General features: G+C 66.6%; 52 protein-coding genes and 2 tRNA genes (2 of these 54 cut by a window edge). 36 read left to right on the forward strand and 18 right to left on the reverse strand.

The window, feature by feature from the left end; genetic code table 11:
* On the forward strand, nucleotides 1-1,187 hold the 3' portion of the coding sequence (purH, locus tag ACQR1I_RS21315) for a bifunctional phosphoribosylaminoimidazolecarboxamide formyltransferase/IMP cyclohydrolase (RefSeq protein WP_434866502.1). Its footprint begins 406 nt before the window's first position; 1,187 of the gene's 1,593 nt are visible here — the last part of the coding sequence; the start codon falls outside the window, past its left edge; the stop codon is at nucleotides 1,185-1,187.
* A gap of 130 nt (nucleotides 1,188-1,317) precedes the next feature.
* Here the strand turns inward: purH and ACQR1I_RS21320 are convergent, their stop codons facing one another.
* Nucleotides 1,318-2,727: an MFS transporter gene (locus tag ACQR1I_RS21320; protein WP_434866503.1), complete on the reverse strand. Its 1,410-nt coding sequence runs from the start codon at nucleotides 2,725-2,727 to the stop codon at nucleotides 1,318-1,320.
* 101 nt (nucleotides 2,728-2,828) lie between these two features.
* Between ACQR1I_RS21320 and ggt the strand changes: the two genes are divergently transcribed.
* Both ggt and ACQR1I_RS21330 read left to right on the forward strand, forming a co-directional pair.
* Nucleotides 2,829-4,595, forward strand: coding sequence for a gamma-glutamyltransferase (ggt, locus tag ACQR1I_RS21325; RefSeq protein ID WP_434866504.1), 1,767 nt, complete (start codon nucleotides 2,829-2,831; stop codon nucleotides 4,593-4,595).
* 159 nt (nucleotides 4,596-4,754) lie between these two features.
* Nucleotides 4,755-6,161, forward strand: a complete 1,407-nt coding sequence (locus ACQR1I_RS21330; protein WP_434866505.1) for a serine hydrolase domain-containing protein — start codon at nucleotides 4,755-4,757, stop codon at nucleotides 6,159-6,161.
* Nucleotides 6,162-6,164: 3 nt separating this feature from the next.
* On the opposite strand, the gene ACQR1I_RS21335 is transcribed toward ACQR1I_RS21330, so the two are convergent.
* Complete coding sequence (locus ACQR1I_RS21335; RefSeq protein WP_434866506.1) at nucleotides 6,165-6,830, reverse strand: glutathione S-transferase family protein; 666 nt, start codon at nucleotides 6,828-6,830, stop codon at nucleotides 6,165-6,167.
* 168 nt (nucleotides 6,831-6,998) lie between these two features.
* Here ACQR1I_RS21335 and ACQR1I_RS21340 point away from each other — a divergent pair, with 168 nt between their 5' ends.
* The 5 genes from ACQR1I_RS21340 to panE all read left to right on the forward strand — a co-directional run bounded on the left by ACQR1I_RS21340 (nucleotide 6,999) and on the right by panE (nucleotide 11,623).
* On the forward strand, nucleotides 6,999-7,571 hold the full coding sequence (locus ACQR1I_RS21340) for a DUF2239 family protein (protein ID WP_434866507.1): 573 nt from the start codon (nucleotides 6,999-7,001) through the stop codon (nucleotides 7,569-7,571).
* Nucleotides 7,572-7,681: 110 nt separating this feature from the next.
* The gene (locus tag ACQR1I_RS21345; protein WP_434866508.1) at nucleotides 7,682-9,028 is read left to right on the forward strand and encodes an MATE family efflux transporter; all 1,347 of its coding nucleotides are present in this window, start codon (nucleotides 7,682-7,684) and stop codon (nucleotides 9,026-9,028) included.
* A 108-nt stretch (nucleotides 9,029-9,136) separates the two neighbouring features.
* Nucleotides 9,137-9,745 carry a 2-hydroxychromene-2-carboxylate isomerase gene (locus tag ACQR1I_RS21350; protein ID WP_434866509.1) on the forward strand — a complete coding sequence of 203 codons (609 nt, stop codon included), beginning with the start codon at nucleotides 9,137-9,139 and terminating at the stop codon, nucleotides 9,743-9,745.
* A gap of 102 nt (nucleotides 9,746-9,847) precedes the next feature.
* Nucleotides 9,848-10,585 (forward strand): SDR family oxidoreductase, encoded by a 738-nt coding sequence (locus tag ACQR1I_RS21355; protein WP_434866510.1) that lies wholly within the window; start codon nucleotides 9,848-9,850, stop codon nucleotides 10,583-10,585.
* Nucleotides 10,586-10,699: 114 nt separating this feature from the next.
* Nucleotides 10,700-11,623, forward strand: a complete 924-nt coding sequence (gene panE / locus ACQR1I_RS21360) for a 2-dehydropantoate 2-reductase (RefSeq protein WP_434866511.1) — start codon at nucleotides 10,700-10,702, stop codon at nucleotides 11,621-11,623.
* Nucleotides 11,624-11,830: 207 nt separating this feature from the next.
* On the opposite strand, the gene ACQR1I_RS21365 is transcribed toward panE, so the two are convergent.
* Complete coding sequence (locus tag ACQR1I_RS21365; RefSeq protein WP_434866512.1) at nucleotides 11,831-12,406, reverse strand: c-type cytochrome; 576 nt, start codon at nucleotides 12,404-12,406, stop codon at nucleotides 11,831-11,833.
* A 141-nt stretch (nucleotides 12,407-12,547) separates the two neighbouring features.
* Nucleotides 12,548-13,825: a PQQ-dependent sugar dehydrogenase gene (locus ACQR1I_RS21370; protein ID WP_434866513.1), complete on the reverse strand. Its 1,278-nt coding sequence runs from the start codon at nucleotides 13,823-13,825 to the stop codon at nucleotides 12,548-12,550.
* A 366-nt stretch (nucleotides 13,826-14,191) separates the two neighbouring features.
* Here ACQR1I_RS21370 and ACQR1I_RS21375 point away from each other — a divergent pair, with 366 nt between their 5' ends.
* The 3 genes from ACQR1I_RS21375 (at nucleotide 14,192) to ACQR1I_RS21385 (ending at nucleotide 18,501) form a co-directional block, all read left to right on the forward strand.
* On the forward strand, nucleotides 14,192-15,538 hold the full coding sequence (locus ACQR1I_RS21375) for an amidase (RefSeq protein ID WP_434866514.1): 1,347 nt from the start codon (nucleotides 14,192-14,194) through the stop codon (nucleotides 15,536-15,538).
* Between the two features lie 86 nt (nucleotides 15,539-15,624).
* Nucleotides 15,625-16,929 carry a nicotinate phosphoribosyltransferase gene (pncB, locus tag ACQR1I_RS21380; protein ID WP_434866515.1) on the forward strand — a complete coding sequence of 435 codons (1,305 nt, stop codon included), beginning with the start codon at nucleotides 15,625-15,627 and terminating at the stop codon, nucleotides 16,927-16,929.
* A gap of 108 nt (nucleotides 16,930-17,037) precedes the next feature.
* Nucleotides 17,038-18,501, forward strand: coding sequence for a caspase family protein (locus ACQR1I_RS21385; protein ID WP_434866516.1), 1,464 nt, complete (start codon nucleotides 17,038-17,040; stop codon nucleotides 18,499-18,501).
* Nucleotides 18,502-18,540: 39 nt separating this feature from the next.
* Here ACQR1I_RS21385 and ACQR1I_RS21390 read toward each other — a convergent pair.
* Nucleotides 18,541-18,615 (reverse strand) — tRNA-Gly (locus ACQR1I_RS21390).
* A gap of 286 nt (nucleotides 18,616-18,901) precedes the next feature.
* On the opposite strand from ACQR1I_RS21390, the gene trxA reads away from it, so the two are divergent.
* On the forward strand, nucleotides 18,902-19,822 hold the full coding sequence (trxA, locus tag ACQR1I_RS21395) for a thioredoxin (protein WP_434866517.1): 921 nt from the start codon (nucleotides 18,902-18,904) through the stop codon (nucleotides 19,820-19,822).
* A gap of 60 nt (nucleotides 19,823-19,882) precedes the next feature.
* On the forward strand, nucleotides 19,883-20,557 hold the full coding sequence (locus ACQR1I_RS21400; protein ID WP_434866518.1) for an LON peptidase substrate-binding domain-containing protein: 675 nt from the start codon (nucleotides 19,883-19,885) through the stop codon (nucleotides 20,555-20,557).
* On the opposite strand, the gene ACQR1I_RS21405 is transcribed toward ACQR1I_RS21400, so the two are convergent.
* The 3 genes from ACQR1I_RS21405 to ACQR1I_RS21415 form a co-directional block, all read right to left on the reverse strand.
* Complete coding sequence (locus ACQR1I_RS21405) at nucleotides 20,558-21,388, reverse strand: FTR1 family iron permease (RefSeq protein ID WP_434866519.1); 831 nt, start codon at nucleotides 21,386-21,388, stop codon at nucleotides 20,558-20,560.
* A gap of 11 nt (nucleotides 21,389-21,399) precedes the next feature.
* Nucleotides 21,400-21,747 carry a cupredoxin domain-containing protein gene (locus ACQR1I_RS21410; protein ID WP_434866520.1) on the reverse strand — a complete coding sequence of 116 codons (348 nt, stop codon included), beginning with the start codon at nucleotides 21,745-21,747 and terminating at the stop codon, nucleotides 21,400-21,402.
* A 365-nt stretch (nucleotides 21,748-22,112) separates the two neighbouring features.
* Nucleotides 22,113-22,463 (reverse strand): hypothetical protein, encoded by a 351-nt coding sequence (locus tag ACQR1I_RS21415; protein ID WP_434866521.1) that lies wholly within the window; start codon nucleotides 22,461-22,463, stop codon nucleotides 22,113-22,115.
* A gap of 87 nt (nucleotides 22,464-22,550) precedes the next feature.
* Here ACQR1I_RS21415 and ACQR1I_RS21420 point away from each other — a divergent pair, with 87 nt between their 5' ends.
* Genes ACQR1I_RS21420 through ACQR1I_RS21430 form a run of 3 tightly spaced genes read left to right on the forward strand, consistent with a single transcriptional unit; the run spans nucleotide 22,551 to nucleotide 24,280 of the window.
* Nucleotides 22,551-23,093 (forward strand): TetR/AcrR family transcriptional regulator, encoded by a 543-nt coding sequence (locus ACQR1I_RS21420; RefSeq protein ID WP_434866522.1) that lies wholly within the window; start codon nucleotides 22,551-22,553, stop codon nucleotides 23,091-23,093.
* A 56-nt stretch (nucleotides 23,094-23,149) separates the two neighbouring features.
* The gene (locus ACQR1I_RS21425) at nucleotides 23,150-23,347 is read left to right on the forward strand and encodes a Trm112 family protein (protein WP_434866523.1); all 198 of its coding nucleotides are present in this window, start codon (nucleotides 23,150-23,152) and stop codon (nucleotides 23,345-23,347) included.
* Nucleotides 23,348-23,350: 3 nt separating this feature from the next.
* On the forward strand, nucleotides 23,351-24,280 hold the full coding sequence (locus tag ACQR1I_RS21430) for an alpha/beta hydrolase (RefSeq protein ID WP_434866524.1): 930 nt from the start codon (nucleotides 23,351-23,353) through the stop codon (nucleotides 24,278-24,280).
* Between the two features lie 352 nt (nucleotides 24,281-24,632).
* Here ACQR1I_RS21430 and ACQR1I_RS21435 read toward each other — a convergent pair whose 3' ends face one another.
* Nucleotides 24,633-25,853, reverse strand: coding sequence for a ubiquinone biosynthesis hydroxylase (locus tag ACQR1I_RS21435; RefSeq protein ID WP_434866525.1), 1,221 nt, complete (start codon nucleotides 25,851-25,853; stop codon nucleotides 24,633-24,635).
* A 156-nt stretch (nucleotides 25,854-26,009) separates the two neighbouring features.
* Between ACQR1I_RS21435 and tesB the strand changes: the two genes are divergently transcribed.
* On the forward strand, nucleotides 26,010-26,885 hold the full coding sequence (gene tesB, locus ACQR1I_RS21440; RefSeq protein WP_434866526.1) for an acyl-CoA thioesterase II: 876 nt from the start codon (nucleotides 26,010-26,012) through the stop codon (nucleotides 26,883-26,885).
* A 5-nt stretch (nucleotides 26,886-26,890) separates the two neighbouring features.
* Here the strand turns inward: tesB and ACQR1I_RS21445 are convergent, their stop codons facing one another.
* On the reverse strand, nucleotides 26,891-27,772 hold the full coding sequence (locus ACQR1I_RS21445) for a DUF4339 domain-containing protein (RefSeq protein ID WP_434866527.1): 882 nt from the start codon (nucleotides 27,770-27,772) through the stop codon (nucleotides 26,891-26,893).
* 207 nt (nucleotides 27,773-27,979) lie between these two features.
* Between ACQR1I_RS21445 and ACQR1I_RS21450 the strand changes: the two genes are divergently transcribed.
* The 5 genes from ACQR1I_RS21450 (at nucleotide 27,980) to ACQR1I_RS21470 (ending at nucleotide 32,701) form a co-directional block, all read left to right on the forward strand.
* Nucleotides 27,980-28,318, forward strand: coding sequence for a P-II family nitrogen regulator (locus tag ACQR1I_RS21450; protein ID WP_434866528.1), 339 nt, complete (start codon nucleotides 27,980-27,982; stop codon nucleotides 28,316-28,318).
* Nucleotides 28,319-28,402: 84 nt separating this feature from the next.
* Nucleotides 28,403-29,713 carry an ammonium transporter gene (locus ACQR1I_RS21455; RefSeq protein WP_434866529.1) on the forward strand — a complete coding sequence of 437 codons (1,311 nt, stop codon included), beginning with the start codon at nucleotides 28,403-28,405 and terminating at the stop codon, nucleotides 29,711-29,713.
* Between the two features lie 322 nt (nucleotides 29,714-30,035).
* Nucleotides 30,036-30,374 (forward strand): P-II family nitrogen regulator, encoded by a 339-nt coding sequence (locus ACQR1I_RS21460; protein ID WP_008971557.1) that lies wholly within the window; start codon nucleotides 30,036-30,038, stop codon nucleotides 30,372-30,374.
* Between the two features lie 39 nt (nucleotides 30,375-30,413).
* Nucleotides 30,414-31,916, forward strand: a complete 1,503-nt coding sequence (locus tag ACQR1I_RS21465) for an ammonium transporter (protein ID WP_434866530.1) — start codon at nucleotides 30,414-30,416, stop codon at nucleotides 31,914-31,916.
* Nucleotides 31,917-32,206: 290 nt separating this feature from the next.
* Complete coding sequence (locus ACQR1I_RS21470) at nucleotides 32,207-32,701, forward strand: DUF2059 domain-containing protein (protein ID WP_434866531.1); 495 nt, start codon at nucleotides 32,207-32,209, stop codon at nucleotides 32,699-32,701.
* Between the two features lie 37 nt (nucleotides 32,702-32,738).
* Here the strand turns inward: ACQR1I_RS21470 and ACQR1I_RS21475 are convergent, their stop codons facing one another.
* The 4 genes from ACQR1I_RS21475 to tsaD form a co-directional block, all read right to left on the reverse strand.
* Nucleotides 32,739-33,158, reverse strand: a complete 420-nt coding sequence (locus ACQR1I_RS21475; protein ID WP_434866532.1) for an EVE domain-containing protein — start codon at nucleotides 33,156-33,158, stop codon at nucleotides 32,739-32,741.
* A 131-nt stretch (nucleotides 33,159-33,289) separates the two neighbouring features.
* Nucleotides 33,290-34,396: an alpha/beta hydrolase gene (locus ACQR1I_RS21480; protein ID WP_434866533.1), complete on the reverse strand. Its 1,107-nt coding sequence runs from the start codon at nucleotides 34,394-34,396 to the stop codon at nucleotides 33,290-33,292.
* Between the two features lie 95 nt (nucleotides 34,397-34,491).
* Complete coding sequence (locus ACQR1I_RS21485) at nucleotides 34,492-35,472, reverse strand: NAD(P)H-dependent glycerol-3-phosphate dehydrogenase (protein ID WP_434866534.1); 981 nt, start codon at nucleotides 35,470-35,472, stop codon at nucleotides 34,492-34,494.
* Between the two features lie 207 nt (nucleotides 35,473-35,679).
* Complete coding sequence (tsaD, locus tag ACQR1I_RS21490) at nucleotides 35,680-36,747, reverse strand: tRNA (adenosine(37)-N6)-threonylcarbamoyltransferase complex transferase subunit TsaD (RefSeq protein ID WP_434866655.1); 1,068 nt, start codon at nucleotides 36,745-36,747, stop codon at nucleotides 35,680-35,682.
* A 139-nt stretch (nucleotides 36,748-36,886) separates the two neighbouring features.
* Here tsaD and ACQR1I_RS21495 point away from each other — a divergent pair, with 139 nt between their 5' ends.
* From ACQR1I_RS21495 to ACQR1I_RS21520, 6 genes are all read left to right on the forward strand, one after another.
* On the forward strand, nucleotides 36,887-37,624 hold the full coding sequence (locus tag ACQR1I_RS21495; protein WP_434866535.1) for a uroporphyrinogen-III synthase: 738 nt from the start codon (nucleotides 36,887-36,889) through the stop codon (nucleotides 37,622-37,624).
* 51 nt (nucleotides 37,625-37,675) lie between these two features.
* Entirely contained in the window at nucleotides 37,676-38,998 is a 1,323-nt protein-coding gene (locus tag ACQR1I_RS21500) for a COG4223 family protein (RefSeq protein WP_434866536.1), read from the forward strand.
* A 17-nt stretch (nucleotides 38,999-39,015) separates the two neighbouring features.
* Nucleotides 39,016-40,938, forward strand: coding sequence for a heme biosynthesis protein HemY (locus ACQR1I_RS21505; protein ID WP_434866537.1), 1,923 nt, complete (start codon nucleotides 39,016-39,018; stop codon nucleotides 40,936-40,938).
* A gap of 165 nt (nucleotides 40,939-41,103) precedes the next feature.
* Nucleotides 41,104-41,179 (forward strand) — tRNA-Thr (locus tag ACQR1I_RS21510).
* Nucleotides 41,180-41,596: 417 nt separating this feature from the next.
* On the forward strand, nucleotides 41,597-41,755 hold the full coding sequence (locus ACQR1I_RS21515; RefSeq protein ID WP_434866538.1) for a hypothetical protein: 159 nt from the start codon (nucleotides 41,597-41,599) through the stop codon (nucleotides 41,753-41,755).
* A gap of 1,028 nt (nucleotides 41,756-42,783) precedes the next feature.
* Complete coding sequence (locus ACQR1I_RS21520; protein ID WP_434866539.1) at nucleotides 42,784-43,023, forward strand: DUF7336 domain-containing protein; 240 nt, start codon at nucleotides 42,784-42,786, stop codon at nucleotides 43,021-43,023.
* 507 nt (nucleotides 43,024-43,530) lie between these two features.
* Here the strand turns inward: ACQR1I_RS21520 and ACQR1I_RS21525 are convergent.
* Nucleotides 43,531-43,890 (reverse strand): hypothetical protein, encoded by a 360-nt coding sequence (locus ACQR1I_RS21525; protein ID WP_434866540.1) that lies wholly within the window; start codon nucleotides 43,888-43,890, stop codon nucleotides 43,531-43,533.
* 588 nt (nucleotides 43,891-44,478) lie between these two features.
* Between ACQR1I_RS21525 and ACQR1I_RS21530 the strand changes: the two genes are divergently transcribed.
* Complete coding sequence (locus tag ACQR1I_RS21530; protein ID WP_434866541.1) at nucleotides 44,479-45,888, forward strand: GSCFA domain-containing protein; 1,410 nt, start codon at nucleotides 44,479-44,481, stop codon at nucleotides 45,886-45,888.
* Between the two features lie 76 nt (nucleotides 45,889-45,964).
* Here ACQR1I_RS21530 and ACQR1I_RS21535 read toward each other — a convergent pair whose 3' ends face one another.
* Entirely contained in the window at nucleotides 45,965-46,540 is a 576-nt protein-coding gene (locus tag ACQR1I_RS21535; protein ID WP_434866542.1) for a hypothetical protein, read from the reverse strand.
* Between the two features lie 447 nt (nucleotides 46,541-46,987).
* Here ACQR1I_RS21535 and ACQR1I_RS21540 point away from each other — a divergent pair, with 447 nt between their 5' ends.
* Nucleotides 46,988-47,416 (forward strand): hypothetical protein, encoded by a 429-nt coding sequence (locus tag ACQR1I_RS21540; protein WP_434866543.1) that lies wholly within the window; start codon nucleotides 46,988-46,990, stop codon nucleotides 47,414-47,416.
* An 85-nt stretch (nucleotides 47,417-47,501) separates the two neighbouring features.
* Here the strand turns inward: ACQR1I_RS21540 and ACQR1I_RS21545 are convergent, their stop codons facing one another.
* Nucleotides 47,502-48,536, reverse strand: a complete 1,035-nt coding sequence (locus ACQR1I_RS21545; RefSeq protein ID WP_434866544.1) for a polysaccharide deacetylase family protein — start codon at nucleotides 48,534-48,536, stop codon at nucleotides 47,502-47,504.
* Between the two features lie 327 nt (nucleotides 48,537-48,863).
* Between ACQR1I_RS21545 and ACQR1I_RS21550 the strand changes: the two genes are divergently transcribed.
* Together ACQR1I_RS21550 and ACQR1I_RS21555 are read left to right on the forward strand one after the other, a co-directional pair.
* Nucleotides 48,864-49,151, forward strand: a complete 288-nt coding sequence (locus tag ACQR1I_RS21550; protein WP_434866545.1) for a hypothetical protein — start codon at nucleotides 48,864-48,866, stop codon at nucleotides 49,149-49,151.
* Nucleotides 49,152-49,269: 118 nt separating this feature from the next.
* Nucleotides 49,270-49,485 (forward strand): cysteine rich repeat-containing protein, encoded by a 216-nt coding sequence (locus ACQR1I_RS21555; protein ID WP_434866546.1) that lies wholly within the window; start codon nucleotides 49,270-49,272, stop codon nucleotides 49,483-49,485.
* A 41-nt stretch (nucleotides 49,486-49,526) separates the two neighbouring features.
* Here ACQR1I_RS21555 and ACQR1I_RS21560 read toward each other — a convergent pair whose 3' ends face one another.
* Entirely contained in the window at nucleotides 49,527-51,209 is a 1,683-nt protein-coding gene (locus tag ACQR1I_RS21560) for an MFS transporter (protein ID WP_434866547.1), read from the reverse strand.
* Nucleotides 51,210-51,394: 185 nt separating this feature from the next.
* Here ACQR1I_RS21560 and ACQR1I_RS21565 point away from each other — a divergent pair, with 185 nt between their 5' ends.
* From ACQR1I_RS21565 to ACQR1I_RS21580, 4 genes are all read left to right on the forward strand, one after another.
* The gene (locus ACQR1I_RS21565; protein ID WP_434866548.1) at nucleotides 51,395-52,762 is read left to right on the forward strand and encodes a hydrolase; all 1,368 of its coding nucleotides are present in this window, start codon (nucleotides 51,395-51,397) and stop codon (nucleotides 52,760-52,762) included.
* Nucleotides 52,763-52,927: 165 nt separating this feature from the next.
* Nucleotides 52,928-54,325: a cytochrome P450 gene (locus ACQR1I_RS21570; RefSeq protein ID WP_434866549.1), complete on the forward strand. Its 1,398-nt coding sequence runs from the start codon at nucleotides 52,928-52,930 to the stop codon at nucleotides 54,323-54,325.
* Nucleotides 54,326-54,469: 144 nt separating this feature from the next.
* Entirely contained in the window at nucleotides 54,470-54,937 is a 468-nt protein-coding gene (locus tag ACQR1I_RS21575) for a TerB family tellurite resistance protein (protein ID WP_434866550.1), read from the forward strand.
* Between the two features lie 189 nt (nucleotides 54,938-55,126).
* A protein-coding gene (locus tag ACQR1I_RS21580; RefSeq protein ID WP_434866551.1) for an SDR family NAD(P)-dependent oxidoreductase crosses the window boundary here: on the forward strand, nucleotides 55,127-55,364 show its start. It continues 542 nt past the right edge of the window; the window shows 238 of its 780 coding nt (coding positions 1-238); its start codon is at nucleotides 55,127-55,129; its stop codon lies off the right edge, out of view.

Here is a 55,364-nt window from a genome sequence, read left to right on the forward strand (position 1 = left end):
TCCGCGCGGCGTCGAAGAACCACGGCGATGTCGCCGTCGTCGTCGACGTCAACGACTACGAGGCCGTGCTCGAGGACCTCGCGCGGCACGATGGATCGACCACGCTGCTGCTGCGCCGCCGGCTCGCCGCGAAGGCCTATGCCCGCACCGCCGCCTATGACGCCGCGATCTCCAACTGGTTCGCCGCCACCATCCAGAACGACGCGCCCGATTACCGCGCGTTCGGCGGCAAGCTGATTCAGTCGCTGCGCTATGGCGAGAATCCGCATCAGCACGCGGCGTTCTACGCGCTGCCCGGCCGCCGCCCCGGCGTCGCCACCGCGCGGCAGATGCAGGGCAAGGAACTGTCCTACAACAACATCAACGACACCGACGCGGCCTATGAGTGCATCGCCGAGTTCGATCCGGCGCGCACGGCCGCCTGCGTCATCGTCAAGCACGCCAACCCCTGCGGCGTCGCCGAAGGGCCTGATCTCGTCACCGCCTATCAGAAGGCGCTGGCCTGCGACTCCACCTCGGCGTTCGGCGGCATCATCGCGATGAACCGCAAGCTCGACGCGGTCACCGCGCGCGCCATCACCGGCATCTTCACCGAGGTGATCATCGCGCCCGACGCCACCGACGAGGCGATCGCGATCATCGCCGGCCGCAAGAACCTGCGGCTGCTGCTCGCCGGCGACCTGCCCGATCCGCGCGAGGCCGGCCTCACCGCCAAAACAGTGGCTGGCGGCCTGCTGGTGCAGAGCCGCGACAACGCCGTCGTCGACGACATGACGCTGAAGGTCGTGACCAAGCGCGCCCCGACCGAGGCCGAGCTGCGCGACCTGCGCTTCGCTTTCCGCGTCGCCAAGCACGTGAAGTCGAACACCATCGTCTACGCCAAGGATTCGGCGACCGTCGGCATCGGCGCGGGCCAGATGAGCCGGGTCGATTCGGCGCGCATCGCTGCGCGCAAGGCGCTGGATGCCGCCGCCGAGCTCAAGCTCGCCGAGCCGCTGACGAAGGGATCGGTGGTCGCGTCCGACGCGTTCTTCCCGTTCGCCGACGGCATGCTCGCCTGCATCGAGGCCGGCGCGACTGCGGTCATTCAGCCGGGCGGATCGGTGCGCGACGACGAGGTCATCAAGGCCGCCGACGAGCACGGCATCGCCATGGTGCTCACCGGCGTCCGGCATTTCCGGCACTGATTGCGCCCACAACCTCCGCCGTCATTCCGGGATGCGCCGTAAGGCGCAGGCCCGGAATCCATAACCACGATCGTGAGTATGGATTCCGGGCTCGCCCTCCGGGCGCCCCGGAATGACGGCGGAGCAAGTTTCACGCACCCTGCCCCGCACGTCGGTCTGAATTCACCCGCGCCAGCAGCACCAGCCCGGCCGCGAAGAACAGCACCAGCACGGCCATGCCGGCCTTCTGGCTCGCGGTGACAGCAGTGATGATGCCGATCAGCAGCGGACCGATGAACGACGTCACCTTGCCGGTCAGCGCGAACAGACCGAAATACTGCGCGACGCGCTCCTTTGGCACCATTCGGATGAGCAGCGAGCGCGATGCCGCCTGCAGCGGCGCGCCGCAGGCGCCGATGACGCAGCCGAGCAGCAGGTAGGCGCGCTCCGGCAGCGAGGCGAACAGCGGACCGCCCGGAACGGCTGATGTCACCGGAATGAACAGGATCGAGTCGCGGCTCACCAGCAGGATCGCGATGATCGCGAGCAGCAGCAGGCTCATGCTGCCGGCGATCACGCGCTTGGGTCCGAGGCGGTCGTCGAGCTTGCCGCCGAGCCAGCCGCCGAAGGTGCCGGCGGCAGCGAGGATGATGCCGAAGGTGCCGATCTGGATCGTGTTCCAGCCGAACGTGCCCGCCGCGTAGATGCCGCCGAATGCAAACAGCGAGACCAGGCCATCGGTGTAGATCATGTTGGCGATGAGAAACAGCGCGACGTCGCGCTGCTGCGGCAGGCTGCGCAAGGTCTGCTTCAACTGCCCGAGGCCTTCGCGCACCGCCACGCCGAGCCGGTGCCGCGCCGGAAAATCCGGCGTGAACAGGAACATCGGCAGCACGAACAGGATGAACCAGAGGCCGGTGAGCGGGCCGGAGATGCGGTCGCCCTGATGCGTCGCCGGATCGAGCCTGAACAGCGGCGTGACGCCGAACAGCGTCCGGCCGGTGTCGGGATTGGCAGCGAGAAAGCCGAGCACGATGACTAGCGACAGAATGCCGCCAACATAGCCGGTAGCCCAGCCGGTGCCGGACAGCCGGCCGATACGCTCGGGCGGCACCAGGGTCGGCATCATCGCATTGTTGAACACGGTGGCGAACTCGACGCCGATGGTGGCGATGACATAGGCCGCGAGCAGCGGCGGGATCAGCTCGGGCGCGCCGGGACGCCCGATCCACATCAGCGCGGAGCCGATCACCAGCATGCCGCCGAACACGGCAATCCATGGCTTGCGTCGCCCGGTGGCGTCGGCGATGGCGCCGAACACCGGCGACAGCAGCGCGATCACCATGCCGGCTGCGGCAGTCGCGAAACCCCACAGCGCCTGGCCACTGGCGGCATCAGGCGCCACATGCGCCGCGAAATAGGGAGCAAAGACGAAGGTCGTGATCAGCGTGAAATAGGGCTGCGCCGCCCAATCGAAGAAGATCCAGCTCACGACCGCTGCGCGACCGGGATAGGTTCGGCCGTTGACGGCGTCGGAGGTCTCAATCGTGGTGACGGCCATGCGGAAATCCTCAGGGATCACGGTGTCGCGGTTTTACGCCGGCGATGAGGCCCTATAACATCTGACGATCCCCAGCGGATGTCAGCAACGGCGGAATCGCGATGGCCAGGTTCACGATTGATCGAAAGCGACTCCTGTCCGGATTCGCGCTGTTCGCAGGTTTCGTCGTGTTGCTGGCGGGCCGGCCGGCGTGGGCGTTCGACCCCGGAGCCGGCGACATCCCCCAGCCGCCCAACGTCACCGCGCCGGCACAGCCGCCCGCGCATGGTATGGTCGTGGCGCAGGAACGGATCGCGGCGGAGGTCGGCCAGCGCATCCTCGCGCTCGGCGGCAATGCGGTCGATGCTGCCGTCGCCACCGGCTTTGCGATGGCCGTCACCTACCCCGTCGCCGGCAATATCGGCGGCGGCGGTTTCATGGTGATTCACCTCGCCAAGAGCAACGAGGACGTTGCGATCGACTATCGCGAGACCGGTCCTGCCGCGATGACGCGCGACATCTTCCTCGGCGCCGACGGCAAGCCTGATATCACCAAGTCGCGCGACTCGGCGCTCGCGATCGGCGTGCCCGGCTCGGTGGCCGGCCTCGCGCTGGCGCTGGAGAAATACGGCTCGGGCAAGTTCAGCCTGGCGCAGCTACTGCATCCCGCAATCGTGCTGGCGCGCGACGGCATCCCGGTCGCCGACGATGTTGCGTTCACGCTGCCGATGATGGCGCCGCGGCTGGCGAAATGGCCATCATCCGCGGCAATCTTCATGCGGCCGGACGGCACGGCGCTGAAGGAGGGCGACCGGCTGGTGCAGCGCGACCTCGCCGCGACGCTCACTGCCGTTGCCGAGCAGGGGCCGCGCGGATTCTACGAAGGGCCGGTCGCCGAGCGGCTCGCGAAGGCGATCCAGGCTGCGGGCGGCATCATGACGGCGGCCGACCTGAAATCCTATCAGCCGGTGCTGCGCAGCCCGGTGCGCGGCACCTATCGCGGCTACGACATCGTCTCGATGCCGCTGCCGTCCTCGGGTGGAACCGTTCTGGTCGAGATGCTGAACATCCTCGAAGGCTTTCAGCTGGCCGACCTCAAGCAGGGCTCGCCGGCCTCGCTGCACCTGCTGATCGAGGCGATGAAGCGCGCCTATGCCGACCGCGCCCGCTATCTCGGCGATCCCGCCTTCGTCGACGCACCTGTCCGGGCGATGCTGGCGAAGGACTACGCCGCGCGCCAGCGCGAGGGCATCGATCCCGCGCGCGCCACCAGTGCCGGCGATGTCCTCAACATCAAGCCGCTGCGCGAGGGCAGCAACACCACGCATTTCTCGGTGATCGACAATGACGGCAATGCCGTCAGCAACACCTACACGCTGAACTTTCCCTATGGCGTCGGTCTGGTCGCCGAAGGCACCGGCGTGCTGCTCAACAACGAGCTCGACGATTTCACCGCGGCGCCCGGCGCGTCCAACGCCTTCGGCCTGGTCGGCTTCGAGGCCAATCTGCCGGGCCCCGGTAAGCGGCCGCTGTCGTCGATGTCGCCGACCATCGTGCTGCAGGACGGCAAGCCGGTGCTGGTGACAGGCTCGCCCGGCGGCAGCCGGATCATCTCGACCGTGCTGCAGGTGATCGTGAACGTGATCGACTATCACATGGACGTCCGCGACGCGGTCAGCGCTCCCCGCCTGCACCATCAATGGATGCCCGACGAAGTGCGGGTCGAGAAGGGCTTTGCCGACCGTGTCCTCGCCGATCTGCGGGCGCGAGGTCACAAGATCGACGAGCCGATGGGACGCACCTCGGCCAATTCGATCCTGGTGACGGCCGACGGCCTGGTCGGCGCGCCCGATCCGCGCAGCAAGGGATCAACCGCGGCCGGACGCTAGGCGTCCGCCCGATCCGTTCCCGACTGCCAGGATGACGATTTGCCGCCGCCCGGCGTGCGCGTTCCGCCACGTCGCTCCGTTGGCGAGGTACTGAAGCCGCGTTAGAAGGGATCAGAGGGCGCCGCGTGGCTTGCCCGCAAGACGATTTCAGGCGTTCTGGTGAACTTGCGAAGATTATTTGTCGGCCTCCTGGTGTTCGCCGGTCTGCTGGTCGCGGGCGGGCTCACCTATCGGCCCGACCGGGCATTGCGCGCAGCGACCACCGCCGTGGCCGAGATGATCTGCGCCAAAACCTTTGTCTCCGGCCTCGAGCCGCAGACGGTGTTCGCGGAGACGATGGAACGTCCAGGGCTGCGCCGCCTGCGCGCCGTGATGCGCTACCGCGTCGAGACCGATATGCGCATGGTGGAGGCCTCGCTGCTTGGCCTCCATGCGACCCGGGCGACGTTCCATGACGGACTCGGCTGCGTGGCGCTGCAAGGCCAGAAGCCGCCTTACGTGCCGCACAGCGACGTCGCCGCGTTGCGTGCGGCAGGACCGGCGCCGGCCTTGCCCGACTTTCCCGAGGGCGCTGCTGTGGAGCCTGGCGATGCTGCGCTCAAGGCCGCACTCGATCACGCGTTCGAGGAGCCGGCCGCTCCGCCGTTCCGGCGCACCAAGGCGGTCGTCGTCGTCAAGGACGGACGCCTGATCGCGGAACGCTATGCGCCCAGCATCGGCGTCGACACGCCGCTGATCGGCTTCTCGATGACCAAGAGCGTGACCAATGCCCTGCTCGGCATCCTGACGCGACAAGGCAAGATCAGCCCGTCGAACCCGGCCCCCGTGGCGGAATGGCGCGAGGCGGGAGATCCGCGCCACGACATCACGATCGAGCAGCTGATGCGCATGACATCGGGCCTGGCGCTGGACGAGACCAATTCTGGCTTCGATGCATCGAGCCAGATGGACATTCATCGCGACATGGCGGCGTTCGCGGTGCATGCGCCGCTGCTGGCACCGCCCGGGCAGCGCTGGGCCTATTCCAGCGCGACCACCCAGATCCTGGCGCGCATCATCCGCGACGCTGCCGGCGGGCCGGAGCAAGCCATCGAGCTTGCCTGGCGCGAGCTGTTCAATCCGCTCGGCATGCGCAGCGCGACGCTGCAGTATGACGGCACCGGCACGATGCAGGGCCACGCCAACATGCTGGCGAGCGCGCGCGACTGGGCCAAGTTCGGACTGCTCTATCTCGGCGACGGCGTGGTCGGCGGCACGCGCATCCTGCCCGAAGGCTGGGTGGCGATGTCGGCGACGGCGACGCTCGACACCGACTATGGCGCGGGCCTGTGGACCAACCGCAGCCAGCATGTGCACGCTCTCGGCCGTGCGCGCGCCGGCATCCCGGCGGATGCGTTCTTCGCTTTCGGCCTGCTCGGCCAGCGGCTCGTCATCATGCCGAGCCAACGCTTGGTGGTGGTCCGGCTCGGCGATGCGATCGATCCGGACGGCGACATCAAGGGCGTCGCGCGGCTGGTGCGCGAGGTGATCGCGGCGACCGGATCGCCGGCCACCGCCGCCAAATAGCGCTCAGCGACCGATCTCGTACGGCCCGCCCTTCTCCAGCGCGATCTTGTAGGCCGGCCGCGATTCGATGCGCGCGAGCCAGTCCATCGCGCGCGGATGGCCCTGCTCGAGGCCGCCGCGCGCCGCCGCGGCTTGCAGCGGGAAGCTCATCTGGATGTCGGCGGCGGTGAACTCATTGCCGGCGAACCAGTCGCTCTTCTGCAGCTCGCTCTCCCAGAACGCCATGTGCTGCTTGAGCTGCGGATTGACCAGGGATGTCAGCGCCTGGTTCGACACCTTGCGCACGATCGGACGCAGCAGCGCCGGCGCCCGCTTCGGCATGATGTTGAACAGCAGCTTGAGCAGCAGCAGCGGCATCGCCGAGCCCTCGGCGTAGTGCAGCCAATAAGAATAGCGCAGCCGCTCCGGCGTCTTCGGCGGCGGGACCAGGCGGCCGTTGCCGTAGGTCTCGACCAGATATTCGACGATGGCGCCGGATTCCGCGACCGTGTTGCCGTTGTCGGTGATGACCGGTGACTTGCCGAGCGGGTGGATGGCCCGCAGCTCCTTCGGCGCGCGCATGTCCGGCTGGCGCTCGTAGCGGATGATCTCGTAGGGCACGCCGAGCTCTTCAAGCAGCCAGAGCACGCGTTGCGAGCGGGAATTGTTGAGGTGGTGAACGGTGAGCATGAAGTCCCCGGAAGGCGGATCAAATGGGCGGGCGCTGTTCCGTAGCAGGACGGAAGGGGTTCTGCGAGGTAAGGAGATGCCTTCCAAGGGGCGATAAATTTACCCGGATAATATTGACAATGATTTTTATCCGGAGTTTATGAGCCGCAAAAGTTGGGGCAGATGGACATGGATACCTACACCGCTTTCGCTGGCCATGAGCGAATCGCAGCAGGAGCGCTGCCGAAGGTCGCACTGGCGCTCAAGCACGCGCCGGCAAGCCCGGCGCCGGTCATCATCTTCAGCGATCGCACCGGGCGGCCGATCGACCTCGATCTGCGCGGCAGCGACCGGGAGGTCTTGGCCAGGCTTGCTGGAAGCCCTGCGACAACAGCAGAGCCCGCGCCCAGTGAGCCGCGTGGCCGTGGCCGGCCCCGGCTCGGCGTCGTCGCGCGCGAGGTGACGCTGCTGCCGGAGCATTGGGAGTGGCTCGGCGCGCAACCCGGCGGCGCTTCGGTCGCGCTGCGCAAGCTGGTCCATGAGGCCCGCCGCGCCAGCGGCGACAAGGACCGCGCCCGCGAGGCGCGGGATGCCGCCTATCATTTCATGTCGACGATGGGCGGCAATCTGCGAAACTTCGAGGAGGCGGCACGGGCGCTGTTCGCCGACGATCTCGAACGCGTCACGGCGTTGATCGTAGACTGGCCCGCCGACATCCGCGACCATGTGACGGCGCTCGCTTTTCGCCACCGCGCCGACTGATCTGTCCTGTTTCGATGAGCCGGCGGGAGAGCCATTTAGAGGCGCTCCCGTCCCATCCCTTTCAACACGCGCCGCCATCTCGATCCGAGAGCGGCGAACGGAATCCTGCCGTGTCGACTCCCGCTCCGCTTCGCAAGCCGTTCCTGATATTTCTCGCACCGATGATGCTGAGCAACATCCTGCAGGCGCTGTTCGGCACCATCAACAACGTCTATCTCGGCCAGATGATCGGCGTCGAGGCGCTCGCCGCCGTCTCGGTGTTCTTCCCGGCGATGTTCTTCTTCATCTCCTTCGTGATGGGTCTCGGCTCCGGCGCGAGCGTGCTGATCGGACAGGCCTGGGGCGCCAAGGAGCCGGCGAAGGTGAAGGCGATCGCCGGCACGACACTGACCATCACCCTGCTGCTCGCCGGCCTGATCGCGCTCGGCGGCCTGTTCAGCCGCGAATTGCTCAGCGCGCTCGCCACGCCGCCCAACATCCTCGACGCGGCCGCAGGCTATGCCCGCATCATGATGCTGACGATGCCGCTGACCTTCGCCTACATCCTGCTGTCGTCGCAGATGCGCGCCGTCGGCGACACCGTGACGCCGCTCGCCGCACTTGCCGCGTCGACCTCGCTCGGCCTGGTGCTGACGCCGGCGCTGATCCGCGGCTGGTTCGGCATGCCGTGTCTTGGCGTCGCCAGCGCGGCGTGGGCCTCCGCGATCTCCACCCTGATCACCCTGTCGCTGCTTCACATCTATTTGCGGCGGCGCAAGCATCCGCTGTCCATCGATGCGGCGTTCGTCAGGGGCATGCGGCCCGATCCAAAGCTGCTGCGCATCGTGCTGCGGCTCGGCATTCCCGCCGCCATCGGCATGATCGTGATGTCATTGGCCGAGATGGTTCTGATCGGGCTCGTCAACGGCTTCGGCTCGGACGCCACCGCGGCCTACGGTGCGGTCAACCAGGTGCTCGGCTACGTGCAATTCCCGGCGCTGTCGATCGCGATCTCGGTCTCGATCTTCGGCGCCCAGGCGATCGGCCGCGGCACGCCGCAGCAGATCGGCCGCATCGTGCGCACCGGCATCGAGATGAACGTGCTGCTGACCGGCAGCCTAGTTACGATCGGCTATCTGTTCTCGCGCACCTTGATGGGGTTCTTCATCACCGATCCCGCGGTGATCGAGGTCGCGCAGCGCTCGCTGCACATCGTGCTGTGGAGCTCGGTGCTGTTCGGCATGTCGACCACGTTCTCGGCGGCGATGCGCGCCTCGGGTACGGTGTGGATGCCGCTGGCGATCTCGGCGTTCTGCATCGCCTTGATCGAGGTGCCCGCGGCGACCTGGCTCAGCCGCAGCATCGGGCTCGACGGCGTCTGGCTCGCCTATCCGATCACGTTCGCCGCCATGGCGCTGCTGCAAATGAGTTTCTATCTGCTGGTCTGGCGCAAGCGCACGGTGCAACGGATGATCTGAGGCGTCGGGCGTTTTCACGCCGCCTGCCGCAATATGATGGTCATCATAAAGCTCTGGACGCAGCCGCGACGCTGGACCACAATACGACAAACCGCCGAGGAGACCGCCATGAGCCGACCCGCACCAGAGTTCCTGTTCGACTTCGGCAGTCCAAACGCGTTCCTCAGCCATGAGGCGATCCCGGCGATCGTCCAGCGCATCGGCGTCCAGTTCTTCTATGTGCCCGTGCTGCTCGGCGGGATCTTCAAGGCGACCAACAACAAGTCGCCGGCCGAGTCGCTCGCCGGCATCAAGAACAAGCGCGAGTTTCACGAGGTCGAGACCCAGCGCTTTCTCAAGCGCTACCATGTGCAGCCCTGGGTCTGGAACCCGAACTTCCCGGTCAACACGCTGAACCTGATGCGCGCGGCGATTGCGGCCCAGCTCGAGGGCGTGTTCGAGCAGTATGTCGACGCCGCCTTCCACCACATGTGGCGGGAGCCGAAGAAGATGGATGATCCGGAGATCGCGGTCGCTGCGATCACGTCGTCGGGGCTCGACGGCGCAAAACTGTTCGCGCGCGCCCAGGAGCCCGAGGTGAAGGCCAAGCTGGTCGAGAATACGCAGCGCGCCGTCGAGCGCGGCGCGTTCGGCTCGCCGACCTTCTTCGTCGGCAACGAGATGTTCTTCGGCAAGGAGCAACTGCGCGACGTCGAGGACTACATCCTCGGAAGATGATCTCAGTCATCGCGAGCGCAGCGAAGCGATCCAGGGCCACGCAAAGACTCTGGATTGCGTCGCTTCCCTCGCAATGACGACGAGTGAGAATGGAGACAACGCATGCAACAGCGCAACGCCACTGTCGCCGTGATCGGCGCCGGCGACTTCATCGGCGCCGAGATCGTCAAGAAGTTCGCCTCCGAAGGCTTCACGGTGTTTGCCGGCCGGCGCAACGGCGACAAGCTCGCACCGCTGGTGGCGGAGGTCGAGGCGGCCGGCGGCCGGATCGTGGCGCGCTCGCTGGATGCGCGCAAGGAGGACGAGACCACCGCTTTCCTCAACGAGGCCGACAAGCACGCGCCGCTCGAGGTCGTGATCTTCAACGTCGGCGCCAACGTCAATTTCCCGATCCTGGAGACCACCGACCGCGTGTTCCGCAAGGTCTGGGAGATGGCCTGCTGGGCCGGCTTCGTCACCGGGCGCGAGGCCGCCCGGCTGATGCTGCCGCGCGGCGGCGGCAAGATCTTCTTCACCGGCGCCACGGCATCGCTGCGCGGCGGCTCCGGTTTCGCGGCATTCGCCTCCGCCAAGTTCGGCTTGCGCGCCGTGGCGCAGTCGATGGCGCGCGAGCTGATGCCGCAGAACATCCACGTCGCCCATCTGATCATCGATTCCGGCGTCGACACCGCCTGGGTGCGCGAGCGCCGCGCCCAGCTCTGGGGCAAGGAGGCACTGGACAACCCCGACCTCCTGATGCCGCCGGCCTCGGTCGCCGGGGCCTATTGGCAGCTCTACCAGCAGCCGAAGAGCGCCTGGACGTTCGAGATGGAGATCAGGCCGTTCGGCGAAAAATGGTAGGGTGCGAATGGCGAATAGTGAGTAGCGAATAGGGAATGGTCGCCATCCCCATTCGCTACTCGCCATTCGGTATTCGCCTGGGCATGATGCGGCCCTGCTAACGGAGAGACCCCCATGCGCATTCTCGTCGTCGGCGCCGGCGCCATCGGCGGCTATTTCGGCGGCCGGCTGCTGCAGTCCGGTGCCGATGTCACCTTCCTGGTTCGCCCGCGGCGCGCGGCGGAGCTCGCCAGTGCGGGACTCGTGATCCGCAGCCCCGGCGGCGACGTCACGCTGCCAAATCCTCCGACGGTGCAGGCCGATGCCCTGAAGCAGTATTTCGACCTCGTCCTGCTGAGCTGCAAGGCCTACGACCTGGACGACGCGATCAGCTCGTTCGCGCCGGCCGTCGGCCCCGATACCGCGATCATGCCGCTGCTCAACGGCATGAAGCATCTCGACATCCTCGATGCCAGGTTCGGGCGCGAGCGCGTGCTCGGCGGCCTCTGCGCGATCGCGGCAACCTTGAACGAGCGGCGCGAGGTGGTGCATCTGCAGCCGATGCAGTCGCTCGGCTTCGGCGAGCGCGGCGGCGGATCGTCCGACCGCGTCCGTGCGATTTCCGAGATCTTCCAGCGCGGCAATTTCAACGCCGCCGCCAGCGACCACGTCATGCAGGACATGTGGGAGAAGTGGGTGTTCCTGTCCTCGCTCGCCGCGTCGACAACGTTGATGCGCGCGCCGGTCGGCGTGATCCTGAGCGCACCCGGCGGCAAGGATTTCCTGCTCGGCATGCTCGACGAGTGCAGCGCCACCGCCGCGGCCGCCGGCTACGCGCCGGCCGGCGCGTTCTTCCAGCGCGTCTCCGGCATGCTGACCGCCGAGGGATCACCGATGACCGCCTCGATGTTCCGCGATCTCCGCGCCGGCCTGCCGGTCGAAGCCGATCACGTCATCGGCGACCTCGTCGCCCGCGCCGACGCCGCCAAGGTCCCAGTGCCGCGGCTGCGCATCGCCTACACGCAGCTGAAGGTGTACGAGGCGCAAAGGGGCAAATAGACGTAGTGAGGCAAGGTCCCCGCCACACGTTCCGCCGTCGTCCCGGCTTTGAGCCGGGACCCATACTCTGCGGCCGTGGTGAGGCAGGTAACTGTCAGCGAAGTCCCTCGATAGATTCCGCGGTATGGGTTCCGGATCGGCGTCCGTCGCCGCGTTGCGTCGGCGGACTTGTCCGGGACGACACCTGTTGTAGAAGCTGATCGTGAACTACAAATGCGCCAGATAATGCGCCAGCGCGGTGATCTCCTCGGCTGACAGCGGATACGCCACATCCGTCATCGCGGCCTGGCTGCCGCCGACGCGCTGGCCGCTCTTGTAGTCGTGCAGCGCCTTGACGAGATATTCCTCGCGCTGACCGGCAACGCGCGCCACGCCCTTGGTGCCGGCGTAGCTGTCGAGATGGCATGAGGCGCAGCGCCGTCCGGCCGCGGCTTCGGCGCCCTTCTTCGACAGTTCGGGATCGTCGTCCTGCGGCGGCTTCGCCGGCTGCAGCGAGGCGAAATAGGCGCCGAGGTTGCGGATGTCCTCGTTGTTCAATTGCTCGATGATCGGCTTCATCGCCTCGTTCTTGCGCGTGCCGGCGCGGAAGAACACCAGCTGCCACTGGATGAACTGATCCTGCTGGCCGGCGAGCGAGGGGATGTTCTCGGTCTGCGAGATGCCGTTCTCGCCGTGACAGCCGATGCAGAGCTCCGCCTTCGCCTTGCCGGCTGCGATATCCGCCGCGTCAGCCGGACAGCTCAACAGTGCGAGCGCGAGCAGACCGGCAACTCCATGACGCATGTCTTATCCTCCCCGTATCACCGCGGCCGCACCACGGCGATGCCGTCTCGCGCGTCCGCACATGGGAACAACGCGCTGCGTTCAAAATAGTTGGGGCTGCGGCCGCCAGAATGGCAGCGCGCAGCCCCGATGGTCAAAGGCTCACTTCTTCTCGTAGCTGATGCGATAGATCGCACCGGCCCAGTCGTCCGCCACCAGGATCGAGCCGTCCTTGGCGAGGATGATGTCATCGGGACGGCCGAGGTAGCCCTGGTCGCCCTCGATGAAACCGGAAGCGAACACCTCCTGCTTGGCATCCTTGCCGTCGGGGCCGACGATGACGCGCATGATCCGCGCGCCCTGGTACTTGTGACGGTTCCAGGAGCCGTGCTCGGCGATCAGGATGTTGTTCTTGTACTCTGCCGGGAACTGGTCGCCGGTGTAGAACTTCATGCCGAGCGGCGCGACGTGGGCACCGAGGTTCAGCACCGGCGGCGTGAACTCCGAGCATTTGTGGCCCATCGCGAATTTCGGATCCGGCAGGTCACCCTGGTGACAATAGGGATAGCCGAAATGCTCGCCCATCTTCGAGATCATGTTGAGCTTGTCGCTCGGCAGATCGTCGCTGACCCAGTCGCGCGCATTTTCGGTGAACCAGTATTTGCCGGTCCGCGGATCGACGTCGCCGCCGACGCTGTTGCGCACGCCGAGCGCATAGATCTCGGCATTGCCGGTGCGCGGATCGACGCGGCGGATCTGCGACACCGACGTCGGCGGGATGCCGATGTTGAAGGGCGGGCCGAACGGCAGGTAGAACCAACCCTCCTTGTCGACCGCGATATACTTCCAGCCATGCGCGGCATAGGACGGCATGTCGTCATACACCACCTTGCCCTGGCCGAGATTGTCGACATTGGCCTCGGCATTCTCATATTTGATCAGCTTGTCGACGGCGATGACGTAGAGATTGCCGTCCTGGAAGGCCAGGCCGGTCGGCATGTTCAGGCCCTTGAGAACCGTCTTGACCTCGCGCTTGCCGCCCTTGTCGGTGATGGCATAGACGTTGCCGAGCCCGAACGAGCCGACGAACAGCGTGCCCTTGTCGCCCCACGCCATCTGCCGCGCGGCGAGCACGCCCGACGCCCAGACTTCCATCTTGAAGCCGTCCGGCAGCTTCACCTGCTTGACGATCTTGGCGAGCTCGGCGTCGGATGCGCCGGTCGGCGGACCCGAGGGCGGCGCTAATCCCTTCTGCGCCTCGGTCTCGTCGCCGAGGAACCAGTCGTCCGGCGGATGCGTCCAGAACTCCTTGGTGCCGGACTCGTATTTCTTCAAGCCCTTGCCCTGGTCGGGCTGCTGCTGCGCGCCGGCAATGCTGGTGCCGGCGAGAAGACTGATTGTTGCAAGCGCAAGAATGCTTCGGTGGAAAGCCGATGTCATCGCTTCACTCCCATGAGCAGCTCGTGTGGCTGCGTCTTACTTATCGGAACGTGTTGGAACGTTCTTGGTCGCCACGTCAGTAGTCGACTCGAAAATGGTAACACATCCCGCGCAAGTGAGAAGCGCATTACGAAGGCAACGCGCGATCGGGATGCGCCGCTCGACTCGATCTCACGCAGAGCACGGTGCGAAGGCCGCGGCTTCTTCCGCCGCACGGCAGATCTTGCCGTCATGCGCTGTATTCATACGACCTCATCGACTGCGTGATCTGGCGCGCGCGGGAACAAACGATAGAGTTGGAACCCATGCGCGGAGGGCCGTGACGGTTCACCGCGCGACAACACGTCATGCCGACGGGGACCGTGGATGTCCGACCGTTGTTCTCTGCCCACGCCGAAAGCCGGTGCTGGCGTTGTCGAGCTGCTTCGGCAATTCGAGGCAGACCCCGCCGCAGCGGCGTCGTATGGTGAAGAGTGTCTGAAGAGAACGCGTGCGATCGAGCCGCAGCTCAAGGCATTCGAATATTTGCCGCGCGACGTGACCGCGAAGCGCGGTCCGCTCGGTGGAGTTCCCGTCGCCATCAAGGACATCATCGCGACGTCGGACATGCCGACGACCAACGGCTCGGCGATCTACCGCGACCATGTCCCCGACGCGGACGCCTGGGTGGTTGCGCGGCTGCGTGATCTCGGCGCGACGATCTTTGGCAAGACGGTCTCGACCGAGTTTGCCTGGCGCCATCCAGGTCCGACGGTGAACCCATGGAACCCGGCGCACACGCCGGGCGGCTCGTCGTCCGGCTCAGCCGCGGCTGTTGCAGCCGGCCTCGTGCCGCTGGCGCTGGGCACGCAGACCTTGGGCTCGGTGATCCGGCCCGCCGCCTTCAACGGCATCGTCGGATTCAAGCCGAGCTTCGGCGCCATCCCGCGCACAGGCGTGCATCCGCTCAGCCCGTCGCTCGACCATGTCGGCTTCTTTGCCCGCCGCGTCGACGATGTGGCGCTTGCACTTTCTCTGCTCGCCGGCTCAAGCGCGGATGATCTCCATGGCCGTCCGCTGCCGGCGTTCACGCTCGACGTCGCGCAGGGACTCGCGCCTCTCGCGAAGCCGCGGTTGGCGGCGGTGCGCTTCGCCAAATGGGAGCGCGTCGAGGCCGAGCAGAAGGCGGTGTTCGAAGCGGTCATCGACAGACTGCGCGCAAATGGCGCGGTGGTCGAGGAGATCGCGTTGACGGATCTCGACGCGGTCCATTGGGATGCGATCACCACGATCATGCTGAGCGAGGCGACGACGATCTTCTCGGACATGATCGCGCGCTACCCCGATCGCGTCAGCGACGTCATGAAGACGCATGTCGAGAGCGGGCGAACCAAGACCGCGATGGAATATCTGACCGCGAAGGCGGCGCAGGCGGCGCGGCAGAAGGCGCTGGCGGCGGACCTCGACGGCTTCGACGCCGTGCTCACCTTGCCCGCGTTCGGCGAGGCGCCGCGCGGTCTCGCCTGGACCGGTGACGCGGAATATTGTGCGCCCTGGACCTTCGTCGGAGCGCCGGCGGTCGCGCTGCCGGCCGGGTTCGGCAAGAACGGCTTGCCGCTGGGCGTGCAGGTCGCCGGCCCCTACCGCAACGACGTGCGGGTTCTCCGGGTCGCAAAATGGGTCGAGGCCAGCCTGGCGTTCGATCCCGGCCTGCCGCCGCTCGCCCGCCTTTAGTGCCGCAAAGCCTGCCGGTGCTCCGCAGGCATCCCCTGCGACAAAGCCCAGTGGCGGCTTTCGCGCCCGCGCTGTAAAACCATCATATGACAGTCACAGACATCGCGAGCAGAACCTACAATCACGGTTGGCGCCTCGATCCGATCGTGCGCAGCCTGCTCGACACCGATTTCTACAAGCTTCTGATGCTGCAGATGATTCGGGAGTTCTATCCGGATCAGAAGGTGACCTTCTCGGTCATCAACCGCACCAAGCGGGTACGGCTCGGCGATGTCATCGACGAGGGCGAGCTGCGTGCGCAGCTCGACCACGCCCGCACCATCCGCTTCACCAAGAAGGAGCTGATCTGGCTGGCGGGTAATACCTTCTACGGCAAGACCCACATGTTCTCGCCGGACTTCCTGGCCTGGCTCGGCAGTTTCCGGCTGCCCGAATACGAGCTGCGCAAATCGGACGGCCAGTACGAGCTGCATTTCCATGGGCCGTGGACCCACACCACGATGTGGGAGATCCCGGCGCTGGCGATCGTCAACGAGCTGCGCTCGCGCCAGGCCATGAAGGGCCAGGGCCGGTTTGCGCTGGACGTGCTGTTCGCCCGCGCCAAGGCCAAGCTGTGGGCCAAGGTGGAGCGGCTGCGCAAGCTGGAAGGGCTGCGGCTGTCCGATTTCGGCACCCGCCGCCGCCACGGCTTCCTGTGGCAGCGCTGGTGCGTCGAGGCCGTCAAGGAAGGCCTGGGCTCATCCTTCACCGGCACCTCGAACGTGTTGCTGGCGATGGACAACGATCTCGAGGCCATCGGCACCAATGCCCACGAGCTGCCGATGGTCGCGGCCGCGCTGGCCAAGGATGACGACGAGCTGCGCTTCGCGCCGTACCGGATTCTCGACCAGTGGCGGCAGACCTATGCCGGCAACCTCCTGATCGCGCTGCCCGACGCCTTCGGCACCAAGGCCTTCCTGCGCGATGCGCCGGACTGGGTCGCCGACTGGACCGGCTTCCGTCCCGACAGCGCGCCGCCGATCGAGGCTGGCGAGGAAATCATCGCCTGGTGGAAGTCGAAGGGCCGCGATCCCAAGCAGAAGCTGCTGGTGTTCTCCGATGCGATGGACGTCGAAGCGATCGAGCGCATCCACCATCGCTTCTCCGACCGGGTGCGGCTGTCGTTCGGCTGGGGCACCAACCTCACCAACGATTTCGTCGGCTGCTCGCCGGACGGCTCAGTCGATCTCGATCCGATCTCGCTGGTCTGCAAGGTGACCTCGGTCGACGGCCGCCCCGCGGTGAAGCTGTCCGACAATCCGGAGAAGGCGACCGGCGACCCCGCCGAGATCGCCCGCTATCTGCGCGTGTTCGGCGACGCTGGGCGCGTTCGCATGCCGGTGTTCGTGTGACAGGCTGAACATTCCTGACGTCATTCCGCGATTCCTGTTCCGGCTTTGTTCGAGTTGCGGTAAAATCAGCCCGCAAACACGGCAACCAGGTGGCAGGAGATTGTTGGCATGCGTGGGGTGAGCCGCCGAGTTAGGCAGCTTTTTTTTGCGGGCGTTGCCGTGGTCATGGCGGTCCTGGCGGGCGCCGGACCCGCTGCGGCCGACAAGCGCGTGGCGCTGGTGATCGGCAACTCCATCCACGAGCATGCGCCGCTGCTGGACGAGCCGGCCGCGGACGCCAAGCTGCTGGCCGAAACGCTGAGCCGCCTCGGCTTCACCCTGAGCGGTGGCGCTGCGCAGATCGACTTGACCAGGCAGGGCTTCGACCGCGCGCTCGCGGAGTTCAAGGGGCGCATCGCCGACGCCGACGTCGCGCTGATCTACTACGCCGGATATGGGCTCAACTTCGGCGGCAAGAACTATCTCGTCCCGGTGGACGCAGCTCCGGCGAAAGCGGCCGACGTCGAGGCTGAGCTGCGCGACCTCGCTTCGATGATGCGCGAGCTGGAAGCACCAGACAGCCGGCAGAACGTCGTGATCCTCGATGCCTTCCGGTCGAACCCCTTTGCAGCACGCGGCATTGCCGGGCTGTCGGCTGGCCTGGTGGCGACGAGTGTGCCCGCCAACACGCTTCTGTCCTTTTCGGCGCAACCGGCTTCGGCCGGTCAGCGCGGACCCTACGGTCATAGTGCCTTTGCAACGGCATTGGCCGAGGCATTCGCTTCACCAGATCGGGCTGGACTGATCGAGACGCTCAATCGGGCGGGGATTGCCGTCAAGCGCGCGACGGCCGGGAGCCAACAGCCGCTGCTGTTGGCCGCGCCGCTCGGCGGCAGCGAGGCCGTCGGGCCACCGCGCGCGAGCCCTGCTCCTGTTGTCGCCGAGGCGACGAACAAGGCTCCGACGAACCGGCCATCCGCGGGGCCGGCGCCAGCGAGCCCGCCGCCGTCCGCGCCAGCGGCGGCTCTCGACGCGCGGACACCCGGCCTCGCGGTGCTGTACGACGAGGATCCCGCCGATCCCAAGGGCAAGCGCTATGACGGCTCGGTGACGTGGCGGATGGACACCATCAAGAGCCCGCGATCGGGTCAGCCAGTGCCGGCCATCCGGGCCGAGATTGATATTCCAGATCGCAAGCTGAAGGTGAGCCTGGAGCTGCGCCGCAACGACGATCCCACCTTGCCGGCCAGCCATGTCGCCGATCTCACCTTCGTGCGCGCCTCCGATTTCGCCGGTGGCGGCATCAACAGCGTGCCGGGGATCCTGATGAAGACGAATGAGCAGGCGCGCGGCACGCCGCTGGCGGGGCTGGCCGTCAAGGTGACGGAAGGATCGTTCCTGGTCGGGCTCTCCAATGTCGACGCCGACCGTGCGCGCAACAACGAACTCCTCTCCGGGCGCGAATGGATCGACATTCCCCTCGTCTACACCAACCAGCGACGGGCCATTCTCGCCATCAGCAAAGGTCCGACTGGGGATCGCGTGTTCGCAGACGTGTTCGCGGCTTGGGACAAGTCCCAGCCGGTCCAATGAACCGTCGAAAGTAAAAAGGATATTTGCGGAGCGGCGATTTGGAGCGGGCGAAGGGGTTCGAACCCTCGACCCCGACCTTGGCAAGGTCGTGCTCTACCACTGAGCTACACCCGCATCCGTGACCACTGGGCGGCGCGGCCGCCAGCGACGGGCAGACCTATGCCAAAAGCCGCGGACGAATGCAACAGGTCTGCGACAGGTTTCGTCACGAGGCGGCCTTCAATTTTGGGTGTCGGCGCGGCCAAACCGGCCCGATTGGGCACACCGGCGGCCGCCACGATGAACCGATTGAAATTTCCCGGATGACCGCCACTTAAAGGGACGGAAACCGTGTATTGAGGCGCGGTGGCCGCCGGTTCCCGGCCGGCCGCCCAATCCAGCATTTTTGGACGAGGACCCCGTGACCATTGTTGAGCAGGGCGGCGGAGCGGCGCCACAGGTGCCGGATCTGATCAAGGACACCACGACGCAGACCTTCGTGAAGGACGTCATCGAGGAATCGAAGCGTCAGCCGGTCCTCATCGACTTCTGGGCCCCGTGGTGCGGGCCCTGCAAGCAGCTGACGCCGATCCTGGAGAAGGCCGTCAAGGCGGCCAAGGGGAAGGTCAAGCTGGTCAAGATGAACATCGACGACCATCCGGCGATCCCCGGCCAGATGGGCATCCAGTCGATTCCGGCCGTGATCGCCTTCGTCGGCGGGCGGCCGGCCGACGGCTTCATGGGCGCCGTTCCGGAAAGCCAGATCAACGCCTTCATCGAGAAGATCACCAAGGGCGTTCCCGGCGTCGGCGAGCCCGATATTGGCGAGATCCTGAAGGAAGCCGAGGCGGTGCTGGCGGAGGGCGACCCGGCGGGCGCTGCACAGATCTACGCCGAGGTGCTCTCGGTCGAGCCCGACAACATCGCCGCGCTGGCGGGCCTTGCCAAGTGCTACCTCGAGACCGGCGCGGTCGAGCAGGCCAAGGAGACGCTGGCACAGGTCCCCGAAGCCAAGCGCAGCGATTCCGCGGTCTCGGCGGTGCAGGCCGCCATAGACTTGGCCGAGCAGGCCCAGTCGCTCGGCCCCGTCGGCGAGCTCGAGCAGAAGGTCGCCGCTAATCCGCTCGACCATCAGGCGCGTTTCGACCTGGCGATCGCGCTCAACGCGGCGGGCAAGCGGATGGAAGCCACCGGCCATCTGCTCGAAATCGTGAAGCGGGATCGCAAATGGAACGAGGACGGCGCGCGCAAGCAGCTCGTACAGTTTTTCGAAGCTTGGGGCGGTGCTGACGAGGCCACCGTCGACGGCCGCAAGCGGCTGTCGACGATCCTGTTTTCATAAACGCAACTGGGCGAGGCGGCACGCTCCGACGGACCGGGTCTCGCGGACACGAGGTTTCGCATGCCGATCAATGCTGAATATCGCGGTCCCGCCGAGCTGCCGGAGATCATTCCGGTGTTTCCGCTGGCGGGCGCGCTGCTGCTGCCGCGCGGCCAAATGCCGCTCAACATTTTCGAGCCGCGTTATCTCGCGATGGTCGACGACGCTTTCCGCGACGGCCATCGCCTGATCGGCATGATCCAGCCCGACGTCACGCATTCCTCCAGCGAGGAGCGGCCGGTTCTGTTCAAGGTCGGCTGCGTCGGGCGAATCACCCAGCTCGCCGAGTCCGGCGACGGCCGCTACATCCTCGAGCTGACCGGCGTGTCGCGCTTCAAGGTCGTCGAGGAGATGACGGTGCTGACCGCCTATCGCCAGTGCAGGGTCGACTACTTCCCCTATGTCGACGACTTCACGGCACGCAAGGGCGAGGAGGCGGTCGACCGCGATGCGCTGCTCGCCGTGCTGACTGATTTCCTCAAGGCCAACAATCTCAAGGTGGATTGGGCCGGCATCGAAGCAGCCCCCAACGAAGCGCTCGTCAACGCGCTGGCGATGATGTCGCCTTATGGCCCGGCGGAAAAACAGGCGATGCTCGAGGCGCCCGACCTCAAGACCCGCGCCGAGATCCTCGTCGCCGTAACCGAGATGGATCTGGCCAAGAAGCGGACCTCGGGAGATCCGCCGCTGCAATGATCACTCGGCCGCGGCGATCCGCGGTGCCGAGGGCATGGTCGTCAGGCGCATCAGGCCGACAGTCGCCAGCACCACCGCAACATAGACGGTAAGCTGCATCGCCGTCGGCTGATCCGTGTAGCCGACCAGCGCCTTCAACGTCCGTCCCGCCAGCCCGTTCTCGGGCAGGACCGCGCTGGAGTCCCAGACCACGCGATCGAGCGAGGTCAGCCAATTGGCGCGCGCGAGAAAGAACACCGCCTGGGCCGCCATTCCGGCCGACAGCAGCGTGATCAGCACCGTCGTCGTCTTGAACAGCGCGCGCGGCGGAATCCGCATCAGCCCATAGCTGGTCGCCAGGCACACGGCGACGCCGAGCAGCAGGCCAAGGATCCCTCCCCCGAGCAGCGCGCCGCCCGAATCATCGGCCGAGGTGGCGACACCGTAGAGAAAAAGCGCCACCTCGCTGCCCTCGCGCAGTACCGCGATCGCAATCACGGCGGTCAGGGCGACCAGCGGCTTGGCTCCGGTGACGACGGCCTGCCCCGTGCTGCGCAGCTCATTGGCCATCTCGCGGCCATGGCGCGCCATCCACACATTGTGCCAGGTCAGCATGATCACGGCGGTTCCGAGAATGGCCGCGTTGAACAGCTCCTGTCCCATTCCCTCGAACAGCTGCGTCAACGCGCCGGCGAATGCCGCGACGATGCAGGCGCCGGCGAGCCCCGCCAGCAATCCGCCGCCGATCCAGCGCAGCCGATCCGGCACCGTGCTGGTGACGGCGAGCACGATGCCGACGATCAGGCCGGCTTCGAAGACTTCACGGAAGACGATGATCAGGGCGGCGAGCATGAGACTACGACCTATTCGACGTTGATGAAGCCGCGGGCTTTGTCATTGAAGTCGTTGTGAAACTCGTAACGTCCCGACTTCATCGCACGCAGATTGAGAACGGCCTCGCTGTTGGCCGCAACGACCTTCTCGATCTTGAGCGTCTCGCTCTCGAACTCCATCGCTTTGGCTTCCAGGTTCTTGACGCGGATGACCAGCGGCGCATCCGCCGGCACGGTCGGTTCCTTCGGCTCGAACTGTCCATTCGCGTAAGTCAGACAGATCTCGTTCCGCCCTTCGGCCTGGGCCTGCGCCGCCATCAGCAGCATGCCGAGGCTTCCCCCGACCACGACCCACTTGCGCACCATGTCGATCAACATCGATCAGCCCTCTCACATTCCAACAAGCAAATCTGAGAACTGGTACGCGATCGCATCGACATCGAGGTACCTGTTCGCGACGACGAACAGCTAAGCGGCCCGCCGCCACATCTGCAAAGAGACTCCTTCTAAGTTGGAAACATTCTCGGAGAATGTGTCGTGGCAGTGGCGACCGCTCGGCGGCCGAGCGTCCGTGCGGCACCGTTTCGTTACAACTTTCGTTCGCGCGCCACATCGGCGCCATGGAGCCCGCATTGCGAACGAACGGTGGCGGTTTGATCGCAGCTACGCGACAAGACAGGACAGACATCGGCCCGCCTCGCGGCGATTGCGTGCGCTGTCCGGGCCGAACCGTCCAGCGGCCGTCAGTAGCCCGCCGCAGCGAGCGCGACGACGCCCGCGAGCATGATCCAGCCGAAATGGCGCGCACGTGTCGCGATCGCGTTGGCGACCGCGGCGAAGCCGAACACGGCGACGAGCGTAACCACGATCCAATGCCGCGCCGTGTCGGAGTCGAAGGCAGGCGCCGCGGCCAGCAGCACCCCGCAGCCGATCCACGCCACCGTTCCCACCTGCCAGACCAGCCGGAGCAGCGTCCGCAATCGTTCCGGCGCGATGGTGGCGCGCTTGAACACGGACGTCTCGCCAAGGATGCCGTGGATCAGCGCGGCCGCGATCGCGAACAGCCCGGCGACTTGCAACAGGATATCCCGCATCTTCGTTCTCCATACACCTATGTATGGAAGATGCGCCCGACACTGGCGCGCGTCAATACATAAGTGTATGGTCCTGCAGGTGGCGACATGAACGAGCAACTTTCTGCGACGGATTGGCTGGACCAGGGCCTGAAAGTGCTGGCCAGCAAGGGATTCACGGCGCTCAAGGCCGAACCGATGGCCAAGGTCATGGGGGTCTCACGCGGCAGCTTCTATTGGCATTTCGCCGATGTCGCCGCGTTCCACGCCGAGCTGCTGAGGCATTGGCGCGAGGTCGCGGCCGAGCAGATCATCACTGGCGTCGAAGCGAGCACCGACGATGCGCCGGCCATTGCCGTCCTGCTGCGGCGGACCTTCTCGATCCGCCTCACGCTGGAACGCGCGGTGCGCAGCTGGGCAGCGTCCGACCCGGGCGCGCGCCAGGCCGTCCAGGCCATCGACCGACGCCGGCTTGGCTATGTCGAGAGCCTGCTCGCCGTTGCGGGCTTGCCGCCGGCCCTGGCGCAGGCGCGCGCGCAGGTGCTGTATTGGGCCTTTCTGGGCCACGCTTTGTCGGACCGGCCGCTTCCAGCGATGCAGCAGCAGGCTGTCATCGAGGAGCTGATCCGGATCGCGTTGCACGAGCCTTGAGTGAGGACAGCGCTGCTGTTGATGTGATAAGAGCCGCCCCGCTGGAGATCCATGCCATGAACGCCCCGCTCGAACGCCCCGCCAATTCCGTCGATCCCAAGCTGCTCGAAATCCTGGTGTGCCCGATGACCAAGGGCCCGCTGGAATATGATTCGGCCAGGCAGGAGCTGGTGTCGCGATCGGCGAAGCTCGCTTATCCGATCCGCGACGGCATTCCGATCATGCTGCCCGAGGAAGCCCGGAAGATCGACTGAGCGATGCGCGCCGCCGTCATCCGCTGCGCGCTGGTGCTGGCGCTCGCCGTTCTCACGACGGCGGCTTCGGCTGAGGAGAGCGCCGTGCGCGTCGGCGCGCTCGACGCCGTTCTGACCACCCCGTCAGGCGTCGAAAAACCTCCCGTCGCACTGCTGATCGCCGGGTCCGGATCGACGGACCGGGATGGCAATGGGCCGGAGCTGAAGCCGGCGACCTTGAAGAAGCTCGCCGAGCAGCTTGCGGCCCACGGCATTGCCAGCCTGCGATATGACAAGCGCGGCGCGCGCGGCTGGAAGGCAGAGTTCGGCAAGCCGGAGGACTTCCGCTTCAAGGACTATGTCGACGACGCCGCCGCGCTGGTCGACTTCCTGCGCGGCAGGTTCGCGCGCATCGTCCTGGTCGGCCACAGCGAGGGCGGCCTCGTCGCCATCCTCGCCGCCCGCCGCACGCCGGCCGACCGCCTCGTGCTGCTCGTCACCTCGGCGCGGCGGCAGGGGGATTTGCTCAAGGCGCAGCTTGAGAAGAAGCTGCCGGCCACGAAACTGGAGCCGGTCGCCAAGGCGATCGACGCGATCATGGCCGGGCAGATTGTCGATCCCGCCCCGCCGGAGCTGCCGATCGCGCCGAGCATGCAGCCCGGCATCGGCTCGGCCTTTGCCGAGGATCCGATCGACCCGCTGAAGCAGATCACGATCCCGATCCTGATCGTCGGCGGCGCCCGCGACCACCAGATCGCGCGGCTCGACATGGTGGCGCTCGCCGCCGCTGCGCCGGCCGCCAAGACGCTGTGGCTGCCGGACATGAACCACGTCCTGGTCGACGTCGCCAACGAGGACGAGAACCTCGCCTCCTACAACGAACCCGACCGCCCGCTCGATCCCGACATGATCGACGCCGTGGCCGGCTTCATCGCGGCCCCGAACCCGCGCTAGCAGGCGCCGCGATCTCGGTCTCGCCCTCCCCTGGAGGGCAGGGCCCTCGCATATGGAAATCTTAGCTGTCTCGGCGAACGATCCTGCGTGTCATCTTCTCCGTCATGCCCGGGCTTGTCCCGGGCATCCACGTGGTTCTCAGCATGCCGAACGACGTGGATGGCCGGGACAAGCCCGGCCATGACGACGTGGAGAGAAACGAGCCCCAAACTGAGATCGTCATATGCGATAGCCCTGCCCTGGAGGGGGAGGGTGATAGCAGGGCTGACCTCCTAGCTGCGCGCTGCGAAATCGGAAACGTGCGCGAGGCTACCACGAGGCGATTTCGCGGAAAGGAATCACGGACTAGCGCCTACAAGGCTTCGCCCTTCAGCAGCCGCGGCATCTGGCCGGTGAGGCCGGCGGCCTGCTTGATGAACAGCTCCTTCAACGGCGGCGCGCGGTCGACGATGCCGAGCCCGATATCGCGCACCGTGCGCAGCAGGGTCGATTTGTTGGAGAACAGGAAGTTCAGCGAATTGGTGGCGACGCCCATCGCCATCGTGTCGAAGCGGCGCCAGCGCTGATAGCTTTCCAGCACGTCGATCTGCCCCGGATCGGTTCCCATGCGTGCGGCATCGACGACGACCTCGGCCAGCGCCGCGACGTCCTTCAGCCCCATGTTGAGCCCTTGCCCGGCGATCGGATGGATCACGTGCGCGGCGTCGCCGACCAGCGCCAGCCGCGGCGCGATGAAGGAGCGCGCGACGAAATAGGACAGCGGAAACGCCTTGGGCTGATCGAGCACCTTCAGCTCGCCGAGATGCAGCCCCGCGCGCTTTTCCAGCTCGGCATGGAATTCATCCGCGCTGAGCGCCACCAAGCGCTGGGCTTCCCTGCGCCGCTCGGTCCACACCAGCGAGGAACGCCTGCCGGTGAGCGGCAGCATGGCGAACGGTCCCGGCGGCAGAAAATGCTCCTCGGCGCGGCCGCCATGGTCGCGCTCGTGACCGACGGTCACGACGATGCCGGACTGGTCGTAGTCCCAGCCATGGGTCTGGATGCCGGCGCGCTCGCGCAGCTTCGAGCGCGCGCCGTCGGCAGCCACCAGCAGGCTGGCTTCGCAGCTTGTGCCGTCCCCCAATGTCACGGCGACGGTGTCGCCGCGGGTCTCGAAGCCGGTCACCGGCACCGGCTTGAGCTCCACACCGGCGGCCTCGGCATGCTTGACCAGCGCATCGATCAGCAGCCGGTTCTCGACCATGTGGGCGAACGGCTCGCCGGCCTCGACCTGGCCCGCAAACGTCAGGAACGCCGGCCGCGTGGCGTCTTCCAGCTTGGAATCGGTGATGACCATGTCGAGGATCGGCTGCGCCTCCGGGGCGACGTCGGCCCAGACGCCGATCGCATCGAACAGCTTGCGGCAGGCAGCGACGATGGCCGAGGCGCGCGGGTCGCGGCTCGGACGGTTGGCGAGCGCGGGATCGGCCACGATGACCGGCACCTCGGGCCCAAGCCCCTGGCGCAGCGCCAGCGCCAGCGCCAGGCCGGCAAAGGCGCCGCCACAAATGACAATGCTTCGCTGTGTCGTCATGCCACTCTGCTCACGGTTACTCTTGCGGGTGGAGTATAGCTGGGCGAAACAGGGGCGGAAACCAAGGGGCTGCCACCCGAGACCGTCAATTCCGGATGCCTGATCCGGCCAGAATGGGGCCGCAGCAGCCGCCCGAGCCAGTGAAAGCACGACGCCATGTCCAAGGGACTGATCGACCTGATCTCGATCCTCGATCTGGAGCCGATCGAGGTGAACCTGTTCCGCGGCAACAGCCCCAAGACCAGCTGGCAGCGCGTGTTCGGCGGCCAGGTGATCGGCCAGGCTGTCATGGCGGCCTGCCGCACCGTCGAGGGCCGGCTGCCGCACTCGCTGCACTGCTATTTCATCCTGCCGGGCGACCCGCAGGTGCCGATCATCTACCAGGTCGAGCGTCTGCGCGACGGCAAGAGCTACGCGACCCGCCGCGTCACTGCGATCCAGCACGGCAACGCGATCTTCTCGATCATGGTGTCGTTCCATGGCGACGAGGAGAGTTCGTTCAATCACCAGGACAAGATGCCCGACGTGCCGCCGCCGGAGAAGCTGACGGCGGAGGAGATCTCGAAGCAGCCGATGTTTCAGGAGGTCTTCCAGCGGATGCCGGATTTCATCCGCCGCTACTACGAATCCGATCGTCCCATCGAATTGCGTCCGGTCGAACTCAGCCGCTATTTCGGCCAGAAGATCGACGATGGCCGCATTCACGTCTGGATCCGGACCGCGGCGAAGCTCCCGGACGATCCGGCGCTGCATTTGTGCGCGCTGGCCTATGCGTCGGACTTCTCGCTGCTCGACGCGGTCATGGCGCGCTATGGCCGGACCCTGTTCGACAAGCGCATGATGCCGGCCTCGCTCGATCACGCGATGTGGTTTCACCGGCCGTTCCGCGCCGACGAATGGCTGCTCTATGCGCAGGATTCGCCGAGCGCGCAGGGTGGCCGCGGGCTGACCCGCGGCTCGATCTTCAAGCCCGACGGCACGCTGGTCGCCTCCGTCGCGCAGGAGGGATCGATCCGCGAGCGCCGGACGTAGCCTGATCACACCGGCTGCGAGCCGCGCGGCACGACGGCGAACTGGGAGATGTACCAGGCGCTGTACCAGCGCAGCAGCCACGGGATCGGAATGATCAGCATGCTGCCCAGTCCGAACACGATCGAGCGCCAGAGCACTTCAAGGCCAGACCCGTTGAACACGACCTCGCGCCGCGTCCCCTGGATGTTGCGGCAGACCCAGCGCATCCAGGCGGTCAGCACCCAGGCCCAGCCGACGATGGTGATGCTGGACACGATCAGCAGCAGGTACCAGCCGGCATAGACGACGGGACTGCCTTCGAAATGGATCGGCAGCCGCTCGCCATTCGAGGCGAGGTTGCTCAGCAGCCAGCGCAGTACCATCCAGCCCAGGAATGCCGGGGCGACCAGGGAGATGAGATTGAGAATCGGCCGATCGCTGAGGCCGACATAGGCCAGCACGCCCATCGCGATGAAGACGTACCAGATGTCGAGCGGCTGACCGGTGAAGGTGAGGTTGGGCCGGCCAGGCACCTTCATCCGCTCGATCACATAGCGATACAGATAGACGGCGGTCCAGGGAGTGATGACGACCAGAAACTGGCCAACGAAATAGAGCAAGGTCCAGCCGAGATAGGTCCAGGTCTCCAGATCGGCCGAGAGCGCGCCGGCGGGGATGCCGCCGCCGCTCCTGCCGTCAAACGGTGGCGGTCCCCCCGGCGCGGTGCTCGGCACCCCGGACATCAGCCCGGGAATTCGGCCGGCCTTCTCCCAGCCGGCCATGCCGTCGCTCCACAGCAGCGTCTCGGCGGTCACGACGCCCCCGGCAATCAAGTCGCGCAACTCGTCTTCCGAAATGGGTCCCTGCTGCTGACCTTGGGCTGCGTAGTACCAGGAACGATTCGACATGGGAGGTCCTTGAATAAGGGAGGCAACAAGACGTCTTCCATCTGTCGGGCGATGGCGCGTTCCGTTCAGTGATATCCGTCACCCCCTGACGTTTTCGCTTAACGCTGCGCTGTTTTTGTGCCATTTGCCTAGGAACAGGCCACAACGGCCATCTCAAGCCTGCCTCCAAAACAGGCTGCTCCGACCTGAGGAAACCAAGGGCCGCCCATGAAGCTCGTCGTCGCGATCATCAAACCCTTCAAGCTCGACGAGGTGCGCCAAGCCCTCACCGCGATCGGCGTTCACGGCATGACCGTCACCGAGGTCAAGGGCTATGGCCGCCAGAAGGGCCATACCGAGATCTACCGCGGCGCCGAATACATCGTGAACTTCCTGCCCAAGCTGCGGATCGAGATCGCCGTCAACACCGAGATGGCCGACAAGGCGGTCGAGGTCATCACCACGCATGCGCGCACCGGCCAGATTGGCGACGGCAAGATCTTCGTCACACCGATCGATCATGCCCGGCGCATCCGCACCGGCGAAACCGACACCGACGCACTCTAGACGGCCACCACAGCTGCACGCCCGCCGCAACGGCGCGGCGGGCCGCACATCATCAATCTGAACTGACATGCCGGGGGGACTGTCATGGGGACCTGCGCGTCTCGTTGTCTGCGCGCGTCTGCGGCTTTCGCTGCAGCTTGCGTCATTGCCTTCACCACGCCAGCCAGCGCAGCTGCGGCATCGACCATCGATGCCGCCGACACCGCCTGGATGATCGTCGCCACCGCGCTGGTGCTGATGATGACCATCCCGGGGCTGGCGCTGTTCTACTCCGGCATGGTGCGCAAGAAGAACGTGCTGGCGACGATGGCGCAGAGCCTCGCCGCGGTCATGCTGATCTCGATCCTGTGGGTGGCGTTCGGCTATTCGCTGGCGTTCGTCGGCGACGGTGCCTGGATCGGCAGCCTCGATCGCGCCTTCCTGGCGGGCATGGGCATGGACAGCGTCCATCCGGGCGCCAAGACGATCCCGGAATCGCTGTTCATGCTCTACCAGATGACGTTCGCCATCATCACGGTGGCGCTGGTGGCTGGCTCGGTGGCCGATCGCATGCGCTTCTCGGCGTACCTGCTGTTCAGCGTCGGCTGGTTCATCTTCGTCTACGTGCCGCTGGCGCATTGGATCTGGGGCGGCGGCTTCCTCTCCCAGGCCGGGACCGTCGACTTCGCCGGCGGCCTGGTCGTGCATCTGTCCGCCGGCACCGCCGGGCTGGTCGCGGCGCTGGTGATGGGCCGGCGCCAGGGTTACGGCACCGAGAATCTGTCGCCGTTCGATCTGTCGCTGGCGGTGGTCGGTACCGGCCTGCTCTGGGTCGGCTGGTTCGGCTTCAACGGCGGCTCGGCGCTTGGGGCCAACGCGCATGCCGTGATGGCGATCCTGACCACGCATCTGGCGGCCTGCGCCGGCGCGATCACCTGGGGCGCGCTGGAATGGTCGACCCGGCGCAAGCCGTCGGTGCTCGGCATGATCTCGGGCGCGGTCGCGGGCCTCGGCACCATCACGCCGGCATCGGGCTTCGTCGCGCCGTGGCACGGCCTCGTCATCGGCGCGCTTGCCGGTATCATCTGCTATTGGGCCTGCACCTCGCTGAAGCAGCGCTTCCACTACGACGATTCGCTCGACGTGTTCGGCGTCCACGGCATCGGCGGCCTCACCGGCACGCTGCTGGCCGGCGTGTTCGCCACTGCAGCCATCGGCGGCACAGCCGGCCTGATCGAAGGTAACCCGAAGCAGCTCGTCGCCCAGCTCTATGGCGTCGCCGTCACCCTGGTGTGGACCGGCGGGGTCACCTGGGGGCTGCTCAAGCTGGTCAGCGCCTTCGTACCGCTGCGGGTGTCCCGCGAGCACGAGCTGGAGGGGCTCGACATCTCCCAGCACGGCGAGGCGCTGCAGTAATTGGCGCCAATTGATCTGTTCTGAGTCGACCAATGCTGCCCGCGCAGTGAGCAGCATTGTGTCTTGAGCCTGACATGCGCAGATTTTGCGCACGTCTGCCCATTCGCTAGGCGCGACCGAATAGCGCAGCCCCCTCCTCCCCCCTGGATAGCCAAAAAGGTCAGCGTTCACGGCTCGTTAGCCCTGACCGGCCGTCTGGCACGGCATTTGATTCTACGCCCCCGGCTGTGCCCGCGTCGTGAAGCTCTCTCCGCGTGGTGAACCTCAGTCGACAGGAAGCGCTCGGCATCGTCCGTGCCGAGCCCAAGCGGGGATAGGACCCATGAAAATTGTTATGGCGATCATCAAGCCATTCAAGCTGGAAGAAGTCCGGGACGCCCTGACCGCCATCGGCGTTCATGGTCTCACGGTCACCGAAGTGAAGGGATACGGCCGACAGAAGGGCCACACGGAAATCTACCGTGGCGCCGAATATGCGGTGAGCTTCCTGCCCAAGATCAAGATCGAGGTCGCGATCCCCTCCGACCAGGTCGACAAGACCATCGACGCGATCTCCTCGGCCGCCAAGACCGGCCAGATCGGCGACGGCAAGATCTTCGTCATCAGCCTCGAGCACGCCGTGCGCATCCGCACCGGCGAAGCGGACGCTGCGGCCCTCTGATTTCGCGCTCAAACCAGAACACTTACGGAGTACTATGAAATGACGTTCAAACGTCCAACCAGCGCGGCATGGGTTACGCTCGCGATCGCCGGGCTCTGCGTCGCAGGCCTCGCCGATGTGGCGTTCGCCGAGGATGCGCCGGCCGCCGCGGCTGCTGCCGCCCCCGTGCCCAACAAGGGCGACGTCGCCTGGATGCTCGTCTCCAGCGCGCTCGTGCTGATGATGTCGATCCCCGGCCTCGCGCTGTTCTACGGCGGTCTGGTACGCACCAAGAACATGGCCTCGGTCCTGACCCAGGTGTTCGCGATCGTCGCGATGGTCGGCGTGATCTGGACCCTCTACGGCTACTCGATGGCCTTCACCGACGGCGGCAGCATGACCTCGTGGGTCGGCGGCTTCGGCAAGGCCTTCCTGAAGGGTGTCGACGCCAACTCCACCGTTCCGACCTTCTCGAACGGCGTCGTGATTCCGGAGCTCGCCTATTTCGTGTTCCAGATGACCTTCGCAATGATCACTCCGGCCCTGATCGTCGGCGCCTTTGCCGAGCGCATCAAGTTCTCGGCGGTGATGCTGTTCATCCTGCTCTGGGTGACCTTCATCTACTTCCCGATCGCGCACTGGGTCTGGTACATCGCCGCGCCGGATGACGTTGCTGCTGCTGCGAAGGCTCTCGCTGCTGCCACCGACGCCGCCGCCAAGACTGCCGCACAGGCCAAGCTCGACGAAGTCACCGGCGCTGTCGGCTGGCTCGCCGGTGCCGGCGCCCTCGACTTCGCGGGCGGCACCGTGGTGCACATCAACGCTGGCATCGCGGGCCTGGTCGGCGCCGTGGTGATCGGCAAGCGCACCGGCTACGGCAAGGAACTGATGGCTCCGCACTCGCTGACCATGACCATGATCGGCGCCGCGCTGCTGTGGGTCGGCTGGTTCGGCTTCAATGCCGGCTCCAACCTGGAATCGAACGGCGTCACCGCGCTGGCCTTCGTCAACACCATGGTCGCCACCGCCGGTGCGGCGCTGTCCTGGCTGCTGTGCGAATGGGCCGTCAAGGGCAAGCCCTCGCTGCTCGGCATCTGCTCGGGTGCGGTCGCCGGCCTCGTCGCCGTCACGCCGGCCTCTGGCTATGCCGGCCCGATCGGCGCGCTGGTGCTCGGCCTGATCGTCTCCCCGGTCTGCCTGTTCTTCGTCTCCACGGTGAAGAACGCGCTCGGCTATGACGACGCGCTGGACGTGTTCGGCGTGCACTGCGTCGGCGGCATCATCGGCGCTCTCGCCACCGGCATCCTGGTCAACCCGGCCCTCGGCGGCGTCGGCATCACCGACTACACCAACATCACCGGCAACAACGCGGGCACCTACGAGTTCGGCACGCAGATGCTGGCTCAGGCCAAGGCCGTCCTCGCCACGCTGGCTTGGTCGGGCATCGGCTCGGCGATCCTCTACAAGGTCGTCGACGTGATCATCGGCCTGCGCCCGACCGTCGAGCAGGAGCGCGAGGGTCTCGACATCACCGACCACGGCGAGCGCGCCTACAACTACTGAGTTCTCCCGGGACTTGGTCGTAAGCGACCAGGTCCGCAACTTCGGTTCGGGCAAATACCCGGCAATGCCCTGACCGTTGAGGGGCTCCAGCGCAAGCTGGGGCCCCTTTCTTTTTTTGGGAGTTGCTTTGCGGACCGATCGGTAGGCCAGATCACGCGCCAACCGACAGGTGCCGTCCTTGCATTCCGCGATCTGGATCGATCCATGCAACCGAAACGTGCAGTTACGGAAGGGCGGTGCAACGGTAGAATGAATCGCGGCGACATGACGGTCGTCACGGGGGGATCTAGATGAAGCGCTACTTTTTCGTTGCCTTGACGATGCTGTTGTCGGCCATCACCGCACCGACGGCGAGGGCACAGACCGCGTCACCGGAGGCTCTCGCCGCAGCGAAAGAGCTGATCGTCGTCATGCACTTGAATGACCAGATCGCGGCGATGTTGCCCAACATGATGAAGAACCTGAAGCCGACGATCGTGCAGGGCCGCGCCGAGGTGGCGATTGAATACGATGCGCTGACGCCCAGATTCCTCCAGGCGTTCCAAGGCAGGATGTCCGAGTTCTCGGACGCGGTCGCACTGGTCTACGCCCGGAATTTCTCGGCGGAGGATCTCAGGACCATGGCCGAGTTCTACAAGACGCCGACCGGGCAACGCGCCCTGCAGAAGCTCGTCACCGTGACGCAGGAATCGACCATCGTCGGTCAGAAATTCGGACAGTCCGTCGGTGAGGAGATCAGCAAGCAGATGGTCGAGGAGCTGCGCAAGAAAGGGCTGAAGCTCTGATCGACATCACGATCCGAGACCATGGGTCGTGATGCCGTCAGCCTGATACCCCGCCGAGCTTGCAGATGTGCTTCCATTCCTCCGGCGTCACCGGCTGCACTGACAGTCGTGACTGTTTTACGAGCGCCATCTCGGCCAGCTTGGGATCGGCCTTGATCGCGGCCAGTGTCACCGGAGTCTTGAACGGCTTGTGCGCCTTGATGTCGACGCAGACGAACTTGGCGGTCTTGTCGGTCGGGTCGGGATAGGCTTCCTTGATGATCTCGGCGATGCCGACGATCTCCTTGCCCTCGTTGGAATGGTAGTAGAAGGCGAGCTCGCCCTTCTTCATCGCCACCAGATTCTGCCGCGCCGTGTAGTTGCGCACCCCGGTCCAGGCTTCACCCTTGGCGCCCTTTGCCACCTGCTGGTCCCAGGACCACACCGAGGGTTCGGATTTGACCAGCCAGTAGCTCATGGAGCGGGATTTCCTTTGCGGCTCGGACACGTCGTCCAGCGATGTTCGACGCGGCGGATGAAAGAAGACGTGGCTGGCCGGGTCAAGCCCGGCCATGCCGAATCCTGTTGGGAGCCCAACGGAGCCGAGCGCTACTCTTCGAGATGGCGGTCGAAGAACCTGGCGATGTCGGTGAACGCCTCCTTGGTCTCCGGCGCATTGACGTTGAACTGATATTGCGCGTGCGACTGGCCCTCATAGACGTTGAGGTCGGCGACGACACCGGCGCGGCGCAGCTTGCGATGCGTCCGCACGGTGTTGCTCAGGAACAGATCGCGCGTGCCGGAGGTCAGGATCGTCGGCGGAAAGCCCTTGAAGTCGCCATAGATCGGCGAGATCTGCGGGTCCTTCAGGCTGGTGCCGTTGGCATAGAGCTTGGCGGCGCGGCCGAGCCAGCCGTCCCAGGTCACCAGCACGTTGTCGAGCCACTCGTTGCCGGCGTAGCTGTCGCCAATCTTGTCGATGTCCGCCCACGGCGTGCCCGGCGCGATCGCCGCCGGCCTTGGCAGCTTCTCGGCCTTGGCCCTGAGCACCATGGCGAGCGTCATCGCGCCGCCGGTCGAGGTGCCGAAGATCGCCATGCGGCTGGCATCGTTGGTCTTGACCAGCGCCTTCCACACCGCGATCGCATCGTCCATCGCGGCCGGATACGGGAAGTCCGGCGGCATGCGGTAGTCGACCGAGATCACCTTGAAGCCGCCGAAGCCGGCCATCAGGATCGCCTCCGGCAGCGCCGCCTCGCCCGGGCCGAACACGTAGCCGCCGCCATGGACGTGCACCAGCAGCCGGCGGCGGTTGTCCGCCGGGATCTTGTTCGGCGTGACGATGAAACAGTGCACGCCGGCGATCTTCGTCTCCTCGACCTTGACGCCGAGCTTCTCCTTCAGCGCGGGAAGGCCTGCGATCGCCAGCTTGGCGCGACGGTCTATCAGCTCCTTCCATTCCGCCGGGGTCTTTGGATCGGCGTTGAAATGCGGCGGATAGGGCGCGCCGATCATCGCCTGCATTTCCGGGCTGACCTCGTCGGACGGATTGCGGATCGCCTTGACCGGCGCGACCCGCTTGCCGTTCTCGGCATTGGCGGCGGCTTCGCTCTTGGCGAGTTCGTCGTAGCTGGTCGCGGTCTGGGCGTGCGACGGAGTGGTGGCGGCCAGCAAGGCGAGGCTCGCCGACACCAAAGCAAGGTGCGATCTGCGCATGGGGTTTCCTCGGGCGGATTGTTTCTTCGTTGATCGACCGGACTTCGCCGGATCACGCCCAGGCTAATACAGCCTCTCGTTGCCGTGAAGACCGCCTACTCCTCCGCCTTGAACGGGCGCATCATCAGCGCCTCGATCGCGGCGTCGATCGTCACAGCGCCGGAGAGGATCGCGGCCACCGCCCGGGCCACCGGCATTTCGACGCCGCGCGACGCGGCGAGCTCGACCAGCACGGGCGCCGTGTATTGGCCTTCCGCGAGCTTGCCCGCCGGCAGCGGCTCGCCGCGGCCGAGCGCGAGGCCGGCAGCAAAGTTGCGCGATTGCGGACCGGCGCAGGACAGGATCAGATCGCCCAGGCCGGACAGACCGGTGAGCGTCTCGCCCCGGGCGCCGAACGCGCGGCCGAGCCTGACAAGCTCGGCGAAGCCGCGCGTGGTCAGCGCCGCCAGCGCCGAGGCGCCGAGATTGCGCCCGGCGACGATGCCCGCCGCGATCGCCAGCACGTTCTTGGCAGCGCCGCCGATCTCGACGCCGCGCACGTCGGTCGAGTGATAGGGCCGGAAGGTCGAGGAGCCCAGCGCCTGCACCAGGTCGGCCGCGACCGGCTCGTCGGGCGCGGCCAGCGTGACCGCGGTGGGCAGGCCGCGCGCGACGTCGTCGGCGAAGCTCGGGCCGGACAGGATTGCAGGCGTGGCGCTCGGCGCCGCCTCGGCAATCACCTCGGTCATGAATTTGTGGGTGCCGTGCTCGATGCCCTTGGCGCACGCGACCAGCGGCGTGCCCGGCGCCAGCAGCGGCCCCAGATGCATGACGACGCCGCGCAGATGCTGCGCGGGGACCACGATCAGCACGGCATCGGCACGCGCGGCCTGGGCGAGATCGGCGGTCACGGCGATGCTGTCGGCGAGCGGAATGCCGGGCAACCGCGGGTTCTCCCGCGCAGCGGCGATGCGCGCCGCGTGATCGGCAGCGCGCGCGTACAGCGTGACGTCCCGGCCGGCGCGCGCCGCGACGGCAGCGAGCGCGGTGCCCCAGGCGCCGGCGCCAATGATGGAAATGGTCTGGAAACGAGTCATCCGCGGCAATCACCGCTGCACTCCCTCTCCCCGTCCTTGCGGGGAGAGGGTTGGGGTGAGGGGCAACCACGCGCACCGACCGCGCCGAGAGCCCCCCTCACCCGGATTGCATCTGGCGATGCAATCCGGCCTCTCCCCGCGCGCGGGAAGAGGCTGAAGATTGCCCCGCTCGCGAGCGAAGCATGGAGAGACGATCTGGCCACGTGCTCAAAACCCCGCACGCGTATTCGCGAACTTCGCCGCCACGTTGGCATTGGCATCCAACAGCCAGCGCGCGCGGGGGGCGGCGTCCATGCCGTCGACCATGCCGAGGGCAAGCCGCTCCGCGCCGGCCCAGGCGATCATCGCGCCATTGTCGGTGCACAGCGCCGGCGGCGGCATGATCAGGCGGGTGCCGGCGGCTTGCGCGACGTCGTCTAGCGCGGCGCGGATCGCCTGGTTGGCAGCGACGCCGCCAGCCGCGACCAGCGCCGTCGGCGCACCGAAGCGCTGCTTGAACAGCTCGAGCCCGACTCGCAGACGGTCGGCAGTCGAGTCCAGCACCGCGGCCTGGAAGCTGGCGCAGAGATCCGCTGTGTCCTGCTCGCTCACGCTTTCCAGCCGGCCGATCTCGTTGCGCACGGCCGTCTTGAGTCCGGATAGCGAGAAATTGGCGTCGCTGCGGCCCTGCATCGGGCGAGGAAATGCGAAGCGCCTGGCATCGCCGTGGCGGGCTGCCTGCTCGACCTGCGGCCCGCCGGGATAGGGCAGGCCGAGCATCTTCGCGACCTTGTCGAACGCCTCGCCCATGGCATCGTCGACCGTGGTGCCGAGCCTGACATAGTCACCGACGCCAACGACGGCGACGATCTGGGTGTGGCCGCCCGAAGCGAGGAACAGGCAATAGGGGAAGTCGATTGCATCGGTGAGGCGCGGCGTCAGCGCGTGCGCCTCGAGATGATTGACCGCGATCAGCGGCGTGTCGTGCACCAGGGCGATCGCCTTCGCCGTGGTGAGGCCGACGATGACGCCGCCGATCAGGCCCGGACCCGCAGCGGCGGCGACGCCCGACAGCGCGGCGTAGTCGATGCCGGCCTCGCGCATCGCAGTGTCGATCAGGTGATCGAGCATGTCGACATGGGCGCGCGCGGCGATCTCGGGAACCACGCCGCCATAGATCGCATGCTCGTCGGTCTGCGAGCGCACGATGTTGGAGAGGATGCGGCCCTTGCCATCCGGATCACGTGCAACCACCGCGGCAGCGGTCTCGTCGCAGGTGGTTTCGATGCCGAGCACCAGCGTTGTCGTATCGTTACCCAATCTCAACCCTTCGGCTATTATGAGAGCGCGATACCGCCTAACACCACGAGGTCGCCAGGTGCAATCGTCCGTCCGTTGCGACCCGGCCGCTCCGTATTCGACGGGAGCATAGCACATGGCCGTGCTGGTGACCCGTCCCGCTCCCGACAATGAACGGACTGCGATCGCCTTGCGGGCGCGCGGCATCGACGCGCTGCTGGCGCCGATGCTGCGCTTCGAGCCGGTCGCCCTGCCCGCCGATGTCGCCAGCGACGTGGCTGCCGTCATCGTGACGTCGGCCAATGCGGTGCGCGCCGCGGCCCCGCAGCTCGCCGGTTCCACGCTGCTGGCGCGGCCGCTGTTCGCGGTCGGCGATCACACCGCGTCCGCGGCGCGCGCAGCCGGCTTCACTCAGGTCATCTCCGCCGCCAGCGACGCGGCGGCGCTCCGCGAGCTCGTCGCCGACCGCGTGCCACGGCCGCGTAACGGCGGCAGGCCGACGCTGCTGTATCTCGCCGGCGCGGACATCTCGCGCGATCTCGCCTCCGAGCTGGCCGAGCGCGGCTTCAACATGGTCACCCAGACCGTCTATCGCATGGCGGAGGTCACGGCGCTGCCGCGCGAGGTTTGCGACGCATTCGCGGCGAACGGGATCGCGGCGGTGCTGCATTACTCGCGGCGAAGTGCCGCGGCGTTCGTGGCGGCGATCCGGGCCGACGGTGTCGAAATCTCGGCCCTGGCGGTGCCGCATTGCTGCATGTCGGCGAACGTCGCCGAGGTGTTGCGCGAGGCCGGGGCGACGCAGGTCACAATCGCGGCGCATCCGGATGAAAACGACATGCTGGAAGGGCTGGCTCGTGCGTTGCGATCGTGAATGGCGTAAGACGGCCTGCCTCATCTTGCCTCAGCCAGGGAACCCCTAACCATGGTCGATGAACCCGACACCGCTGCGCCGGCCTCCGAGACCGGGCGGCCGAAACGGCCACCGCCGACCATCGACCTCGAGCCGACCTCGCGCGAGGAGCGCCCTTCTGCCGCCGAGAGCGCGGCCGAGCGTCCCACGGCATCGCCCTGGTCGGCGCCCGCCGAGGCGGTGGCCGAGGGATCGTCGGGCACGGCCAGCCAATCGCATCCGCATGGCGCCGCTGACGCCGAGCCGGAATTGGCGCCGAAGGAGACGGACGCGGAGACCGTCGCCGCGGCCGAGCCGCCGCGCGCCGAGCTTCCGCCGCCCCCGCCACCGCGTCCGGTGTCGCCCTGGATCATCGCGCCGTTCTCCGGCGCGGCCGCCGCAGCCCTGGTGATCGGCGTCGGCTCGATGCTGGGCTGGCCTCAGGTCACACCGCCCTCGGCGGTGTCGCCGGAGGCAGCCGCGGTCGACGCGCTCTCCAGCCGCATCACCACGCTGGAGCAGCGCATCGGCAAGCCGGATGCCGCCATGGCCGGCCGCATCGACGCGGTCGACAAGGCGATCGCGGCCGTGCGCGGCGACGTCGGCGCGTTGCGCAGCCAGAGTGACAAGACGATCGCGGCGCTGAACGACGTCAAGGCGCAGCCGCGCGACGGGGCGGCGCCACAGCCCGCGCCGGAACCGGTCGATCTGTCCGGCCTGACCGCGCGCATCGACGCGCTGGAGCGCACAGCCAAGAGCCAGAGCGCGGCGCTGGCGCAGGAGAGCCGCAAGATCACCGAGGCGGCTGCGGCGGCCGAGGCGGCCAAATCGGCCGACGATGCGCCGCTGCGCCGCGTGGTCGCCGCCACGTTGCTCGACGTCGCCGTGCGCCATGGCGATCCCTATGGCGCGGCTCTGTCGACCGCGAAATCGCTGGCCGGAGATGCCGCCGCGCTGAAGCCGCTGGAGACGTTCGCCGCGTCGGGCGTGCCGAGCCCCGCCGCGCTCAGCCGCGATCTCCTGACCATCGTGCCGAAGCTGACGCCTCCGGCGCCGGAGGGCACCACGGGGACCTCGATCGTCGACAAGCTCTCCGCCGGCGCCGCTCGGCTGGTGAAGGTCGAGCGCACCGATGGCGCCGGCACCGACCGCGGCGCAGCCGTCGCGCGGATCACCTCGGCGGCGCTGCGCAACGACGTCGCCGAGGCGCGCCGCGAGCTCAAGGCCATGTCGCCCGAGGACCGCGCCCCCGCCAATGACTGGCTCGCCAAGGCCGATGCGCGCGATGCCGCGTTGTCGACCGCCCGCAAATTCGCCGACGACGCGATGACCGCGCTCGCCAAACCCGCGCAATAGGACGCCCAAGGACGCACATGTTCCGGATCGTCATCTTCCTCATCCTGGTCGGGCTCGCCGCCGCGGGTGCCGCCTGGGTCGCCGAGCAGACCGGCGACGTCGTCTTGAACTGGGGCCCCTGGCGGGTCGCGATGACCCTGCCGGTGTTCGTGCTGGCGCTCGGCCTCACCATCGCCGCCTGCGTCGCGGTGTGGAACCTGGCCAGCGCCCTGTTGCGCGCACCTGGCCGCATCAACCGCCACCGCCGCGAGCGCCGCCATCAGCGCGGCCGCCACGCCATCACCCACGGCCTGCTGGCGATCGGCCACGGCGATTCCACCGCGGCACGCCAACATGCCGACATGGCCAAGCGACTCGCCGGCGACGATCCGCTGACCCTGCTGCTGCATGCTCAGGCAGCCCAGCTCGAGGGCGACCGCGACGGCGCGCGGCGCGCGTTCCGCGCCATGGCCGAGCGTCACGACACCCGCCTGCTCGGCCTGCGCGGCCTGTTCATCGAGGCGCAGCGCGCCGACGACGCGATGGCCGCCGTGGTCATCGCCGACGAGGCGCTGAAGCTCGCGCCCAATGCCGCCTGGGCCTCGCATGCCGTGCTCGGCTTCCGCTGCGCCCAGGCCGACTGGAACGGCGCCCTGGCAATCCTCGACGGCAACTACACCGCAGGGATGATCGACAAGCCGACCTATCGCCGCCAGCGCGGCGTGCTCCTGACCGCGCGCGCGATCGCGCTGGAGACCGAGAACCGCGATTTGGCGCGCTCCAGCGCGATGGAGGCGGTGAAGCTGGCGCCGACCCTGGTGCCAGCGGCCGTGCTCGCCGCCAAGTTCGAGAGCGAGGCGCACCAGGTGCGGCGCGCGATGAAGATCATCGAGGCGGCCTGGGCCGCGTGCCCGCATCCCGACCTCGCCGACGCCTATGCCCATGTGCGGCTCGGCGATTCGGCCCGGCAGCGGCTGTCGCGGGTGGAGAACCTCGCCGCCCGGACGCCCGGCCATGTCGAAGGCGCGCTGGCAGTGGCCCGCGCCGCGATCGACGCCGCCGAGTTCGGCCGCGCCCGCGCGGCGCTGGCGCCGTTCACCGACGACCCGACCCAGCGCGTCGCGATGCTGATGGCCGAGCTGGAGCGCACCGAGCTCGGCGATGCCGGCCGTGCCCGTGAATGGACCCTGCGCGCGGTGCGCGCCCGCCACGACCCGGCGTGGACGGCGGACGGCTATGTCAGCGACCGCTGGCGGCCGATCTCGCCGGTCACCGGCCGGCTCGACGCGTTCCAGTGGCAGACCCCGGTGGCGAGCCTGCCGTCGGAGCGCAACAGCGTGATCGAGAGCTCGGAATTCGCCGAGGCCGTGCTGGCCCCGCCGAGCCGGCCCGCGATCCCTGACGGCCTGGTCGAGCCGCCGCGCGGCGCCGCAGCGGCGCCGATCGTGATCACGCCCACCCTGCAGGACAACGAGCCGCCGCGCCCCGCCGAGACGGCGCCGCCGGCACAAACTGTCGAGATTCCCACCGAGAACGCCGTGGACAACCCTGTCGACAAGGCGGTGGATATCCCTGTTGAGAAGGCTGAGGACAGTGCTGTGGTCGAGGTGACGCCGGCACCGGCGCCAGCCACGGCGGAGGCCGCCCCGCCGCTGCAGGCCGCCGCGCCCGAAGCCCAGGCCGAGGCTGAAGCCGATATCGCCGAGGAGGCCGAGACGCCGGCGGAGCCCGCCAAGCCGGTGGAAACCGCCGCCGCGGCGCCGACGCCGCTGTTCCGCAACCGCTCCGACTTGGCCAGGCCGGGCGAGACCCAGATCCAGGCCATCGTCCCGATCATGCGCCCGCCGGACGATCCCGGCGTCGAGGACGAGGACCATCCGCGCGACGAGTTCGCCGAGCAGATCGCCCCCAAGGCCCAGGCCGGCGGCTGGCGCGGCTTCTGGTCCCGTTTCGGCGGCTGACGCCGCCCCGCGGGATACCGGGCCCTCCGCCCGGCTCCCCCGCCGGAAATCGCCGCGGAGCGAGCGTTCCCGCTCCGTCTTGTTCTTGCCAACGGGCCGTCCGCCCGATATCAGGAGCGCATTCGCGTCGGCCGGCGCCTCGCCGGCCAGCCGCTGCTTTGGTTCGCCGCAATAGCTCAGCTGGTAGAGCACGTCATTCGTAATGACGGGGTCGGGGGTTCGAGTCCCTCTTGCGGCACCACGCTTCGCCGCTTTGCGGCTACGCGTGGCGCGGCCGAGCCCGGCTCCCTGACCCGCAAAGCGGCGAAGCGTGCCCGGCGTAGCCAATTGGCGAAGCCGGGCGTTTGAGCCCCCCAAGTCTCGCTTGAGCCGCGCTCCCTGATCTCCGATCAACGCTGTCAAACAGCCTGCCGCTCTTCGCAGCCTTGCTCATGGCCATGCAGCCGCGATCTCGCGGGCTAAATAGCCCCAAGTTCTGCTGCAGTTGGCGTCCTCATCAATTGAGAGGGCGCAGGGAAGGCCGAGTGCCGACTGGCACCCATGGCCCCCGTGCGAAGGAAATGCACGGGGCAGGAACCACAGGCTCAGCCGGAAACAACCCGGCCTTCCCTGCGCAATGGTTTGAACGGCTGCTCCGTGCTCTCCCAGGGGACCGGGCTTGCTTGCCCCCGTCATCGACATCGTCGCCGACCAAGACACCAGCGTCGGGATGTCGGGACCACACGGCTTGACCGTCCGCGGCACGACGTTCGTCCGCACCTCGATCGAGATGCTGCGTCGCCCCGCGGCCACCGCTCCCCGCCGCAACGTCCCGTGACGATCGCGATACGCCCCTCTCAGTGCGGGCGGGATGGCGAGATAAGATCACTGATTTGGGGAGGCTGTCAACAAAATTTCTGGTATTCGGAATTTGCGGCGCGGGCGAGGTTGCCGCGGCCACCGTCAACTGTCCCGTGTTGGCCGTCATCAAACAGGGTTGCGTCAACCCCGCTCCGGAGCAGGACGACGAGAAAGTGCAGCGTCACCGTCGTGCTTCACTCGACCCACGGATGGAGCCTCTGCAAAGGCGCTGTACTCGGCGGCAATTTCGACTCAAGCACGCCTATCGCGGCTTTGTACCAGGATCGAATCGCGCCCCACCCTTCCGGGGCTTTGCCCCACCACTGCAACCTTACACCGGCCATGAAGCTGTCTGCCTCGATTCCGTATCTGGCACCGTCGAGCCCAAAACCGCCGACCCTGATGAATGGGGGAATGCTGATGGCTCTCAGGTCGCGCAACAGTGATAGTGCGACTGCTTCAGCCAGGCTGGCCTCCGAGGCAAACGTATCGTGCCTAATTCCCCCTAGCTCAGATTGTCGTAGATAGACAACACGGCGCACAAACCACTCGCCCTGGTCAGCGACTATCGTCCAAGAGCTTTCGGGGTCGAAGCTTGGTTCGCGCCATATTCGCACTTCCTGCGTAGCTCGGGGGCGGCGAACGAGACCCGAAACCTTAAGGGGTCTTTCGAGCTCCCGTCTGGCGTCGTCTTCCGTCTGCACGCGAAACCTCCCAACAGAATCGACCACCCGCCAATACAGCAAGGAGACACAAATGTCTGCCTCCGGTCCGGGTGCCCTGCTCGACCTGGATGATCATGCGCCGGCTGTCGGTATCAGCGATCTGGGGCAAGACCTCGTCGTTGGCCCTCGGCCACGCGTGGCTCGGGTGTGGGGTGTCGGGTGTCGGGTGTCGGGTGTCGGGTGTCGGGTGTCCAATTACGTGACAGTGTATGAAATATCCAAGCGTTTTAAGCACTGTCACCAAACTCCCGATGACCGGCCTTAAACGAGGAACAGCCAGATGCGCACGGTTTTTCTGCTTTGGCATAGTCGACCGCTCGAAGACGGCGACGATGAGAACTATACCGACGACAAACTCATCGGGGTCTATAGCAGCGCCACCGCAGCAGATGCAGCAAGAGAGCGTAAGCTTCAATTCGAGGGCTTTCGCGAGTATCCGGACTGTTTCATCGTCGACGAATATGAAGTCGACAAGGACCGATGGGACGAAGGATTCATCAACGTGAAGACTGTAGGGTGAGCGTCGCGCAATGTCGGTCTCTGTAATCCACAACGAACCTCGGGACCCTTGTCATCCGCGGATCCTTTGGGGTACCGTCCATACGCAGTCACAGGCTCGGCAATTTTGCTGCCTCAGTGGCGCTCCAAATGAATGCTGAGATCAGCTTCGATTGCGACTACCCGGAAGATTGCGACCACATCGAGGGCTGCTATCGTCTTCCTGGCGAGGAGTGGCGAGTCTTCTATTTCACCCGCCGTTGGCAGGGACAGCCGGAAGTTCATCCAGACGCGGTCTGGAGGAGCGGGATCAGAGGCGTCCAAGTGAACCACCCCGAGGATGCTGCGCTCAACAACTCCGTCGTGATACAAGTGCTATCGAGTGCACTTGGCGTCACGCACTGGACTGAGGTTCGCGGTCCCGACTCTATCCGGCTCAAATAGCTTGGCGTTGGCCAACGCTCTACGGAAGCCCACAGAAACAGCGCGCCGCTAGGTACGCGCCATAGCCATGAACGAACGCGAGACTCTACGTGCCCTCCACGACCGCATCTGCGCTGCGTGGATTGATTTGCTGCGACAGAACCGCGGCGCAGAGGGACGCCCGGACGACTACTATGCCCTGATCGTCGAGAACGTTCGAGGTCATGGTGAGCAGTTTGACCTGTGCCTCACGTTTCGCGCCGGCAGGACGTATTGCTGCTGCGAGGACATCTGCCATACTGGTCTCTTCACCGAAAGGCGGTGGCAACAGCTGCGCGCGGCACTCGCCGCTCATGGCGTCGAATCCCAAAAGCCGCTCGTCCTGCGGATTCACACTCGGCTCGAAGCAGGCGCACGACTGCGCTACGGTTGGGCCGATGACCCCGAGCCCGAGATGCGCGATCAAGGCCCATGGACCCTGACGGTCCGAGAACCGCCCCGGGTCCCTCCAGCTCATCACGAATGATGCTCGAATTGACATACGACTGGTAGTCCCACTCGTGGCCGTTGAAAGATATCTTCACGACGTCCGGGATCGTTCGCCCAAGGCGGCGAAAGCTGTCGGCCTTTTCGTCGGACGTCGAGACAATCGCGCACAACCGCACGAGCCCACTCGCGACCCTGCGCGGCGCGGCAGGTCCCGCTTCCCGCACTATTTCCCCGTAGATTCCCGCCCGTAATCGCCCGGTCCTGCTAGTTAAGAACTGGTTAACCTCGTCGCGACCATCGTGTCCCGCGAGCTGCATGCGCGTACACGCGCAGGCGGCAGGCGGCGATGGGGGCGTGCATCCGTTCCTGTTCGAATCGCCGGGAATGGTGGGCTGCGCTCGGGCGTACGTCGCCGGCCAAGCCGGAGGCGATCAGGATCCAGTTGTCATGGTCGAGATGTGTCACGCGCGGGCCGCAGCATCCGCGTGAACGACGCGTCGCGCGCCCTGCAACGAGCGGCGCGCAGCTCATGAACCGAAACGAGCGACAAAGGCGAGCCCTCGACATGAGCACCACGACCGCCCTCGACAGCCACACCCAGTTCCAGTCCATCGTCGGCCAGATCAGGACGCTCGCCTACAAATATATCGAGGACAAGGACTACGTCAGCGCCCAGCTCGCCTTCCAGAAGCTGCTCGAGCTCGACCCCAAGGACATCAATGCCCGCTTCATCTATGCGCAGCTGATCGACGATGGCTCGCACAAGAAGCGCGCCGAGGCGCGCGACATGATGCTGGCGATCCTCGACGAGAACCCGCAAATCTTCGAGCAGGCCACCGAAGGCAATCTGCACCTGATCCGCAGCGCCGCCGTGCGCTGCAGCCATGTCGGCCCGTTCACGCGCTCGATGGAGCTGTTCCGCAAGCTCGCGGTCGCCTCCAACGACGCCGCCGACTATTTCTCGCTCAGCGAGATCCTGACCCAGAACAATGAGTTCGAGGAGGCGGTGGCGGCGCTCGAAAAGGCGATCAAGCTCAACCCCGGCTATGACAACCCGATCAACCGCGAGACGCTGGATCTGGCGCGCTCGAACGCCAAGAAGGGCAAGGTCAAGGAGGCCAAGGGAGCGCGCGCCAAGGTCGGCCGCTATCCGGAGACCAAGGACTTCCTCGGCGACCTGCAGACGCTGATCACCAGCCACATCGCGGTCAACCTCGCCAGCGCGCCAAAATTCCTCGACAAGAGCACGCGCTTCTTCACCATGGGCTCGTGCTTCGCGCGCAACCTCTCCAAGAGCCTCAATGACAGCGGCTACAACAGCCACCACATGGAGATCTCGGAGTACATCAACACGACCTTCGCCAACCGCGTGTTCGTCGACTGGCTGCGCGGCGCCAAGATCGATCCGGAGATCCGCGAGCGCATCGTCGAGCTGCTGCCGCCGGGATCGAGCCAGGAGAACACGCTCGCCGTCATCAAGCAGGCCGACGTGTTCATCCTGACGCTCGGCGTCGCCGCCGCGTTTTTCGACCGCGAGACCGGCGCCTTCGTACTGCCGCGGCCGACCGCGCTGAACTCGCGGGCTCTGGCCGAGAAGTACAAGTTCCGCACCGCCAGCGTGCAGGAGAACGTCGACAATGTGCGCTATCTGATCGACTTCATCAGGAGCGTTCGCCCCGGCATCAAGGTGATCGTCACCGTCTCGCCGGTGCCGCTCTTGACCTCGTTCGAATATGAATCGGTGGTGCAGGCCGACTGCCTGTCGAAGAGCACGATGCGGCTGGTCGCCCACGAGATCGTCAACAATTCTGATCTCGAGGAAATCTGGTACTGGCCGTCGTTCGAGGTGTTCCGCTGGGGCGGTTCGAACGCCTCGAGCTTCTTCGCCGCCGATGATGGCGCGGCCTGGCACGTCTCGGAGGACAAGGTCTCGGCGACCGTCCGCGCCTTCGTGCAGACGTTCTCGCCCGCCTGAGCGGAAGACTCTGCTAAGCGGAAGACTTGGCTAAGCGCAAGATTTGGCTAAGCGGAAGATTTGCGCAACGGCTGCCTCAGGGCAGCCGCTTGCGCCACAGGCGGATGACCATGATGCCGGCCTGGGCGTAGCCCGGCGGCGAACTCTCGGGCCCGAACGGCATCTTCGAATACATCGAGCTGGAGATCAGGAACCCGCCGACATACGGATCGGGCAATCCCGACAGCGCCAGGAAGCAGCGGTGGGTGAGGAGGCCCTCCTCGGGCTGATTGCCGCGCACCAGCCGGCAGTCGCCGATGCCGGTGAAGGGGATGCCGTTGAACTGGCCTTCCGTGTAGGTGCCGAGCACGGTCGGATCCATCGCCTGGCCGATGCACACCCGCATCTCGCCCATGCTCTTGTCGTTGCTGCCGGTCATGCGGCCGTCCTTCGGCTGCACGTTGACGGCATGGACGGAGAGCTGATCCTCCAGCGCCGGCGCGAAGCCGGTCTTGGTCGGGGCGCAGAAATCCGACGGCACCACGCGGCCATGCCGGATGCTGCGCGCGATATAGATTTCCTCGACGTCGTTCTCGCCGGTCTGCGCCCGCCCCTGTCCATGGCCGGCCAGCAGCAGGACTGCTCCCGTCAGCGCAATGATCACCCGGCGCATGCGCCCATCCTTCCCGCGACTCGATCGTTTTCCCTATCGGATTCGGCGAACTTTCTGAACAACACCAACGAACAGTACGTATGCATACAGTCATACCCCGATCTGGGTGGTTCCAGTTTTATGGAACAACGCCGCCGTGACGGTAATGTGGTAGCAAACTCGGATGAGCGGAACTAGGCGCGTGCTCAGCGCGCGTGAGCGGGCATCGATGATGTCCGGATGGCCGAAGGGCTCCGTCCCGAGCTGCCGTCGTCCTGAACGGAAGTCGCAGCGGCCTCAAAAAAGGTTCTGCAAAAATCACGATTATTGCGTGCTGATCGCTGATCATCAATTCAGGCTTGCAGGAGCCGCTTGCAGGCCGCTTGCAGCACCTGACGTGACCCGGATCACATCCGCGCGGCGATGCGCCGCCTAACGTCCCCGCAGCCAACAAGGGGAGCTATCAAAATGAACAAGATCATCCTGATCGGAGCTTGGGTGCTGGCGTCGGCCGCCGTCGCGCAGGCCGGCGAAACCCGCAGCCTGTCGCTGTCGTCGAGCGACACCGCCACGGCCGCGGCGCCGCGGCCGGCCTACGTCCAGACTGCCGGCGAGATCACCGTTACGCCGGCGCCCGCAGCGCCGGCCGTGGCACAGGCCCAGCCGGCGCCGCAGCCGGCCGCGGTCGCTCCCGCACCAGCAGCGCCTTCGGCCGCCACGGCGACGACGGCCGCGCCGCCCGCCAGCGCCGCGGCCGCGCCGCCACCCGAGCCGACCGGCTCGGCGCAGACCTCATCGCGGCGTTCGAAATCGGCGCGAAGCGCCAAACGACGCGACAAGAGCTGGACCGAAGCCCGCATCGTTCGCGAGCTGCACCGCCACGGCATCTATTGGTGAACGGCGCGGCCATCGAGCACGAGCGTCCAACGAAAAAGGCCGGGCAAGCGCCCGGCCTTCGCGCATCGCATCGGCGCGGCGAGGATCACTGCGAGATGGTCTGGATCACGCTGGAGATCGGCCGCGCATTTGTCATCGTGGTCGGCAGCTTCGGGTCCTGGCCGATCATCGCGTCGTACTCCGGCAGCGTGTCGAGCGTGCCCTTCGGCTTCATCGCGACGACCTTGTAGCCGCCGGCCTTGAGCCGCCGCAGCAGGGTCGGCAGCGCCAGCGCGGTGTTCTTCTGGAAGTCGTGCATCAGGATGATGCCCTTGCCCTTCTTGTCGAGCCCGGTCATGACCGTGTTGACGACCTGGTCGGCATCCTTGGAGCGGAAGTCGAAGCTGTCGACATCGCAGGAGAACATCGCGATGTTGCGCTCGCCGAGATAGGCCACCGCCGACGGCCGGTGCTGCAGCTGCGGGAAGCGGAAGAACGGCGCGGGATTGGTGCCGAGCGCGAACTTGACCGCGCTGAAGCCCTTCTCCAACTCCTCCTTCGCCGTCTGATCGGTCATCTTCTTGCCGTTCAGGTTGACGTGCGACCAGGTGTGCACGCCGACGACATGACCGGCGGCCAGCACCTGGCGCAGGATCTCCGGATGATAGGTCGCGTGCTTGCCGATGGTGAAGAAGATGCCGGTGGTGCATTCGTCGGCCAGCGCCTTCAGCACGGCCGGCGTGTTGACCGGCCACGGGCCGTCATCGAAGGTCAGCACCACCTCGCGGTCGGCGAGGAAGTCGAACTGCTTGAAATGATCGAGGCCGAAGCCCGGGCCGCCCTTGGTGTCGACGACGACGGTGCGGGAGATGCCGAGCGCGTCCGGATTGGCGCAGGTGGATTTGGGCAGCACGGGCGCGGCGGCCGGCTTCGCGGGCACGGTGCCGGTGATCTCGACGTCGTCCTTGGCCGTGGATCTGGCTGCCACTCTGGCGGGCGCCGGCACCGGCTCGGAGGGCTTCACCGCTGCGCTCTGCGCTGCGGCCTTGGCGGCGCTCGGCTTCGAAATCCAATACCAGACGCCGGTGATCGCCAGCGCCGCAACGACGGTGGCCAGCAGCAAGCCTAACGCATTACGCATGGTTACTCTTCCCGAAAACGCGAGACACAAGACGCCGAACGCAACACTGTCCGGCCCTTCGATTAGCTTCCATTAGTGCCAATGAATCCTTAACGCGGTGCCAACACGGCCAGGATCGGCCAAGATTTCCAGCAAGATGCGCCGGCCAAACCGGCACTTCACCGGAGCGACACGTCGCCGCGGCCGAAACGTCTGCGCGGCGGACAGGCCGGGGTTGAACGGTGGGATCTGGCGTGACCCGCATCACTGTTGCTAGAGAGCGACCGGGCCATGATGGACGCATTGAACACGGGGCTCGCAATCACGCCGAGCCAATGGGAGCCAGCCATGACGAAGTCCACCAATCTGCTGCGCAACGCCGTTCTGACGGTCGTCAGCGCCGCCGCCCTCTCCACCTTCGCCTCGACCGCCAGCTTCGCCTTCAGTGCCGAGGCGCAGCAGATGTGCACCGGCGACGCCTTCCGTCTCTGCAGCAGCGAGATCCCGAACATCCCGGCGATCACCGCCTGCATGATCAAGAACCGCTCCTCGCTGAGCTCGGGCTGCCGCATCGTGCTCGACAAGGAAGTTGCAAAGCGCGGCGGCAAGGTCGCCGAGGCCGGCGACGCCAACTGACCGTCCGCTCGCAACGCCCCGTGCTGCGCGCCCCGGCTGCGACCGAGGCGCTTGCGAGGCCCGGTTGCGATCACTAAAAGCGCCGCCAAACCTTCAATGCTGGAGCGAGGCGTCGGTCATGAGCAGATTTCTGGTGGTCATTCCCGTGGTCTTGATGGCCACGGCCGCATCGGCCCAGCAGCAGCCCGGCCAGGACGCCTGCGCCCGCGACGTGTCGCGGTATTGCCGGGCCGTGATGAACAATGGCGATCAGGCCGTGCTGGCCTGCCTCAAGGAGCACCGCGCCAAGCTGTCCAAGGCTTGCGACAAGGTGCTGACCGACCACGGGCAGTAGGTTGCCCGTTCCAACGAATATTTAACGAAGAGCCGCGACGGCTACGGCCCGCTGCGCGCGGCCGACGCGACGGCCGGCGCCTGCTCGGCGGTGCGGTCGACGTCGCCCTTGGCGCGGACCGAGCCGAACGGCCGCTCCAGCATGCGGCGGATGCGGACCGGGTCGACCCCGATGTGGAAGTCGATGGCGCGCTGGTGCAGCTCGCGCTCCGTCCGCGTCGAGCGGTTGCGCTGGCGCAGATAGTCGATCCAGGTCGGGCAGTGATAGCGCTCGGTCCAGAGCTCGGGATCGGCGATGTCGCGCGCGATCGACCAGCCATAGGCGCCGTTGCGCTGCCGGCTGAGCTGCACCTCCTGCATCAGATCGTGAAAGGCGCGCGCATTGTCCTCGGCGACGCGATATTCGATCTCGACCACCAGCGGGCCCGAGCGCGGCGTCAGCTCGAGCTGGACCTGCGGATCGGCCAGGGTTTCGGCATCCTCGTTGCGCGCGCCGATCGGCGGCATCCGCAGCCAGAGACCGAGCAAGGGCGACGCCACCATCAGCGCGCCCGAGACCAGCAGGGCGACTTCGACGCCGGCGGCGTCGGTCAGGCGGCCCCAGCCCCAGCTGCCGATCGCGATGCCGCCGGAGATCGCGGCCTGAAAGGCGGCCAGCGCGCGGCCGGCGACCCAGCGCGGTGCCGACAGCTGCACGCCGATGTTGAACAGCGCCACCGCCAGCATCCACACCGCGCCGGCGACGACCAGCGCGGCTGCCGTCAGCACCGGCTCGGTGCTCAGCGCCACGGCGGCCGTCGCAGCACCGAGCGTCAATGCGCAGCTGCGGATCGCCGCCTCGCCGGACAGCCGCTTCCGGATCTCGCCGATGTTGAGCGCGCCGACCACGGCGCCCATCCCGAATGCGCCGAGCATGATGCCGTAGGTCTGCGCGCCGCCATGCAGCAGGTCGCGCGCGACCAGCGGCATCAGCGCCGAGATCGAGCCGCCGATCAGGCCGGTCACGAGGGTGCGGATCAATACGATGCGGATCGACGGCGAATTCAGAATGTAGCGGACGCCGGACACCATGGCGCGGTTGAGCGGCTCACGCGGCAGCCGGCTCGGCTCGACCACGCGCCGCCACAGGAACAGCGCGGCCAGCAGCGGCAGGTACAGCAGTGCATTGGCGGCAAAGGCTGCGACCGCCCCGGCCGCCGCGACGATGACACCGCCAATGGCCGGGCCGAAGCTGCGGGCGATGTTGTAGCTGATGCCGTTGAGCGCGACCGCGGCGGGCAGCGTCTCCGGCGGAACCTGCTCGCTGACCGAGGACTGCCACGCCGGGCCCATCAGCGCCATGCCGCTGCCGACCACGAAGCACAACGCGAGCAGGCGCTCGGGTGTCACGAGACCGTGCCATGCCAGCACCGTCAGCGTCACGGCCCCTGCAAGCGAAAGGCTTAGCGCGGCCAGCGCGACGATGCGCCGGTCGTACATGTCGGCAATGGCGCCGGCCGGCATCGAGATCAACATGATCGGCAGCATCAAGGCGGTCTGCACCAGCGCCACCTTGTCGGCCGACGCGGTCATCTGCGTCATCGACCAGGCGGCGCCGACGGCCTGGATCAAAAGGCCGAGATTGGACAGCAGGCTCGCCAGCCAGATGCGCCGGAACACGACGTGCCGCAGCGGCGCAGCGATGCTCTCGGCGGCGAACAGCTCACGTTTCTGCGGCGCATTCATGCAGGTCGATCCACCCCAATGGCGCTGAATTCCGCGCGCCGGCTTCGTCGCATTGAACTATCGCTTGATTCCGGCCGGACGTATGTGATGCCTGCGAATGTCCGGCGCTGTCCAGTGCTCCCATGCCCGGATCCTGGACTGCGGCCTACGAACACAAAATGAATGAGACCAAGGGGAGATCGCCGATGAATTTGACGCGCCGCACCATCCTGAAGAGCGTCAGCACCTTGCCGCTACTGGCCAGTGGTCTGTCCTTACCTGCTCGCGCGCAAACCACGAGCGCGGCGGCTGGCGACATTCCGCCGATACTCCTCGTGCACGGCAATGGCGATCACGCGGCGCTCTGGATGACCACGCTGTGGCGGCTGGAATCCAACGGCATCCCGCGCACGCGTCTGGCGGCACAGAACTTCACCGATCCGCTGGCCCGCAACGACGACACCGTGGCGCAGCCGAACCGCTCGTCGACCGACGACCAGCGCAGGGAACTCGCCGACGCCATCAAGGCGCTGAAGCAGCAGACCGGCGCGGCGCGCGTGGCGCTGGTCGGCAGCTCGCGCGGCGGCAACGCGATTCGCAACGTCGTGAAGAATGGCGGCAGCGCGGACGTCAGCCACGCCGTGCTGTGCGGCACGCCCAATCACGGCGTGTTCGATTGGGACGACGGCCTGGGCAACGAGTTCAACGGACGCGGCCCGTTCCTGCGCGGCCTCAACAGCGGGGACAGTGAGGTGACGGACGGCACCGCGTTCCTCACGCTGCGCAGCGATGGCTTCGACAAATATGCGCAGCCCGACGGCCGCCTGGTCGGCAAGCCCGGCGTGCCGACCGGCATCACCGCCGAGGGACCGGCGCTGAAGGGCGCGACCAACCTCGTGATCGGCACGCTCGATCATCGCGAGGTCGCGTTCCATCCGCGCGCGTTCCGCGAGATCTACAAGTTCATTGCCGGCCGCGAGCCGGCCTTCATCGCGATCCAGCCGGAACGCGAGGTGCGAATCAGCGGCCTGGTCACGGGAACGCCGGGCGGCGCGCCGACCAATCGTCCGGTGGCAGGCGCCACCGTCGAGGTCTATCGCGTCTCCGGCGAGACGGGTGCGCGCAATGGCGAGCCGGTCTATCGCGGCGAGACCGGCGCCGACGGCCGCTGGGGTCCTGCGCAGATCGACCCGAGCTCCTATATCGAGATCGTGCTGACATCGCCGGGCGCGCCCATCACGCATTTTTACCGTTCGCCGTTCCCGCGCTCGTCGGATGTCGTGCATCTGCGCGCGGCGCGACCGCTGGGCCAGGCCGACGCCGGTGCGGGCACCATCCTCATCATGTCCCGTCCCCGTGGTTATTTCGGGCTGCCGCGCGACATCGTGCTCCTCGACGGCAAGGAACCTGCCGACGTACAGAAGGGAGTACCTACCGACGCGGCAACGACATTGCGGCTGCCGGCGGGCGAAGTCGGACGCAGCGTCACCGGACTGTTCAACGACGAACGCATCACCGCCCGTCTTTGGCCCGCATCAGAAAGTAGGATTGCGATGATCGAGCTGACTAATTAGTTGCTGGAGTAAGATGGTACGTCAAAGCTCATGGAGGGCCCGAAATCGGGTCCTCCCCGTCACGATGGCAGCACGCGGCTTGGATAGCTTTGCCCTTGACGCGAGCCGTGCCGCGCACGGCTGCGACAGCCGGCGTATCGGCGCAAGGTCGTTGCGAGGGATTCCATGAGCACCGCCGAGATTCACTATCTGCCGCAGGCACGGGTTCCGCTTTCGCGGGGACCGTTGATCCCGCCGATGCCGCCGCGCGCGCCCGACAGCATGGGCACGCTGCGCCGCGTGCTGATGATGGGGCAGAACGCGATCGCCACCTGGAGCCAGCGCGCCTATGAGGATGAGATCATCCGCGGCCGCTTCCTCGGCAGCTCCAGCTATATCCTCAACACGCCCGAGACGATCAAGCATGTGCTGGTCGACAATTGGGAGAACTACGCCCGCACCGTCGGCGCCATCCGCGTGCTTCGGCCAGTGCTGGGCGACGGCCTGCTGATCGCCGAGGGCAGAGCGTGGAAGCACCAGCGCCGCACCCTGGCGCCGGCCTTCACGCCGCGCGCGGTCTCCGGGCTCATCCCGCACATGGTCGCGGTCACCGACGAGACCGTCGACCGGATGCGGCAGCAGTGCGGGCAGCCGATCGATCTGCGCGAGATCATGCAGCGGATGACGCTCGACATCGCCGGCCGCACGATGTTCTCGTTCGAGATGGGCCGCCACGGCACGACCTTGCGCGACTTCGTCTATGAGTATGGCGAACGGCTGGCGGCGCCGCATCTGCTCGACATCGTGCTGCCGCTGTCCTGGCCGACGCCGCGCGATTTTGCCCGCCGCCGCTTTCGCAAGCGCTGGACCGATTTCATCGGCACGCTGATGGCCGAGCGCCGCGCGGCCGGCAAGCTCGAGGACGCGCCGCCGCGCGACCTGTTCGACCTGATGGGGGCGGCGCGCGATCCCGAGACCGGCGCCGCCTTCACCGATGCGCAGCTTGCCGACGAGGTCGCGACCATGATCCTCGCCGGTCACGAGACGACGGCCACCGCGCTGTTCTGGGCGCTGTATCTGATCGCGCTCGATCCGGCCAATCAGGACAAGCTCGCGCAGGAGGCGCGCGCCGCGACCGATCTCAGCAATCCGGACCAGTTGCCGTTCACCCGCGCAGTGATGGACGAGACGCTGCGGTTGTATCCGCCGGCCTTCCTGATCGCGCGTGCCGCCAGCGGCCCAGATCGCATCGCCGACTTCCAGATCAAGCGCGGTGACGTCGTGCTGATCTCGCCCTGGCTGCTGCACCGGCACGAGAAGCTCTGGGACGCGCCCAATGCCTTCAAGCCGGAGCGCTTCATGCCCGGCGCGCCTCCACCCGAGCGGTTCGCCTATCTGCCGTTCGGCGCTGGCGCGCGCGTCTGCATCGGCGCGCATTTCGCGCTGGTCGAGGCGGTGCTGGCGCTGGCGCGGCTGGTCGGCGCCTTCCAGATCGAGGTCGTCGACCGGGCACCGGTGATGCCGGTGGGCGTGGTGACCACCCAGCCTGACCGATCGCCGCTGTTCGGGATCACGCCGCGTTGAACGGCGCCTTTGCGGCTGGGGACTCTGACTGAAATGTCATGCGATCGGCCAGCCCCAGCGCATTGCCGGGGCCGCCTTGCATTCGCATATTCATGAGGCAGGCCGATCAACGCCTGGGAAAGACATCAGCGCGCGAAGGACGCCATGCTCGAAGGACTGCGCCAATTCATCGCCGACGTCGTTTCGCCGCACGAGACGCCGGCCTTCGACGACAATGGCTATCAGCTCGCGGCGACCGCGCTGCTCATCCATGTGATCTCGCTGGACGGCGAGCCGAACGAGGCCGAGCGGCGCAAGCTGCACAGCCTGATCGAGCTGCGCTTCGGCCTCGACCGCGGCAGCACTGACCGGCTGATCGCGCAAGCCATGCTGGCGGAGGGCGAGGCCGTCGATCTGTACCGGTTTACCAGCGTCATCATGCGCGAGGTCGACGAGCCCGGACGGCTGCGAATCGTCGAGATGATGTGGGAGCTGGTCTACGCCGACGACACAGTCACCGAGTTCGAGGACAATGTGGTCTGGCGCGCGTCCGAGCTTTTGGGCATCTCGACCCGCGACCGGGTCGATCTGAAGCATCGGGTGGCATCGCGGCGGTCCGCACCTCCCGCCTAAGCTGCGGAACCCAGATGAACAAACTTTAATTTTACCGTCTGCGATCCCGTTCCGGTAAACCTATGTGAATATGGGATGATTCATCCGCGCCGTCGCGGGGTCAGAGTTCCGGCCGCTTGCATGCATCGACCTGCTTATGCTCTCGTCCGCGCCAGCAGATTAGTCGAAATTGATTGAAGAGCAGGGATCGTGGGCGAACGTGTTACGCTCATAACGGGAGCGTCAGCGGGAATCGGAGCCGAACTGGCTCGAATCTTTGCGGCGAATGGACACCGTTTGGCGCTTACCGCGCGGCGCGAGGACCGGCTCGCGGCACTGGCGCAGGAGGTCGTCGCCAAAGGCGGCCCGGCGCCGATCGTGATTCCGTGCGACCTGACCTCCCGCGACGCCGGCGCGACCATCGAGGCTGGGTTGTCTGCCGCGGGCG

Source organism: Bradyrhizobium sp. HKCCYLS2038 (assembly GCF_051167655.1).
Taxonomy (GTDB): domain Bacteria; phylum Pseudomonadota; class Alphaproteobacteria; order Rhizobiales; family Xanthobacteraceae; genus Bradyrhizobium.

What these genes read in the sequence shown, in the direction of transcription:
- ACQR1I_RS21475 (WP_434866532.1), bottom strand. Translation starts at nt 33,158, where the DNA reads ATGAGCTACTGGCTGGTCAAATCCGAACCCTCGGTGTGGTCCTGGGAC.
- ACQR1I_RS21335 (WP_434866506.1), bottom strand. Translation starts at nt 6,830, where the DNA reads ATGCTCACCGTTCACCACCTCAACAATTCCCGCTCGCAACGCGTGCTC.
- ACQR1I_RS21480 (WP_434866533.1), bottom strand. Translation starts at nt 34,396, where the DNA reads ATGCGCAGATCGCACCTTGCTTTGGTGTCGGCGAGCCTCGCCTTGCTG.
- ACQR1I_RS21340 (WP_434866507.1), top strand. Translation starts at nt 6,999, where the DNA reads ATGGATACCTACACCGCTTTCGCTGGCCATGAGCGAATCGCAGCAGGA.
- ACQR1I_RS21410 (WP_434866520.1), bottom strand. Translation starts at nt 21,747, where the DNA reads ATGTTGATCGACATGGTGCGCAAGTGGGTCGTGGTCGGGGGAAGCCTC.
- ACQR1I_RS21560 (WP_434866547.1), bottom strand. Translation starts at nt 51,209, where the DNA reads ATGAATGCGCCGCAGAAACGTGAGCTGTTCGCCGCCGAGAGCATCGCT.
- ACQR1I_RS21320 (WP_434866503.1), bottom strand. Translation starts at nt 2,727, where the DNA reads ATGGCCGTCACCACGATTGAGACCTCCGACGCCGTCAACGGCCGAACC.
- ACQR1I_RS21350 (WP_434866509.1), top strand. Translation starts at nt 9,137, where the DNA reads ATGAGCCGACCCGCACCAGAGTTCCTGTTCGACTTCGGCAGTCCAAAC.
- ACQR1I_RS21565 (WP_434866548.1), top strand. Translation starts at nt 51,395, where the DNA reads ATGAATTTGACGCGCCGCACCATCCTGAAGAGCGTCAGCACCTTGCCG.
- ACQR1I_RS21455 (WP_434866529.1), top strand. Translation starts at nt 28,403, where the DNA reads ATGGGGACCTGCGCGTCTCGTTGTCTGCGCGCGTCTGCGGCTTTCGCT.
- ACQR1I_RS21400 (WP_434866518.1), top strand. Translation starts at nt 19,883, where the DNA reads ATGCCGATCAATGCTGAATATCGCGGTCCCGCCGAGCTGCCGGAGATC.
- ACQR1I_RS21460 (WP_008971557.1), top strand. Translation starts at nt 30,036, where the DNA reads ATGAAAATTGTTATGGCGATCATCAAGCCATTCAAGCTGGAAGAAGTC.
- ACQR1I_RS21450 (WP_434866528.1), top strand. Translation starts at nt 27,980, where the DNA reads ATGAAGCTCGTCGTCGCGATCATCAAACCCTTCAAGCTCGACGAGGTG.
- ACQR1I_RS21465 (WP_434866530.1), top strand. Translation starts at nt 30,414, where the DNA reads ATGACGTTCAAACGTCCAACCAGCGCGGCATGGGTTACGCTCGCGATC.
- ACQR1I_RS21425 (WP_434866523.1), top strand. Translation starts at nt 23,150, where the DNA reads ATGAACGCCCCGCTCGAACGCCCCGCCAATTCCGTCGATCCCAAGCTG.
- ACQR1I_RS21530 (WP_434866541.1), top strand. Translation starts at nt 44,479, where the DNA reads ATGAGCACCACGACCGCCCTCGACAGCCACACCCAGTTCCAGTCCATC.
- ACQR1I_RS21430 (WP_434866524.1), top strand. Translation starts at nt 23,351, where the DNA reads ATGCGCGCCGCCGTCATCCGCTGCGCGCTGGTGCTGGCGCTCGCCGTT.
- ACQR1I_RS21550 (WP_434866545.1), top strand. Translation starts at nt 48,864, where the DNA reads ATGACGAAGTCCACCAATCTGCTGCGCAACGCCGTTCTGACGGTCGTC.
- ACQR1I_RS21420 (WP_434866522.1), top strand. Translation starts at nt 22,551, where the DNA reads ATGAACGAGCAACTTTCTGCGACGGATTGGCTGGACCAGGGCCTGAAA.
- ggt (WP_434866504.1), top strand. Translation starts at nt 2,829, where the DNA reads ATGGCCAGGTTCACGATTGATCGAAAGCGACTCCTGTCCGGATTCGCG.
- ACQR1I_RS21370 (WP_434866513.1), bottom strand. Translation starts at nt 13,825, where the DNA reads ATGACATCGGCTTTCCACCGAAGCATTCTTGCGCTTGCAACAATCAGT.
- ACQR1I_RS21570 (WP_434866549.1), top strand. Translation starts at nt 52,928, where the DNA reads ATGAGCACCGCCGAGATTCACTATCTGCCGCAGGCACGGGTTCCGCTT.
- ACQR1I_RS21365 (WP_434866512.1), bottom strand. Translation starts at nt 12,406, where the DNA reads ATGCGTCATGGAGTTGCCGGTCTGCTCGCGCTCGCACTGTTGAGCTGT.
- tesB (WP_434866526.1), top strand. Translation starts at nt 26,010, where the DNA reads ATGTCCAAGGGACTGATCGACCTGATCTCGATCCTCGATCTGGAGCCG.
- ACQR1I_RS21520 (WP_434866539.1), top strand. Translation starts at nt 42,784, where the DNA reads ATGCGCACGGTTTTTCTGCTTTGGCATAGTCGACCGCTCGAAGACGGC.
- ACQR1I_RS21500 (WP_434866536.1), top strand. Translation starts at nt 37,676, where the DNA reads ATGGTCGATGAACCCGACACCGCTGCGCCGGCCTCCGAGACCGGGCGG.
- ACQR1I_RS21555 (WP_434866546.1), top strand. Translation starts at nt 49,270, where the DNA reads ATGAGCAGATTTCTGGTGGTCATTCCCGTGGTCTTGATGGCCACGGCC.
- ACQR1I_RS21575 (WP_434866550.1), top strand. Translation starts at nt 54,470, where the DNA reads ATGCTCGAAGGACTGCGCCAATTCATCGCCGACGTCGTTTCGCCGCAC.
- ACQR1I_RS21540 (WP_434866543.1), top strand. Translation starts at nt 46,988, where the DNA reads ATGAACAAGATCATCCTGATCGGAGCTTGGGTGCTGGCGTCGGCCGCC.
- pncB (WP_434866515.1), top strand. Translation starts at nt 15,625, where the DNA reads ATGACAGTCACAGACATCGCGAGCAGAACCTACAATCACGGTTGGCGC.
- ACQR1I_RS21445 (WP_434866527.1), bottom strand. Translation starts at nt 27,772, where the DNA reads ATGTCGAATCGTTCCTGGTACTACGCAGCCCAAGGTCAGCAGCAGGGA.
- ACQR1I_RS21495 (WP_434866535.1), top strand. Translation starts at nt 36,887, where the DNA reads ATGGCCGTGCTGGTGACCCGTCCCGCTCCCGACAATGAACGGACTGCG.
- ACQR1I_RS21375 (WP_434866514.1), top strand. Translation starts at nt 14,192, where the DNA reads ATGTCCGACCGTTGTTCTCTGCCCACGCCGAAAGCCGGTGCTGGCGTT.
- ACQR1I_RS21435 (WP_434866525.1), bottom strand. Translation starts at nt 25,853, where the DNA reads ATGACGACACAGCGAAGCATTGTCATTTGTGGCGGCGCCTTTGCCGGC.
- ACQR1I_RS21505 (WP_434866537.1), top strand. Translation starts at nt 39,016, where the DNA reads ATGTTCCGGATCGTCATCTTCCTCATCCTGGTCGGGCTCGCCGCCGCG.
- ACQR1I_RS21415 (WP_434866521.1), bottom strand. Translation starts at nt 22,463, where the DNA reads ATGCGGGATATCCTGTTGCAAGTCGCCGGGCTGTTCGCGATCGCGGCC.
- ACQR1I_RS21385 (WP_434866516.1), top strand. Translation starts at nt 17,038, where the DNA reads ATGCGTGGGGTGAGCCGCCGAGTTAGGCAGCTTTTTTTTGCGGGCGTT.
- ACQR1I_RS21545 (WP_434866544.1), bottom strand. Translation starts at nt 48,536, where the DNA reads ATGCGTAATGCGTTAGGCTTGCTGCTGGCCACCGTCGTTGCGGCGCTG.
- ACQR1I_RS21405 (WP_434866519.1), bottom strand. Translation starts at nt 21,388, where the DNA reads ATGCTCGCCGCCCTGATCATCGTCTTCCGTGAAGTCTTCGAAGCCGGC.
- ACQR1I_RS21485 (WP_434866534.1), bottom strand. Translation starts at nt 35,472, where the DNA reads ATGACTCGTTTCCAGACCATTTCCATCATTGGCGCCGGCGCCTGGGGC.
- ACQR1I_RS21535 (WP_434866542.1), bottom strand. Translation starts at nt 46,540, where the DNA reads ATGCGCCGGGTGATCATTGCGCTGACGGGAGCAGTCCTGCTGCTGGCC.
- ACQR1I_RS21355 (WP_434866510.1), top strand. Translation starts at nt 9,848, where the DNA reads ATGCAACAGCGCAACGCCACTGTCGCCGTGATCGGCGCCGGCGACTTC.
- ACQR1I_RS21470 (WP_434866531.1), top strand. Translation starts at nt 32,207, where the DNA reads ATGAAGCGCTACTTTTTCGTTGCCTTGACGATGCTGTTGTCGGCCATC.
- panE (WP_434866511.1), top strand. Translation starts at nt 10,700, where the DNA reads ATGCGCATTCTCGTCGTCGGCGCCGGCGCCATCGGCGGCTATTTCGGC.